The organism is Prosthecomicrobium pneumaticum (assembly GCF_014199915.1).
GTDB lineage: Bacteria > Pseudomonadota > Alphaproteobacteria > Rhizobiales > Kaistiaceae > Prosthecomicrobium > Prosthecomicrobium pneumaticum.
In genome coordinates, this window is record NZ_JACHOO010000001.1 from 167380 (window position 1) to 225050 (window position 57671).

Here is a 57671-nt window from a genome sequence, read left to right on the forward strand (position 1 = left end):
GCCTACCGAGATCTGCGCGGTGCTGGACGACTATGTCATCGGCCAGCGCCACGCCAAGCGCGTGCTGTCGGTGGCGGTGCACAACCACTACAAGCGCCTCAACCACGCCGCCAAGAACAACGACGTGGAGCTCGCCAAGTCGAACATCCTGCTGATCGGCCCGACCGGCTGCGGCAAGACGCTGCTCGCGCAGACGCTCGCCCGCATCCTCGACGTGCCCTTCACCATGGCGGACGCGACGACGCTGACCGAGGCCGGCTATGTCGGCGAGGATGTCGAGAACATCATCCTCAAGCTGCTCCAGGCGGCGGACTACAATGTCGAGCGGGCGCAGCGCGGCATCGTCTATATCGACGAGATCGACAAGATCAGCCGCAAGTCCGACAATCCCTCGATCACCCGCGACGTGTCGGGCGAGGGCGTGCAGCAGGCGCTCCTGAAGATCATGGAGGGCACCGTCGCCTCCGTGCCGCCGCAGGGCGGCCGCAAGCACCCGCAGCAGGAATTCCTGCAGGTCGACACCGCGAACATCCTCTTCATCTGCGGCGGCGCCTTCGCCGGGCTCGAGAAGATCATCTCGGACCGCGGCCGGTCGACGTCGATCGGCTTCGGCGCCAATGTCGCGGGTCCCGAGGACCGCCGCACCGGCGAACTGTTCCGCCAGGTGGAGCCCGAGGATCTGCTGAAGTTCGGCCTGATCCCGGAATTCGTCGGCCGTCTGCCGGTGCTCGCTACCCTCGAGGACCTCGACGAGGGCGCGCTGATCTCGATCCTGACCGAGCCGAAGAACGCGCTCGTCAAGCAGTATCAGCGCCTGTTCGAGATGGAGAATGTCGATCTGACCTTCCATCCGGACGCGCTCACCGCGATCGCCAAGAAGGCGATCGAACGCAAGACCGGCGCGCGCGGCCTGCGTTCGATCATGGAGGCGATCCTGCTCGAGACCATGTTCGACCTGCCCGGCCTCGACGGCGTGCAGGAAGTCGTGATCTCCGGCGAGGTGGTCGAGGGCAAGGCACGCCCGCTCTACATCTATGCCGAGCGCCAGGACGAGGCGGTCGGCGCCGGCGCCTGATCGCGTCGGCAGCGACGAAACGACCGGAACGGCGGGCCTCGGCCCGCCGCTTCGTTTTGGAGGCGCCGTCACCCTCCGTCATTCCCGGCGGAGGCCGGCCCGGCAAGACGCGCTCCCCGTCATTGCCGCGGAGGCGGGAATCCATGCCACGGAGGCCGGTTCGGCGTGACGGATCCCCGCCTTCGCGAGGATGACGGATGACGAAGCCGCATCGACGAAGAAACGGCCCGTCCGCCCGGTGCCGATGGCTGACATCCCCCTTCGGGAGCGCTATATCCCGCTCCCATTCCCCGACGAGGACGAGACGATGAGCGGAACGGAGCGGTCGAGCGAAGGCCTCGACCTTCGCAGGCGACGGATCCTGTTCCGGTCCTGGCATCGCGGCATGCGCGAGACGGACCTCCTGCTCGGCCGCTTCGCCGACGCTCATGTCGCCGATCTCTCCGAGGCCGAGCTCGACGGTTTCGAGGCGCTGATGGAGGCGCCCGACGACCGGCTCTACAAATGGCTGGTCGGAACCGAAGCCGCGCCCGCCGATTTCGACACGGCGCTGTTCCGCCGCGTCCTCGCCTTCCACCAGCTCCGCGCGACCTCATGATCCGTTTCGAGACTGTGCTCGGCCGTCCGGCGACGACGCTTTCTGGCGTGCCGGAGGGTTTCGACGGCAAGGTGATCGCCGATCTCGCCCAGCTCGCCGCGAAGAAGGGGCACGCGCGACTGCTCGTCGTCGCGCGCGATGCCAGCCGGATGGCCGATCTCGAGGCGGCGCTCCGCTTCTTCTCGCCGGCGACCGAGGTGGTCGCCTTCCCCGCCTGGGACTGCATGCCCTATGACCGGGTGTCGCCGAACGCCGCGGTGGTCGCCCGGCGGATGGCGACGCTGGCGCTGCTCGCCCAGCCGGCGGGCAAGAGCAGCCGCGCCCTCGTCGTGCTGACGACCGTCAACGCCGCGATGCAGCGCGTGCCGCGGCGGGACCTCCTCGCCCGGCAGAGCCTGTCGATCGCCGCCGGCAACCAGTATCCGATGGACAGGCTCGTCCGCTGGCTCGAGGACAACGGCTTCATGCGCACCTCGACGGTGCGCGAGGCGGGCGAATATGCGGTGCGCGGCGGCATCGTCGATCTGTTCGCCGCCGGCGCCGGCGAGCCGGTCCGGATCGACTATTTCGGCGACACGGTCGAATCGATCCGCGCCTTCGACGTCGAGAGCCAGCGCTCGACCGGCCAGCGCCGCCGGCTCGATCTGGTGCCGACCAGCGAGGTCGTGCTCGTCCCCGAAACGATCAGCCGCTTCCGGGAGGGCTATGTCGGCCTGTTCGGCGCCGCACCGCGCGACGACCTGCTCTATCACGCGGTGAGCGAGGGCCGGCGCTATGTCGGCCTCGAACACTGGCTGCCCTTGTTCTCGGACGGGCTCGACACGCTGTTCGACTATGCGCCCGCCGCACCCGTCGTGCTCGACCATCTCGTCGAGGAGGCGCTCGCCGAGCGTCTCGACGAGATCGCCGACCATTACGAGGCGAGGAAGAACGCGCTCGGCGAGAACCAGGGCGGCACGATCTACCGGCCCCTGCCGCCCGACCGGCTCTATCTGTCGCGGGACGAATGGCGCACGCGCGAGGCGGCGGCGCCGCTCATCCGCATCTCGCCTTTCGCCGAGCCCGACGAGAGCAAGGCGCTCGACCTCGGCGGCCGCCGCGGCCGCGTCTTCGCGGCCGAGCGTGCAGCCGGCGACGTCAACGTCTTCGACGCGGTGATCGGCCATCTCGCGGGGCTGCGCGAGAAGAAGCGCGTGCTCATCGCCGCGTGGTCGGACGGCGCGCGCGACCGGCTCACCCAGGTGCTCGTCGATCACGGCCTGAAGCGGGCGCAGAAGGTCGCCGACTGGGGCGCCATGGTGGCCCTCGACAAAGGCATGGTCGGCCTCGCCGTGCTCGGCCTCGAAGCGGGCTTCGAGACGCCGGATCTCGTCGTGCTCGGCGAGCAGGACATTCTCGGCGACCGGCTCGTGCGGCCGCGCAAGAAGAGCCGCAAGGGCGCCGATTTCCTCACCGAGGCGACCGGCCTCTCCGAGGGCGATCTCGTCGTCCATATCGACCACGGCATCGGCCGTTTCGTCGGCCTGAAGACGGTCGAGGCGGCCGGCGCGCCGCACGACTGTCTCGAGATCGTCTATGCCGGCAATGACCGGCTCTATCTGCCGGTCGAGAACATCGAGCTCCTGTCGCGCTACGGCTCCGAGGACATGGAGGCGCAGCTCGACAAGCTCGGCGGCCCCGCCTGGCAGGCGCGCAAGGCCAAGCTCAAGAAGCGCATCCGCGACATGGCGGACGCGCTGATCAAGGTCGCCGCCGCCCGCGCCATGCGCCACGCCGCGGCGATGACGCCGCCGGAAGGCCTGTGGGACGAGTTCGCGGCGCGCTTCCCCTATGAGGAGACCGAGGACCAGCTCGGCGCGATCGAGGCGGTCGCCGAGGATCTCGGCTCCGGCAAGCCGATGGACCGGCTGATCTGCGGCGATGTCGGCTTCGGCAAGACCGAGGTGGCGCTGCGGGCCGCCTTCCTCGCGGTCATGAACGGCAAGCAGGTGGCGGTCGTCGTGCCGACGACGCTGCTCTCCCGGCAGCACTTCAAGACCTTCGCCAGCCGGTTCGCCGGTTTCCCCGTGCGCGTCGAGCAGGCCTCGCGGCTCGTCTCGGCGAAGCAACTCGCCGAGACGAAGAAGGGTCTCAAGGAGGGCCAGGTCGACATCGTCGTCGGCACCCATGCCCTGCTCGGCAAGGGCATCGAGTTCAAGGATCTCGGCCTGCTGATCATCGACGAGGAGCAGCATTTCGGCGTCAAGCACAAGGAGCGCCTGAAGGAGCTGCGCGCCGATGTGCACGTGCTGACCCTCTCGGCGACGCCGATCCCGCGCACGCTGCAGCTCGCCCTGACCGGCGTGCGCGAACTGTCGCTGATCACCACGCCGCCGGTCGACCGGCTGGCGGTCCGCACCTTCATCTCGCCCTTCGATCCGCTCGTGGTGCGCGAGGCGCTGCTGCGCGAGCGCTATCGCGGCGGCCAGAGCTTCTATGTCTGCCCGCGCGTCGCCGATCTCGACGAGCGGCGGAAGTTCCTCGCCGAGTTCGTGCCGGAGGTGAAGGTCGCAGTGGCGCACGGCCAGATGCCGGCGACCGAGCTCGAGGACATCATGAACGCCTTCTATGACGGCGCCTACGACGTGCTGCTCTCGACCACCATCGTCGAATCCGGCCTCGACATCCCAACCGCCAACACGCTGATCGTGCACCGCGCCGACATGTTCGGCCTCGCCCAGCTCTACCAGCTGCGCGGCCGGGTCGGCCGTTCGAAGACGCGCGCCTATGCGCTCTTCACCGTGCCGGCCGACCGCAAGCTCAATGCGACCGCCGACCGGCGGCTCAAGGTGCTGCAGTCGCTCGACACGCTCGGCGCCGGCTTCCAGCTGGCGAGCCACGATCTCGACATCCGCGGCGCCGGCAATCTGCTCGGCGAGGAGCAGTCCGGTCACATCAAGGAGGTCGGCTTCGAGCTCTACCAGCAGATGCTCGAGGAGGCCGTCGCGGCGCTCCGCCAGGGCGGCGGCGCGGAGGAGGCGGAGGACGGCCGCTGGTCGCCGCAGATCACCGTCGGAACGCCGGTCATGCTGCCGGAGAGCTATGTGCCGGACCTGTCGCTGCGCATGGCGCTCTACCGCCGGCTCGGCGATCTCGAGGAAACCGAGGAGATCGACGCCTTCGCCGCCGAGCTCGTCGACCGCTTCGGCCCGATGCCGGAAGAGGTCGAACATCTCCTGAAGATCGTCTTCATCAAGGCGCTCTGCCGCAAGGCGAATGTCGAGAAGGTCGATGCCGGCCCGAAGGGCGTCGTCATCTCGCTGCGCAACAACACCTTCGCGAACCCTGCCGGCCTCGTCCGCTATATCGGCGAACAGGGCGTGCTGGCGAAGATCCGGCCGGACCAGAAGATCGTGCTGATGCGCGACTGGGACGAGCCGGAGAAGCGGCTGAAGGGCACGGCCGTTGTGATGACGCAGCTCGCCCGCCTCGCGACCGAGGGCGGCAAGAAGGCCGCCTGAGGGCCGCCCGCGCGCCGGCGCGGAGCCTCCTGGATCAAGTCCCGCCCGAGGGGGAAGGCGGTCCGGACGCGGGCTACCGCTGCTATCGCGCCGGCTCGGCGCCCGCCTTCGCCGGCACGGGGCGGGGCGTCGTCGCGGCGCGCGCCGCCGGCCGGGCGAGTTCCGCCATCCGGTCGCCACGCCGTTCGGCGGCCGTCCGCGCGACGGCGGCCGGTTCCGGCACACCGCCGGTCAGCCGGAACGTCTCGCCGCCCGCGTCGACCGCCACCGGACCGGCCGGCACGAAGCCGTCGGCGAGCACTTCCGCTCCGCCCGGGCCGACCGGCTCGGCGACCGCGGCGCCGCGCAGGTAGAGCCGCGCCCCGCTGGCGGTCCGGGCGATCCGCGTCTCGGCGAGCACCGGGCCGCCTTCGCCCGCCGCCGCGATCGGCCCGACCGGCAGCGCCGCGGGCCGCGCCTCGATGCGGCGGCGGGCGACGAGTGTCGCCTCGGCCGGTGCCGAGACGTCGATCAGCCGACCCGCCGTATCCCCCAAGGGCCGCGCCGCGCCGCCGCCGTCGCGGTGGAGCGCGAGCCAGGCCCGCGGCGGCGTCGCGACCCGGGCGGCGAGCGCCGGCACGACGAGGGCGGGCGCGAGCACGATGTCGGGCGCCACCGCGCCGATATGGGCGGCGAGGCCGGCCATGTCGCGGCAATGATGGAGATGTAGCGTGCCGCCGGAGAGCAGCCAGGGCACCAGCGCCGCGCCGATCCCGGCGACGCCGGACAGGGCATAGGGCGACAGGAGCGTCGTGCCCGGACCGATCCGTGCCTCGAGCATCGGCCCGGCGGCCGTCGCGATCCACTGATTGGCGCTGCGCCGATGGAGCGCCGGCTGCTCCGCACCGTCTTCGGCGCCGAAGGTCAGCGTCGCGGCGTGGTCGGCAGGATTGTCGGCCCGTGCGACCCGGCCCGGCACGGCCCCGCCGCCGAAGCGCAGCATGGTGCCGAGATCGAGCACGCCGTCGGAAAGGCCGGGCCCGAAGCCGAACACGAAGCGCAGGCCCGGCACGTCGGCCGCCGCCGCCCGCGCCGTGTCGGCGAGCCCCAGCGCCTCGACACGGCGATGGCTGACGAGCGCGCTCGGGCGGATCCGGGCGAGCTGTGCCGCCGTCTCCTCGGCGCTCGAAAGAAGCGGCAGGGGCGCGGCGATCAGCCCGGCCCGGAACACCGCGAGGAGCGTCACCACCGTGTCGACCGTCGGTGGCGCGTGCAGCGCGACGACGGCGTCGGGGAGGAGGCCGATCATCTGGAAGAAGCCGGCGAGCGCGTCGACCCGCGCATCGAGCGCGCGCCAGGACAGGCGCTCCGGCGGCAGGTCGTTCCAGGCGGCGCGCTCGGGGTCGTCGGCGAGGGCGAGGGCATCGGGATGCGCCGCCGCCTGCTTGGCGAGCAGGCGATCGAGCGTCGCCGTGCCGGAAAGGCCGGCCGCCGCGTGCCGCGCCAGCCGGGCCGGGTCGGCGGCGATCACCGCGCCGCCTCGGTCGACCACCAGGTCGACAGCGTATAGCCCTGCAGCGCGCTCGTCTGCGGCCGGGCGATCCGCGTCCAGCGCGCCACCCAGACATCGGGCAGGTAGAACAGCGGCACGACATAGTGCTGCGAGATCAGCACGCGGTCGAGCGCCCGCACCGCATCGACGAAGTCCGGCCGGTCGCGCGCGGCGAGCAGCGCTGCGATCATCGCGTCGATCGCCGGCTCGTGCGCGCCGACATAGTTGAACGATCCCTCGATGCCGGCGGCGCTGCTCGCCCAGCGATTGCCCTGCTCGTTGCCGGGCGACAGCGAGGCCGGCCAGGCGGTCTGGATGATGTCGAAGTCGAAGCTCGCGACGCGGCGCTGATACTGCGTGGCGTCGACGAGGCGCACGGTCGCGGCGATGCCGACCCGCCGCAGCGTCCGTTGCCAGGCGAGCGCCAGCCGCTCCTGGTCGCGCGCCTGGACGAGGATTTCGAAGCCGAGCGGCGTGCCGGTCGCGGTCTCGACGAGCGCATTGCCCTTCAGCGCGTAGCCGGCGGCCCCGAGGAGATCGAGCGCGGCGCGCATCACCTTGCGGTCGCCGCCCGAGCCGTCGGCGACGGTCGGGCGGTAGCTGCCGTCCATCACGTCGGGCTCGACGGCGCCGGGGAAGGCGGCGAGCAGCGCGCGCTCGCCCGCGCTCGCCGGCCGGCCGACCGAGGACAGCTCGGAATCCTCGAAGAACGAGGCGTTCCGCGCATAGACCCCGAAATAGAGCGTCTTGTTGATCCATTCGAAGTCGAACAGCATGGCGAGGGCTTCCCGCACCCGCACGTCCGACAGGGCTTTTCGCCGCGTGTTGAGCGCGAAGCCGTTCATGCCCTTCGGCAGGCCCGTCTTGAAGCTCTCCTTGACGACGCGGCCGTCGGCGACGGCGGGGAAATCGTAGCCGGTCTCCCAGGAGGTCGGGTCGACTTCCGGATTGACGTCGTAGAGCCCCTTCTTGAACGCCTCGAACATCGCGTTCCGGTCGGTGTAATAGTCGACCTTGATCTCGTCGAAATTGTCGAAGCCGCGCTTCACCGGCAGGTCCTTCGCCCAATAGTCCGGATTGCGGCGGTAGGTGACCGACTTGCCGGGCGAGACCGCGGCGATCACATAGGGCCCCGAGCCGATCATCGGCTTCAGGGTCGACTGGTCGAAGGTCGCGGGATCGATCGCGTGCTTCGGCAGGATCGGCATCAGGCCGAGGAGGAGCGGCAGTTCGCGGTCGGAGCCGTCGGCGAAGGTGAAGCGGACGCCGCGCTCGCCGACCGTCTCGCTCTTCACCACCTTCGAATACCAGCTGCGATAGATCGGCCGGCCTTTGTCGCGCAGGATCTCGAGCGAGAAGATCACGTCGGCCGGGGTGATCGGCGCGCCGTCCGAGAAGCGGGCGCGGGGATCGATCGTGAATTCGACAAAGGAGCGGTCGTCCGGCGTCTCGACCGTCTGCGCGACGAGGCCGTAGAGCGTGAAGGGCTCGTCGCGGCCGCGCACGAGGAGGCTCTCGAAGACGTTGTTGCCGAGGCTCACATCCCAGATGCCGCGGGCGGTCGTCGTCGCGCTCTTGACGATGAAGGGATTGAGGCTGTCGAACGTGCCGGTGAAGGCATAGGTGACGCGGCCGCCCTTCGGCGCGTCGGGGTTCGCGTAGGCGAAATGGTCGAAATCGGCGGGGAGGGCCGGCGCGCCGTGCATGGCGATGCCGTGCTGCGGCGCCGCCGCGACCGGCGCCGCGAGGGCGAGGAAGGCCGCGGCGAGCGCGGCGAGGCGGAGCGCGATGGTCTTCACGGTGAGGGCTCCCCGAGGACGCCCGGCCTCCCTGCGATTCGATCCGCGGAGAATAACACACCGCTCCGCAGCCTCGGCGCCGCCGCCGATGCGCGGGAAGGCAGCGCTCCGCATGCACGGCGCTGGAAATCGGTCCGAACGCAAGCTAAACATGCCGCGCCGGGTAACGGGTCACCGTGTCGCCTCATTTGCTGGCCACTCCAGCCCGCGAGAGGCGCGAGACGCGCGGCCCGGCTCCGAGGGGGGCACCGATTTATGACGGGCATCCGCCGGCGCGGCCACATGAGGACGAAGGCAAGGGACCGACACGTATGTCGCACCGTTTCACTGGTTTCGTGACGCGCCTGGCGCTGGCGGCGACGCTGTTCGCTCCCGCCGCCGCGATGGCGCAGGACGCCAAGCCCGCGGCTCCCGCGGCGGCGCCCCAGAGCGCCTGGATCAAGGAGTGCGGCGAAGACCCGCAGACGAAGAAGCGCATCTGCATCGTCGTGCAGGAACTGCGCGCCGAGACCGGCCAGTTCATCGCCTCCGTGCAGATCCGCACGGTGCAGGACGACCCGAAGATCTCGCTCATCGCGATGGTGCCTGTCGGCATGCTGATCCAGCCGGGCGTGCGCGTGCAGGTCGACCAGAACCAGCAGCAGGAAGTCAAATACGGCATCTGCTTCCCGAACGCCTGCTTCGGCCAGGCGCAGATCGATGCCAATTTCGTCGGCTCGATGAAGAAGGGCAACCAGCTCATCGTCACGACGCTGAACCAGCAGGGCAAGGCGATCACCTTCCCGATGACGCTCGCCGGCTTCACCAAGGTCTATGACGGCGAGGGCATGGACGCCGCCGCCGCCAAGGCGCAGCGCGAGTCGCTCAACAAGGCCCTGCAGCAGCGCGCCGAAGAGAACCGCCAGCGCCTGATCGAGCAGCAGAACAAGGAAGCCGGGCAGTAATCGCCCGGTCCGCCCGCGCCCGGCGCGTCGGGGCGGAGACCACATCCGAGCGAGGGGCCGGGCGAGACGCGCCGGCCCTTCGTCATTGCAGGACGGCGGTCAGTTCAGCGGCCGGTTCCGCTGCACATAATGGTCGCCCTCGCGGCGGCCGAACAGCTCGGCGATCTGCGGATGGCGCAGCGGCTCGCCGGTGTCGTCCGGCAGAAGGTTCTGCTCCGAGACATAGGCGACATATTCGCTCTCGGCGTTCTCGGCGAGCAGGTGATAGAAGGGCTGATCCTTGGTCGGCCGAATCTCGTCCGGGATCGACAGCCACCATTCCTCGGTGTTGGCGAACACCGGATCGATGTCGAACACCACGCCGCGGAACGGAAACAGCCGGTGGCGAACCACCTGTCCGATACCGAATTTCGCTTGGCGCATCTTGCTCATAGCAGTCTTTCCTCGCAGGGCGATTCATCAGCCACGCCCGGGCGCGGCTGTCAACGGGCGGCGCGCGCGATGATCCGCTGCCCCGCGATCCGCCGCGGCGCGGCCCGCCCTCCGGGAACTTGCAAGGACCGGGCCGCCTTGCGTTGCGCCGGAGCGCGGAGGCGTGTCGCATGAACGACATCCTGACCATGGTCCTGCCCTTCTTCGGGCTGATCGGGCTCGGCTGGATCGCCGGCCGGCTGGTCAAGCTGCCGATCGAGGGGCTCGCCTGGCTCAACATCTTCGTCGTCTATCTGGCTTTGCCGGCGCTGTTCTTCCAGCTCGTCGCCAAGACGCCCGTCGACCAGCTCGCCGGCGGCGCTTTCGTCGCGTCGACGACGCTGTCGACGCTCGCCGCCTTCGCGATCGCCTTCTCCGTCGGCGCGTTGCTGAATGGCGGGCGGGTGCGCGAGGCGACGATCCAGGGTGTCGGCGGCGCCTATGCCAATATCGGCTATATGGGACCGGGCCTGACGCTCGCCGCGCTCGGGCCGGCGGCGACGGTGCCGACGGCACTGATCTTCTGCTTCGACAACGCGCTCCTCTTCACCCTCGTGCCGCTCCTGATGGCGCTGGGCGGCACGCGAGAGACGCATCCCGCCGCGCTCGCCCTGACGGTCGTGAAGCGGATTCTCCTTCATCCCTTCATCATCGCGACGCTCGCCGGCATCCTCGCCGCGGTCGCCGGCTTCCATCCGCCGCAGGCGATCGACCGCACGCTCGTCTTCCTGTCGGGCGCCGCCGCACCCTGCGCGCTGTTCGCGATGGGCGTGACGATGGCGCTGCGGCCGGTCGGCCGCTTCCCCGCCGAACTGCCGCTGATCGTCGCGATCAAGCTCCTCGTCCACCCGACGCTCGTCTATCTGCTGCTCGGCTGGGTCGGCGATTTCGACCGTGTCTGGGTGTTCACCGCCGTGCTGATGGCGGCCCTGCCGCCGGCGACCAATGTCTTCGTCCTCGCCCAGCAATATGGCGTCTATGTCCAGCGCGCCTCGGCGACCATCCTCGTCGGCACGCTCGTCTCGGTCTTCACCGTGACGGCGCTCCTCTATGCGATCACCAACGGCCTGCTGCCGGCCGATCTCTTCCCCTGAGGCGAACTCACGCGGCCGACAGGCCGCTCCGCATCACCGCGCGCCGCAGCGGCGCGATGCGGTCGAGCAGGAAGAGGCCGGCGCCCCGCAGCACCTGCACCGGCAGGAGGCCGGAGAGCAGCGTCCGGTCGAGCGCGTCGACCGCGAGCGTGCGTCCAAGCACGTCGGCGCGCCGCGCCCGGTCGTATTCCGCGGTCGCCGCCGCGCTGCCGGGATCCTCGCCGAAGCGGGCGAGCAGCCGGCCGACCGCTTCCGCGTCGCGCAGGCCGAGATTGAGCCCCTGCGCGCCGATCGGCGGGAAGACATGCGCCGCTTCGCCGACGAGCACCACGCGCCGTGCGCCGAAGCGCCGTGCCGTCAGCCCGGAGAGGGGGAAGGTCTGGCGCGGCCCGTCGACCGTGATCGCGCCGAGGATCGAATGGCTCTGAGCCTCGATCTCCGCAGCGAGCGCGGCATCGGAAAGGCGCTTGCGCCGCTCGCTCTCCGCCGGGCGGTCGACCCAGACGAGGCTCGAGCGCAGGCCCGGCAGCGGCACGAGGGTGAAGGGCCCGTGCTCGGTGTGGAACTCGGTCGACACCTCGTCGTGCGGTCGGGTGTGCGAGAGATTGAGCACCAGCGCGGCCTGCGGATAGGACCAGCCGATCGTGCCGATGCCGGCCGCCTCGCGCGCCGGCGAGCGGCGGCCGTCGGCGGCGGCGACGAGCCGCGCCGTGAGCGTCGTGCCGCCCTCGGCGGACACCGCGACATGGCCGGGCTCGATCGCGATCGAGCGCGCGAGCGCCGGAACGCGCGTCACCGGCGCGGCGGCGAGCCGGGCCTCGAGCGCACCGAGCAGCGCCGCGTTCGGCACGTTCCAGCCGAAGGCGGGCTGTTCGATCTCCGCGGCATGGAATTCGACCGGCGGCGCACGGAAGAGCCGCCGCGTCGCGTCGACGATGCGCATGGTGCGCAAGGGCGCCGCGTCGCCCGCCACCTTCGGCCAGACGCCGAGTCGGTCGAGCAGCGCGACCGATCCGCCGAGCAGCGCCGTCGTGCGCTGGTCGCGCGGCGCTGTGGCGGGGGCGACGAGCGCGACGCGCGCGCCGGCTTCCGCGGCGACGAGGGCGGCCGACAGGCCGGCGAGGCCGCCGCCGATCACGGCGACGTCGAATTGGGGCGAAGGCGTCATTCGGCCGGCTCCTGACAGGGAATGCGCGAGCCGCGCGCGGCCCGCACCAGCAGATGGCCCGCCGCCATCGCCGCGATGAAGAGCAGGGCCTTCGGCAAGGCATAGGCGAGGGCGGCGATCGCCGGACCGGGGCAGAGGCCGACGAGCCCCCAGCCGACGCCGAAGATCGCGGCACCGACGATCAGCTCCGAATTGATCTCGGACCGCTGCGGCAGCGAATAGGACGGCGCGAGCACCGGCGCGCGCCGGAGATGACCATAGCGCACCGCCGCCATGGCGACGATCACCGCCGCGGCGATGACGAAGAAGAGGCTCGGATCCCAGCCGCCCCGGCCGATCGCGCCGATGTCGAGAAAGGCGAGCACCTTCTGCGGATCGGTCACGCCCGAGACGCCGAGCCCGAGGCCGAACAGTACGCCGCAGCCGAGCGCGGCGGCATGGAAGGCGGCGGCGCGGGGGACGCTCACAGGACATGCCTTTCGATGAAGACCGTCAGCGCCGCGGTGGTCATGAATACGCCGACCGCGATGATCGATCTGCGCGACAGCCGCGCGAGGCCGCAGACGCCGTGGCCGGAGGTGCAGCCGCGGGCGAGCGCCGAGCCGATCCCGACGAGGAGGCCGGCGACCGCCACCGTTGCCTCGCTCGCGCGGATCGCGGGGAACTCGTCGGCCGCATCGAGGATCAGGCCGGAGCCGAGCAGGATGCCGGCGACCGCACCGACCGGCAGGCCGATCAGGAACAGTGCCCGCCAGGCCCAGTCCGGCCGGGCACGCGGCAGGACGCCGCCGAAGATCCCGGAAATCCCGGCGATCCGGCCGTTGACCACCCAGAGCAGGCCCGCCGCGAGACCGATCAGTCCGCCGCCGAGCGTCGCCGAAACGGGGGTAAAGCTTTCCATTCTGTGCCGTCGCCTTGTTCGCCCCTGATGGTGGGGAACGGACCTCACGCTAGCAAACGCAGCAATGTCGCACCGTGACGAGCGTCGCTGCGGCCGATCGACGCCCTATTGCCAGCGCCCTTCAATCCCCCTATCGACGAGGGATCGACGAGGCCGCAGGTCGCGCCCGATTCCCGAGCGGGGCGGTCTCGGCCGCGGGGATGCGAGAAACCGCCTTTCATGCCGAGCGCCAAGACCTGGTCGGTCCATCTCCTGACGGCGAGCGGCTCCGCCTTCGCCCTTCTCGCCGCGCTCGCCGTGATGCGGGGCGCCTGGGCCGAGACGTTCATCTGGCTCGGCGCCGCCCTGTTCGTCGACGGGATCGACGGCCCGCTCGCGCGGAGCTTCCGGGTCGGCGAGCGGATGCCCTGGTTCGACGGCGCCATCCTCGATCTCGTCATCGACTATGCGACCTATGTCTTCATCCCGGCGCTGATCGTCGCGCGCTCCGGCCTGATGCCGCCGATTCTCGCCGTGCCCTGCGCCATTCTCGTCGCGGTGATCGGCGCGCTCTATTTCGCCGATACGCGGATGAAGACGCGGGAGAACGGCTTCCGCGGCTTCCCGGCGGTCTGGAACATGGTGGTGTTCCTCCTGATGGCCTTCTGGCCGCCGGCGATCGTCTCGGCCGCGACGATCGTCGTGTTCGCCGCGCTCACCTTCGCGCCGATCGAGTTCATCCATCCGGTTCGCGTGCGGCGGCTGCGCCACGTCACGCTCGCGGTCACCGCGCTGTGGGCGGTGTTCTCCATCTGGACTGTGGTGGAGGAACTTCGCCCGGCCTGGCCGGTTCTCCTCGGCCTCGGCGCGTCGACCGCCTATCTGACCGTGGTCGGTGCGGTGCTGCAGGCCGCCCGTCGTCCCTGGATCGCCAAGCGCGCGAACCGAGCCGTCCGAGGATCCCGATGAGCTCCCTCGACCTTCTCCTGATGCCCGAGGCCTGGGCGAGCCTCCTGACGCTGACCGTCATGGAGATCGTGCTCGGCATCGACAACATCGTCTTCATCTCGGTGCTGACGAGCCGGCTGCCGGCGGACGAGGCCCGGCACGCGCGTCAGGTCGGTCTCGCGCTCGCGCTCGTCTTCCGCATCGCGCTTCTGCTCGTGCTGTCCTGGATCATCGGCCTCACCGCACCGCTGTTCGAGGTGTTCGGCCATCCGGTCTCCTGGCGCGACGTCATCCTCCTCGCGGGTGGTCTCTTCCTCATCTACAAGGCGACGCACGAGATCCATAAGGGCGTCGAGGGCGACGACCATGCCGAGACGGGGCCGGTCCGCGCCGGCTTCGCCGCGATCATCGCGCAGATCGTCGTCATCGACATGGTGTTCTCGGTCGATTCGATCATCACGGCGATCGGCATGGCCGAGCATGTCGAGGTGATGATCATCGCCGTCGTCATCGCGATCGGCGTGATGTATGCGGCCTCGGGCACCATCGCACGCTTCATCGAGCGGCATCCGACGACCAAGATGCTGGCGCTCGCCTTCCTCCTGATGATCGGCATCGCGCTCGTCGCCGACGGCATCGGCTTCCACATCCCGCGCGGCTACATCTACACCGCGATGGCGTTCTCCGCGCTCGTCGAACTCCTCAATGTGGCGGCGCAGGGCCGCCGCAAGAAGGCGCAGGCGCAGAAGGGCGCCACCACGACGGGTCCCTACTGACGCGGTCCTGCCGGCCGCGCGGGAAGCGCGGCAGCGGGGGAGGGCGGCCCGTTTTCGGGTGGTGCGGGATCGTTGAACCGATTTAATTCGGATTGAAGCCCTTCCGGCGAGCCGATAGAAGGAAAGAAAGCCGGATCACCCCCCAAGCGACGAACGGGACGCGGCCTCGGCCCGCCCGCAACCGTCCCCGCGTCCGAACGGAAACGCCATGCCCGTCACCTTCGCCGCCGCCCGATTGATCATGGCGTCGTTCTTCGTCTATTCCGGCTCGACGGCGAACTGGATGATCCGCATTCCGGACATTCAGACGAAGCTCGGCCTCGATCCCGCGACGCTCGCCCTTTGCCTCCTCGGCATGCCGGTCGGCCTCGTCACCTCGATGCTGTTCTCGGGCGCGCTGGTCGACTGGCTCGGCGCGCGCCGCGCCATCCAGGTCGGCTTCGTCGCGATGATGGTGCCGCTCGCCCTGCCGGCCTTCGCGCCCAATGCGCCGCTGCTCTTCGTCGCGCTGGTCATCGTCGGGCTCGGCATGGGGCCGCTCGAGGTCGGGCTGAACGTGATGGCGGACCGGATCGGCGGCGCGCTCGGCCGAACCGTCATGTCGCGCTGCCACGGCTTCTGGAGCCTCGGCGTGATGGCCGGCGGCGCGACCGGCTCGGCCGCCGCGACCTTCGGCATCGGCCCGGAGCCGCACATGCTGGTCGTCGTCGCGGCCGTCATCGTGCTCGGCGAACTCTTCGCCATCATGCTGCCCGACATGCGCGATCCGCCGCGCGCGGGGCCGAAGGAGAAGACGCCGGTCTTCGTGCTGCCGAGCCGCTCGCTCGTCGCCCTCTGCTTCTTCGCCTTCGGCATGCTCGTCGTCGAGGGCGCCATCATCGACTGGAGCGCCATCTATCTGCGCGACGATTTCGGCGCCGTGCCGCCGGTCACCGGCTATGCCCTCACCGCCTTCGCCGCCGTCATGGCGGCAGGCCGGCTCGGCGGCGACTGGATGTCGACCCGCTTCGGCCCGGTGGCGACGGCGCGGCTCTGCTCGGCGGTGGCCGTCGCGGGCGTCGCGGCGATGGTCGCCTCGCCCTATGTCTGGCTCGTCGTGGCGGGCGCCGCGGCGACCGGCTTCGGCGTCTCGGTCGCCTTTCCGCTCGCCGTCAGTTCCGCCGCCTCGCGCGAGGGGCGGCCCGGCGTCAACGTCGCGGCGCTGTCGATCCTCTCCTTCTCGGGCTTCCTGATCGGCCCGCCGGTGATCGGCTTCGTCGCCCATTTCTCGGGCTTCCGATTCGGCCTCGCGACGCTCCTCATCCCGGCGGTGGCGAGCCTCCTGCTCGCTGGCGAAGTACGTGTCCGCCGCGCCGCGCGCACCGGCACGCTCGCCGGGGGAGCGGCCGCACCGGCTCGCTGAGGCGAGGGCGCGGCAACAAGGAAAAGCCCCTCTCCCGGCCAAAGGAGAGGGGCTGCCCAGGCGCCGCATCGAAGTCGGGGTGGTGCCTAATCCTGAACGATGATGGTCGTCGCCTCGCGGCCGATCTCCTTGACGGCCGCGAAGAAGAGTTTTGCGTTCGCCGTGTCGAGCCGGACGCAGCCATGCGAGGCGGGGCTGCCGAGCCGGCGGACGTGCTCCGTGCCGTGCACGGCGATGCCGCCGTTGAAGAAGACGGCATAGGGCATCGGCGCGTTGTCGTATTTCTTCGAGTAGTGCATCCGGTTCAGCCAGGTCGGCTGGAAGGTGCCGGGCGGCGTCGCATAGCCCGTGCGGCCGGTCGAGACGGGGAAGCGATAGAGCTCCGTCGTGTCGGCGCGGGCGATGGTGAGTTCCATCTTCTGGTCGGAGAGATCGATCACCGCGGTGATCGTCGGGCGCGGCGCCGGCGCGGCGGCGACCGTCTCCGGCGGCACGAAGAGCGCGGCGAGCTCGATCGGCCGTTCGGCGGCGAGGGCGGGATGAGCGAGGGCGGCGAGCGCCGCGGCGGAGGCGAGGAGGCGGGCGAGACGGGTCATCGGACGGTGTGCCGGGTTCGGGGAGGGGCCGTTCGTCGGCCCCGCTGTCCCCTCATCCCTAGACCAGCCGCCTCGCGGGATCAGTGATGCCCGTCACACGGTGTTCAGGGGCCGATGACGATCCGCGTCTGTCCGGCGCCCGATTCGGAGACGAGGTCGAAGAACAGCCGGGCGTTCTCCGGGGCGAGCCGCACGCAGCCATGCGAGGCCGGCGCGCCGAGCCGCTTGACGTAGTTCGTGCCGTGGATCGCATAGCCGCCGTGGAAGAACACGGAATAGGGCATCGGCGACATCTCGTATTTGCGCGAATACCACATCTTGTGCAGGCGGAGCGGCCGATAGATTCCGACCGGCGTCCGATAGCCCGGCCGCGCCGTGGAGACGGCCCAGTCGTGCCGTGGAATGCCGTCGACATAGACGATCATGCGCTGGTCCGAGATGTCGATCCGCGCCTCGATCGACCCCGCCGCCTTCGCCGGCGCCGCCGCCGCGGCGAGCCCGACCGCGACCGCGGCGAGCGCCAGGCCCCGCCGCAGATGACGAGAGAATGAGCCCATCGTGATTCGCCCCCCGATTGCGATCGGCCGAGCGTAGGGGAAGCGGTGCCGTAAAGGAAAGTGCGGTTTCCCGCGGAGCGGCCGCGCTTTTCCGGCCGGATACGGCGCCTCGGTCGAACCCGGCGCCGAGCCGTGCTAGAGGAGGGCCGGCACGCCGTCCGTCCCCATCGTCCCGCGTGCCCGGAGAGGTTCCATGTCCGTCGCTCCAGACACCCGCCGGCTCACCGCGGTCGATATCGGCGGCCGCAAGAACGGCCCGCCGATCGTCGCGCTCACCTCCTATCACGCCCATACCGCGGCCATCATCGACCCGTTCGTCGATTTCATCCTCGTCGGCGACTCGCTCGGCATGGTGATGCACGGGCTCGAGACGACGATCCCCGTGACGCTCGACATGATGATCCTGCAGGGCCGCGCCGTGATGCGCGGCTCGAGGCGGGCGCTCGTCGTCGTCGACATGCCGTTCGGTTCCTATGAGGAGAGCCCGGCGGCGGCCTTCCGCTCGGCGGCGCGGATCATGAAGGAGACCGGCTGCGGCGCCGTGAAGCTCGAGGGCGGGGTGCGGATGGCCGAGACGGTCCGCTTCCTCGCCGAGCGCGGCATTCCGGTGATGGGCCATGTCGGGCTGACCCCGCAGTCCATCAACACGATGGGCGGCTTCCGCGTGCAGGGGAAGAGCCAGGAAAGCGCGGCACAGGTGATCGCCGATGCGCAGGCGATCGCAGCGGCCGGCGCCTTCTCGATGGTGGTCGAGGGCGTGATCGAGCCGGTCGCCCGCCAGCTGACCGCGAGCGTCGACGTGCCGACGATCGGCATCGGCGCCTCGGCGGATTGCGACGGCCAGATCCTCGTCCTCGAGGACATGCTCGGCCTGTCGCCCAAGGTGCCGAAATTCGTCAAGAAGTACGGCAGCCTCGGCGGCATGATCGAGGAGGCGGTCTCGGCCTATGCCGAAGAGGTCCGCGCCCGCACCTTCCCCGCCGCCGAGAACGTCTACCAGATGCCGGCGAAGAAGGCGGGGTAGGGAAGGGCGAGCCCCTCACCCCGACCCTCTCCCGCAAGCGGGAGAGGGGGCGCGGCCCTCTCGCTGCGGCGGTCATCTGATCTGTCGGTCGGGAATCCCCTCTCCCGCCTGCGGGAGAGGGCAGGGTGAGGGTTCTCCTCGCGCCGGGGCATTCCGAGCGATGGTTGGGATCCCTCTCCCGCTTGCGGGAGAGGGTAGGGTGAGGACCCTTCCTCTCGTCGCTACCGGACCGCCCGCTTGCCGCTCGCCGCGACGATCACGGCGATGATGATCAGCCCGGTCGCCATGTAGCGCAGGCCCGCGCCGGCGCCGTAGGTGTTGAGCATCGTCACGACGAGGAAGAGGAACAGCGCGGCGCCCCACAGGCCCGGCACGTTCGAGAAGCCGCCCGCCACAGACGAGCCGCCGATGACGACGAGGGCGATCGAGGTGAGGAGATATTCCTCGCCCATCGACAGCGAGGCGCCGCCCGAGAAGCCCGACAGGAGATAGCCGCAGAGGCCGGCGAATGCGGCGCACATCACATAGGTGGCGAAGCGGATGCCGCCGACCGGCACGCCGGCGAGGCGCGCGGCGCGCAGGTTCTGGCCGATCGCCGTGACGAAACGGCCATAGACGGTGCGATTGAGCACCACCGCCATCAGCGCCGAGAGGACGATGATCGAGACCGCCAGCACCGGTACGCCGTGGATCTGCGCCGTCGTGAAATCGGCGAGCAGCGACGGCGGCTTGATGCGGATGCCGCGGCCATAGGCGATCGCCGTCGACTGGACGAGGAAGCTCGACGACAGTGTGGCGATGATCGGCGGGATGCGGAGCAGGATGATCAGCGCATAGTTGAAGCAGCCGACCGCGACACCGCAGGCGATCGCGACGAGGAGTCCCGCGAGGATCATCGAATTCTGCGTGTCCATCACCTTGGTGGCGATCGCGCCGGCGAGCGTGATCGTGGCGGGGATGGAGAGATCGACATTGCCCGGGCCGAGCGTGACGACGAACATCTGGCCGAGGCCGACGATCACGTAGAAGGTGGCGAAGGTGAAGGCCGCGGTCATCACCTCGGCGCCGCCGCGCCCGCCGGTGAAGGCGAGCGTCGCGCCCCAGACGGCGATCGCCGCGACATAGGCCCAGAGCCAGGGCCGGGAGAGCAGCCACCTCATGTCCGCTTCTCCAGCCGGTCGATGACGGCGCGCAGCGCCAGAACGATGATCAGGATCGCCCCTTGAGCGCCGATCTGCCAGTCGGGCGATATGCGCATGAAGGAGAGGAAGGAGCCGGCGAGCGTCAGCGTCATCGCGCCGATCACCGCGCCGACCGGCGAGATCCGGCCGCCGACGAACTCGCCGCCGCCCAGAATGACGCCGGCGATCGACAGCAGCGTGTAGCGGAGCGCGATATTGGCGTCGCCCGAAGTGGTGAGGCCGACGAGCGACAGGCCGGCGAGCGTGCCGAACAGGCCGGCGAGGGCGAACATCGCAATCTTCACCTTGAGGAGCGACCAGCCGGCGCGCTCGATCGCCTTCGGATTGCCGCCCGCGCCGCGCAGGATCGCGCCATAGGAGGTGCGCATCAGGAGGAGATGGGCGGCGAGCGCGATCAGCACCGCGGCGATGATCGGCAGCGGCACATAGGGCGGCTTCAGCGTCATCACGGTGCGGATCCAGTCCGGCGCCTTGCCGCCCGGGGTCGGCAGCACGAGCACCGAGAGGCCGAGCCAGACGAAGGACATGCCGAGCGTGACGACGATCGAGGGCAGATCGCGCGCGTGGATCAGGGCGCCGAGGAGGGCATAGACGCCGATGCCGAGCGCCAGCACCAGCCAGCCGACGAGGGGCGTGGTCAGCCAGAAGGGCAGCGTCGCGGGGTCGGCCTCGGGATAGAGCCCGGCGACGAGCGGCAGGGCGATCAGCCCGCCCTTCAGCATCGTCGCGGCGACGCAGGCGACGAAGCCGACGAAGGTGCCGATCGACAGGTCGAGATCGTTGACCGTGATGACGCACATCTGCGCCACCGTCGCGAAGGCGATCGGCACGGCGAGGCTCAGCATCAGATTGAGGCCGAGATAGCTCGCGGCGCGCGGCTGCAGCCAGAAGATCGCGCCGAGAATGATGGCGAGCGAGATCGCCGGCAGCAGGCTGCGGGCGAGGCGGGGCAGGGTGGCGGCGTTCATGATGCGTCCGCGAAGGAGGATTGCAGCACCTTCTCCTCGGTGAGCTCCGACCGGGCGAGATCCGCCACGATCCGCCCGTCGCGGAAGACATAGGTGTGGTCGCAGTGGCGCAGTTCGTCCATCTCGGTCGTGTACCAGAGGAAGGTCCGGCCCTTCTCCGCCTCGGCGCGGATCATGCCGTAGACTTCCTGCTTGGTGCCGATGTCGACGCCGCGCATCGGATCGTCCATCAGAACGACGCCGGCATCGGAGCCGAGCGCGCGGGCGAACAGCGCCTTCTGCTGGTTGCCGCCGGAGAGCGACAGGATCGGGTTGTTCACGTCCGGCGTGCGGATGCCGATCCGCTCCCGCCAGCCTTCGGCCATCGCCCTCGTTCCGGCCCGGTCGATCATCAGGCCGCGGCGCAGCCGCTTCAGCGAGGTGATGGTGATGTTGTCGGCGATCGACCAGAGCGGGAAGACGCCGTCCTGCTGCCGGTCGCCCGCCACGAACGCGCCGTTCTCGCCCTTTCCCGCGCCGCGCAGCCGGCCGTAGATCAGCACGAGCATGGCCGTCTGTCCCTGGCCGGCGAGACCGGCGAGGCCGATCACCTCGCCGCGATGCGCGACGAGTTCGCGGCCGTCCTCCTGGCGCGGCGGCCTCGCGCGGAGCCGCGGCGCCGCATCCGAGCGGGCGCGGGCGGGCTCGGCCGGGCCTTCCTTCTCCTCCGCCGCGACGCTGCCCATCGCCGCGACGAGGGTCGAGCGGGTGAATTCCGCTGCCGGCCGCTCGGCGACCACCTGGCCGTCCTTCATCACGACGACGCGGTCGGCGGCCGAGAGGATCTCGCCGAGCAGATGCGAGATCAGCACGACGCTGCCGCCGCCGGCGACGAAGCGGCGGACGAAAGCGAGCAATTGCTCGGCGACATGGGCGTCGAGGGAGGAGGTGGGCTCGTCGAGGATGACGAGCCGCACCGGCGCGCTCGTCACGGTGAAGGCGCGGGCGATCTCGACCATCTGCCGCCGCGCGATCGGCAGATCGCCGACGATGTCGGCGGCGGAGATGCCGTGGCCGGGGAAGATCTCGTCGAGCTTGTCGCGGATCAGCTTGCCCGCCCGCCGCCGCCAGCCGAAGCCGGAAAGCCCGGCGTGGAAGACGCGGGCGTTCTCGGCGACCGAGAGATTCGGGCAGATCGACAGTTCCTGGAAGACGCAGCGAATGCCGCGGGCCTGCGCCTCGGCGACGCCGTGCCGGCCGGACACGTCGACGCCGTCGATGGCGATGCGGCCCTCGGCGCCGAACACGCCGGCGAGCAGGTTCATCAGCGTCGACTTGCCGGCGCCGTTATGGCCGACGAGGCCGAGGCATTCGCCGGCGCGGCATTCGAGATCGACGCCGCGCAGCGCCCTGACGGCGCCGAAGCTCTTCTGGACGCCGTCCAGCCTGATGATGGGCGTATCCGCCATGCCGAGACCGGCCTCCCCACTTCGTTTCGCCCCGCCGGTGTCGCGGAGAAGACCCTCACCCCGACCCTCTCCCGCGACGCGGGAGAGGGGGAGGGAACCGTCGTCCTTTGCATCCCGGCTTCCTTCGTTCGCCAACAAGCGAAGCCCTCTCCCGCTTGCGGGAGAGGGGGAAGCGCCGATCTGTCGTCGCCATTCCCTCTCCCGCTCGCGGGAGAGGGTAGGGTGAGGGCTCCCGAGGGCCCTTCCGTCTTACTTCGCGGCGGCCTCGATCACCTTCTGGGCGTCTTCGAGCGTGTACTCGACATTCGCGACGCCGCCCTTTTCGGTCGTCTCGAGGTTCTTCTCGAGATTGTCCTGGTCGATGCGCAGGAACGGAACGACGAGGTCCTTCGGGACCTCCTTGCCGTCGAGGATCTGCTGCGCGACCCAGAAGGCGAGCGTCGAGACGCCCGGGGCGATCGAGACCGACATGGTCTCGTAGCCGTTCGCGTCCTTCTGCTCCTTCCACCAGGCGAGCTCGTCCTGGCGGTTGCCCATGATGATGGTCGGGGTCTTGCGGCCGGCCGCGGCGAAGGCCTGCGCCGCGCCATAGCCGTCGCCGCCCTGCGTCACGACGCCGACGATGTCGTCCGGCAGCGAGGGCAGGATGCCGGCGACGGCGGCCTGCGCCTTCGCCTGATCCCAATCGCCGTGCACCGAGCCGACGATCTTGAACTTCGCGTTCTCCGCGACGCCCTCATGGATGCCCTTCGAGATCTCGTCGTCGACGAACACGCCGGCGAGGCCGCGGATCTCGAGCAGGTTGCCGCCCTCCGGCAGCTTGCCGGCGAGGTAGGTCACCTCGTCCTTGCCCATCTGCTTGAAGTCGACGGCGATGCGCCAGGCGCAGGGCTCGGTGACGATGCCGTCGAAGGAGACGACGATGACGCCGGCATCGCAGGCTTCCTTGACCGCGCCGTTGAGGGCGTCGGGCGAGGCCGCATTGAGGACGATGGCGTTATAGCCCTGCAGAACGAGATTCTGGATCTGCGCGGCCTGTTCGGTCACCTGGTTTTCGGCGGTGGTGAACGGGTCGGCGGCGGCCACGATGCCGGCCTCGACCGCGGGCTTCGTCACCTTGTCCCAGCTGCGCAGCATCGCCTGGCGCCAGGAATTGCCGGCATAGTTGTTCGACAGCGCGATGCGCTTGTCCGCAGTCTCGGCGGCGGCCGGCAGCGCGCAGAGCGCGGCGGCGACGGCGAGCAACGAAACGGCTCCCGTGAAGCGGGTCATGATCGTCCCTCCCAGACTCCGTCTTGACCCGGCGGCGCCTCCCGCGGCCGGGCGCGAAGTCGGCCGAAAGTCGGGGAAGCGGGCCGACCTTGTCAAGCATCATACGACGAATGGATCGCGGGCTTCGTGCCGTGGCATGGACCCGCACGCCCACTGCGTTGATGAGCCGGCATCCTCGCCGTGTTAAGGAGCGACAACAGGCGGTCCGGCCCCGGTTCGGGCCGCCGCGTCGTGTCAGGGAGGGGCCGTTTGGCAAGGACGATCAGCGCCGCGTCGCCGGAAGGGGGCGCGCCGCAGGCTTCCTACATACTCTATACCTATAATCAGGCCGCCTTCGTCGAGGAGGCGGTGCGCTCCGCGCTCGGCCAGCGCGACTGCCGGCTCGACATCCTGATCTCCGACGACGCTTCCACCGACGACACCTATTCCCGGATCGAGGCGGCGGCTCGCGGCTATCGCGGTCCGCACCGGCTGCGCGTGCGCCGCACACCGCACAATCTCGGCATGGACCATTTCCCGAGCCTCGTGCGCCTCGCCGTCTGCGATATCATCATCCACGCCCATGGCGACGACGTCGCGCGGCCACACCGGGCACGCCGTATCCTCGACGTCTTCGGCGCGACCGGCGCCTCCGTCGTCTCCTCGAACGCCGTCAACGTGGACGAGGCCGGTGCGCCGGTCGGTCGGGTCGCCGAGGGCACCGCCGACCGCACGTTTTCGCCCGACGATCTGATCGTCGAGCCCTGGCGGCCCGGCATGACGGGGGCGTTGATGGCCTTTCGCCGCTCCGTCTATGAGGCCTTTCCCTTTCTCGACCCGGCCTATCTCGCGCTCGGCCACGACCATCTGGTCCCCTGGCGCGGCGCTCTGCTCGGCGGCTACGTCTTCATCGGCGAGCCGCTGCTCGAGCGACGCGAGCACGCCGGCCAGTGGCACCGGCGCATGACCGACGCGGCCGACGAACTCGGGCGGCGGGAGATCGCGCGGGCACTCCATCTCGCCGTCACCCGCGCCCGCCGACGCGATCTCGATGCGCTGATCGCCGCGCGCCCGGCGGCCGAGCGCGCAGCTCTGCTCGCGCTCCGCGGGCGGCTGGAGGCGCGGACGGCGGCGATGACGGAGGAGTGGCTCGATCTGCGCGAAGGGCTGATCCGCGACGGCCTTCGCCCGGCCTGGGATGCGAGCCGTGCGATGCCTCCGGTCATCCGCCGGGCGCGCCGCAGCAGCCGCAAACTCGCCGGTCTGCTGCGCCGGCTCCGCGCCCGTCTCGGCGGCCGCGCATGACGGGCCTCGATCTGCGCGCCGCGCGCGAGCTTGCCGGCCCGCCTCCGCTCCCCTTCGACCACCCCGATTATGCCGCGGCGCTCACCTATCTCGGCACACCGGTGATCGCCGCCGGACGGCCTGTCGTGCTGCGGCCGATCCCCGGCACCGATGCGGTCGACGCCTTCGGGCCGTTCCCCTATCTGACGCCGCCCGACGATCCGCAAGCCTTCCGCCGCGATCTCACGGCGCTCGGTGCGGTGAGCTGGACGGCGGTGCTTCGCCCCGGCACGGAGGCTGCAGCCTCCGCCGCCTTCGATCCCCTGCCTCTCAAGGCCCATTTCGCTCATCGGCGGGGCGGCGCGGCGCTCGTCCATTCGGTGCGCACGGCCCGCCACATCCGCCGTGGCCGCGCCCGCTGGGCCATCGCGATCGAGCCGCTCGCGCCTTGCGTCGACGCGGCCGACGCGCTCCATGCCGCGTTGGAGGCGCGGGCGCCGCTGTCGCGCGTCGCCCGGGTCGACCGGCAGCATTTCGCCGCGCTGGCGACGCTGCCCGGCGTCGCCTGCGTCACCGCGCGGTGCGACGGCGCGGTCGGTGCCTTTCTCGCTTTCGCCGAGGCGGGCGAGGAGATTCATTTCCACCTCACCGCGGCGAACGATACGGCGCTCTCGGGCGACGCCATGTATGCGCTGTTCGACTTCATGATCGCGCGGTTCGGGGCGAGCCATGACCTCCATCTCGGTGGCACCCCGGCCGGCGCGAACGGGGCGGGCGTCGGCCGCTTCAAGGCGCGGTTCGCCAACGCGTCGACGCCGGTGCTGCTCGCCCGGATGGTGCTCGATCCGGCGGGCTATGACGGGCTCGTCGCCCGCTGCGGCGGGCATTCCTGGTTCCCGTCCTATCGCGATCCGCGCGACGAGCACGGCGCCGCCGCCGGTTGAGCGGGAATCGGCGGCCGCGGGCCGATTGCGCGCACTGTGGCGCTTCGTTATGGTGCCGGCCGGCCGAAACCGGGCCGAACACGAGCGACGCGCGGGCTGCGCGCGCCAAACCGACGAGCCACGATGTCCGATATCTTCCGTGAGGTCGAAGACGATCTCCGCCGCGAACAGCTGAAGAGTCTGTGGAACCGGATCGGTCCGTTCGTGCTCGTCGCCGCCGTGTTGATCGTCGTCGGAACCGGCGGCTGGCGCGCCTGGGAGTGGTACAGCCTCAAGCAGGCGCAGGCCGAGGGTGACCGGTTCGTCGCCGCGCTGCAGCTCGCCGAAGGGGGCAAGACCGACGAGGCGATCACGGCGCTCCAGGCGGTCGCCGCGGACGGCAAGGGCGGCTACCCGGTGCTCGCCCGCTTCCGCATCGCTTCGGAACACGCCGCCGCCGGCAAGACCGAGGATGCGGTCGCCGCCTTCGACGCGATCGCCGCTTCGGGCGAGACCCCGGCGGTGATCCAGCCGCTCGCGCGCCTGCGCGCCGCGCTGCTGCTCGTCGATTCGATCGATCTCGCCGCCATGAAGGCGCGGATCGAGCCGCTCGCCGCGACCGGTGCCCCCTGGCGCCACAGCGCGCGCGAGATTCTCGGCCTTTCGGCCTGGCGGGCCGGCGACTATGCGGCGGCGCGCGGCTATTTCGACGAGATCGCGCAGGATCCCGAGGCGCCGCAGATGATGCGCCAGCGGGTGGCGCTGATGCAGGAACTGATCCGCGCCAAGATCGGCGAAGCGCCGGCTCCCGCCGCGAGCTGAACCGGCCACGAGGCCGGCCCGAGGTTTTTCGAATGTCGTTCAAAGCCGCGATCGTCGGCCGCCCCAATGTCGGTAAGTCGACGCTCTTCAACCGCCTGGTCGGTTCGAAGATCGCGCTGGTCGACGACACGCCGGGCGTGACGCGCGACCGCCGGCCCGGCGAAGCCCGGATCGGCGATCTCCATTTCACCATCATCGATACGGCGGGCCTCGAGGAGGCCGATGCGGCGACGCTCGAAGGCCGGATGCGCGCCCAGACCGAAGCGGCGATCGCCGAGGCCGACGTCTCGCTCTTCATGATCGACGCGCGGGCCGGCGTCACGCCCGCCGACGAGCATTTCGCGGAACTCTTGCGCCGCACCGGCAAGCCGGTGGTGCTGATCGCCAACAAGGCGGAGGGCAAGGCCGGCGAGGCCGGTGTGCTCGAATCCTATGGCCTCGGCCTCGGCGAGCCGGTCGCGCTCTCGGCCGAGCACGGCGAGGGCATGGCCGATCTCTTCGCCGCGCTGCTCCCCTTCGAGCGGACCGAGCCGGAGGACGAGGAGGCCGACGACACGGTCGCCGAGACCGACGTGCCGGTCGGCGAGGAGGACGAGGGCGCGCCGGTCGACCTCACGCGCCCGCTGAAGGTCGCGGTGGTCGGCCGCCCGAACGCCGGCAAGTCGACCCTCATCAACACCATGCTCGGCGAGGACCGGCTGCTGACCGGCCCGGAGGCCGGCATCACGCGCGATTCGATCGCCGTCGAATGGGAATGGCGGGGCCGGCCGATCCGCCTCTTCGACACCGCGGGCATGCGCAAGAAGGCGCGCGTCGAGACGAAGCTCGAGCGGCTGTCGGTCGGCGATGCGCTGCGCGCCATCCGCTTCGCCGAAGTTGTGGTGCTCACCTTCGACGCCACCATCCCCTTCGAGAAGCAGGACCTGCAGCTCGCCGATCTCGTCGTGCGCGAGGGTCGCGCGCTCGTCATCGCCCTCAACAAATGGGACCTGATCGAGGACCGCCAGAAGGCGATGGCGGAGATGCGCGAGAAGGCCGAGCGCCTGCTGCCGCAGGCCCGCGGCGTGTCGCTGGTGCCGATCTCCGGGCTCACCGGCTCGGGCATCGACAAGCTGATGCAGGCGGTCGCCAAGACCTACGAGACCTGGAACCGCCGGGTGTCGACCGCCGCGCTCAACCGGTGGCTCGCGAGCGTGCTCGAATATCATCCGCCGCCCGCGGTCTCCGGCCGCCGGGTCAAGCTGCGCTACATGACGCAGGCGAAGAGCCGCCCGCCGACCTTCGTCGCCTTCTGCTCGCGGCCGGAGGCTCTGCCGGAGGCCTATACGCGCTATCTCGTCAACGGGCTGCGCGACACGTTCGGCCTCGAGGCGGTGCCGATCCGGCTCATGCTGCGCAAGGGCGACAACCCCTTCGAGGGGCGCGCGTCCAAACGCTGAGCGGCCCGCGCGGTCAGGCGCGGCGGCGCCGGCCTTCCGCAGCGCTCGGATCGTCGAGCGCATAGCCGCTGCCGCGCACGGTGCGCACGGGATCGCGGCTGCGGCCGCGGGCGAGCGCCTTGCGCAGGCGGCCGATATGGACGTCGACCGTACGTTCGTCGATCTCCGCCTCCCGACCCCAGATCCGGGCGCGGATCTCCTCACGCGAAAACACCCGGCCCGGCGCCTCGAGGAACATCTTGAGCAACCGGAACTCGGTCGGTCCCAGATGCACGGCGCGCCCGCCGCGGCTCACCCGCAGCGCATCCGGATCGAGCACGATGTCGCCGAAGGCGAGCGGCGCGGTGGCCGACGCGCCGCGCAGCAGTGTACGGATGCGGGCGAGCAGTTCGGGGAAACCGACCGGCTTTTCGAGCGTGGCGTCGACCCCGCCGCGGGCGAGCGGCGGCGGACCGGGACGCGGCTCGGCGAGCAGGAGAACCGGTGGCCGCGGCACGCCGGCCGACATCAGCGCAGGGTCCGCCGGCAGGTCGTCGAGAAGCACGAGATCCGGCCTCCGCCCGTCCTCGAGCGCCGCACGAAACCCGTCACGGCCGCAGGTCGCCACTTCATAGCCGGTCGCCTCGAGCGTGTAGCGCAGGAGGAGGCCGACCTGCGCGTCGTCTTCGACGATCAGGATTCTCGGCATGAGGTCGCCTTCCGCCGCACGGCCGCGGACCCGCCGCGTTCAGGGGACCTCGACCGCCCGAGGCCGGTCGAGCGCGGGGAAGATGCCCGAGACGCGGAAGACGATCGCCTCGGCGATATTGGTGGCGTGGTCGCCGATGCGCTCGAGATTCTTCGCGCAGGACAGCAGGTGCACCATCGCCTCCGGCTCGGCGCCCGGCTGCCTGGCGGCCGCCATCAGAGCACGGAACGCCTCGGTGTAGGCCCGGTCGGTCGCGTCGTCATTGCTGCGCACGCCTTCCGCGGCGATCGGGTCGTTGCGCCGGTAGGCGTCGATCGCTGTGGCGAGTGCGGCCGTCGCGCGCTCCGCCAGCCGGGCGAGACCCTGCTGCGACGCGGGGTCGGCCGCCGGAGCGGGAAGCGCGATCGCGTGCCGCGCGATGCCCTTGCCGAGATCGCCGATCCGCTCGAGATCGATGGCGATCCGGTAGGCGGTGAAAATCTCCCGCAGGTCCACGGCGACCGGCTGGCGGCGCACCGTGACGGCGATCGCTTCCTCGTCGACGGCGAGCGCGAGCGCATCGATCTTCGCGTCCGCCGCGACGACGGCCTCCGCCGCCGCCCTGTCGCCGCTCGACAGCGCGGCGAGCGCCTCTGCGAGCGCCTGTTCGACGAGGCGGCCCATCTCGACGACCGTCGCCCGCATGATGTCCAGCTCGGCGTCGAACGCCGTGACGGTGTGTTCGCGCATCGCGCCTCCGATCAGCCGAACCGGCCGGTGATGTATTCCTCGGTCCGCTTCTGCCGCGGTGAGGTGAAGATCGTCTGCGTGTCGTCGTATTCGACGAGCTCGCCGAGATACATGAAGGCGGTGCGCGAGGAGATGCGGGCCGCCTGCTGCATGTTGTGGGTGACGATCGCGATCGTGTAGTCGGCGCGCAACTCGTCGATCAGCTCCTCGATCTTCGCCGTCGAGATCGGATCGAGCGCGGAGGCCGGCTCGTCGAGCAGAATGACCTTGGGTCGGACGGCGACGGTGCGGGCAATGCAGAGCCGCTGCTGCTGGCCGCCGGAAAGGCCGAGGCCGCTCTGGCCGAGCTTGTCCTTCACTTCCTCCCACAGCGCGGCGCGCCGCAGCGCCTCCTCGACCCGATCGTCGAGCGCCGAGCGGGACAGCTTCTCGTAGAGCCGGATGCCGAAGGCGATGTTCTCGTAGATCGACATCGGATAGGGCGTCGGCTTCTGGAACACCATGCCGATCGTCGCCCGCAGGAGATTGAGATCCTGGCTGCGGTCGAGGATGTTGCGGCCGTCGAGCAGAACCTCGCCCTCTGCGCGCTGCTTGGGGTAGAGTTCGTAGATGCGGTTGAAGACGCGCAAGAGCGTGGACTTGCCGCAGCCCGACGGCCCGATGAAGGCCGTCACACTCTTCTCCGGCAGGCTGAGCGAGATGTTCTTCAGCGCCTTCTGCTGGCCGTAGAAGAAGGAGAGGTCGCGCACCACGATCTTCGCCGGCGCATCCCTCGTCGCGGCCGCCGCCATGGCGAGGCTCATGTCCTGTTTCATCGTCCCTCTCTCCGTCCGCCGAGCGTGCGCGCGAGGATGCTGAGCGTCAGCACCGCGACCGTGATGATGAGCGCGCCGGTCCAGGCGAGCGCCTGCCAGTCCTCGTAGGGGCTGAGCGCGAACTGGAAGATCGTCACCGGCAGGCTCGCCATCGGCGCGTTGAGATCGGTGCTCCAGAACTGGTTGCTGAGCGCGGTGAAGAGGAGCGGCGCGGTCTCGCCCGAGACCCGCGCGACGGCGAGCAGCACGCCGGTGATCATGCCGGCCCGGGCCGCGCGGTAGGCGACCGAGCGGATGACGATCCAGCGCGGCGCGCCGATCGCCGTGCCCGCCTCGCGCAGCGCATTGGGCACGAGGAGCAGCATGTCCTCGGTGGTGCGCAGCACGACGGGGATGACGATGACGGCAAGGGCGACGGCCCCCGCGATCGCCGAGAAGTGCCCCATCCGGCGGACGAGCAGCTCGTAGACGAACAGGCCGACGATGATCGAGGGTGCCGAGAGCAGGATATCGTTGATGAAGCGCACGACCTGGGTGAGCCGGGCATGGCGGCCATATTCCGCCATGTAGGTGGCGGCGAGCACGCCGATCGGCGTTCCGACGACGACCGCAATGCCCGTCATCAGGAGGCTGCCGAGGATGGCGTTGAGGAGGCCGCCCGCCTCGCCCGGCGGCGGCGTCATCTGCGTGAACACCGCGACCGACAGGCCGGAGAAGCCCTCATAGAGGAGCGCTCCGAGGATCAGCAGCAGCCAGCCGAGGCCGATTGCGGCCGAGACAACGCAGAGCGTCATCATGACGAGGTTGCGAAGGCGTCGCGTGGCATAGGCCATGGGTTCAGCCTCCGGCTCGGCGCTCGAGGCGCAGCAGCATGGAGCGGGCCGCCGCGAGCACGATGAAGGTGATGACGAAGAGGACGAGACCGAGCGCGATCAGCGACGAGGTGTAGACGTCGCCCACCGCCTCGGTGAACTCGTTGGCGATGGTCGCGGAGATCGTCGTGCCCGGCGCGAAGAGCGAGGGCGCGATGCGGTGGGCGTTGCCGATCACGAAGGTGACCGCCATCGTCTCGCCGAGCGCCCGGCCGAGGCCGAGCATCACGCCGCCGACGACGCCGACCCGCGTATAGGGCAGCACCACCTTGGAGATCACCTCCCAGGTCGTGCAGCCGATGCCGAAAGCGGATTCCTTCAGCATGGCCGGCACGGTCTCGAACACGTCGCGGGTGATCGAGGCGATGAAGGGCAGCACCATGATCGCGAGGATCAGCGCCGCGGTCAGCATGCCGATGCCGTAGGGCGGTCCGGCGAAGAGCTGGCCCAATCCCGGGATGCCCTTGGTCGCGGCGATGATCGCCGGCTGGATATGGCGCTGCAGGAAAGGCGCGAAGACGAAGAGACCCCAGATGCCGTAGATGATGCTCGGTATGCCGGCGAGCAGTTCGACCGCGATGCCGATCGGCCGGCGGAGTGGCCGCGGGCAGAGTTCGGTGAGGAAGATCGCGATGCCGATGCCGAGCGGAACGGCGATCACCATGGCGATCGCCGCGGTCACGAGCGTGCCGTAGATCGGCGCCAGCGCGCCGAATTTTTCGGTCACCGGGTTCCACGTTTCGGTGGCGAGGAAGCCGAGGCCGAAGGTCGACAGCGCCTGCCAGGAGCCCTCGACGAGCGAGACGACGACGCCGCCGAGGATGACGAGGACGAGGAGCGCTGCGGCGCGGGTGAGGCCGCGGAAGAGGCCGTCGGCGAGCGCGAACCGCCGCACGGCGGCCGATCGGGCGGCCTCGTCGGGACGGGCCATGGCGAGCGACATGCGGAGCGTCCTGCGCATCGAAGGGGGAGGGGAAGGGGCGGCGGGCGCCCCTTCGTTCGTGCGTCCGGTGGCGCGGCGGCCGTCCGGCCCCCGCCTCCGATCCGTCACTTCGCGGCGAGGACGGGCTTGCCGTCGGCGCCGAGGACGTTCTTCGCCCAGCTCGCCTCGATCAGGGTGACGAGGTCGTCCGGCAGGGGGACGTAGGCGAGGTCGGTCGCCATGGCGTCGCCGTTCTTGTAGGCCCAGTCGAAGAACTTCAGCGCCTCGCCGGTCGCCGCCGCATCGTCGGGCTTCTTGTAGACGAGGATGAAGGTCGCGCCGGCGATCGGCCAGGACTTGGCGCCCGGCTCGTTGGTGAGGATCACGTAGAAGTCCTCGGCCTTCGTCCAGTCGACACCGCCGGCGGCGGCCTGGAACGCCTCGGCGGTCGGCTCGACCGCCTCGCCTTCGGCGTTGACCAGCTTGATGAAGGTCAGCTTGTTCTGCTTGGCATAGGCATATTCGACATAGCCGATCGAGCCGGCGGTCTGCGCGACATTCGCGGCGACGCCCTCATTGCCCTTGGCGCCGATGCCGGTCGGCCATTCGAGCGAGGTGTTGGTGCCGACCTTCGCCTTCCAGTCCGGGCTCACCTGGGCGAGATAGTTCGAATAGATGAAGGTCGTGCCCGAGCCGTCCGAACGGTGGACGACCGCGATCGCGTCGGAGGGCAGCTTCACGTCCGGATTGAGCGCCTTGATCGCGGCGTCGTCCCAGCTGGTGATCTCGCCGAGGAAGATCTTGGCGAGCGTCGGCCCGTCGAGCGTGATCTGACCCGGCGCGATGCCTTCGAGATTGACGACCGGCACGACGCCGCCCATCACGGTCGGGAACTGCGTCAGCCCGGCTTCCTTCAACTCTTCGGGCTTCAGCGGCATGTCGGACGCGCCGAAGGTGACGGTCTTCGCCTTGATCTGCTTGATGCCGCCGCCCGAACCGATCGACTGGTAGTTCAGGCCGTTGCCGGTCTCTTTCTTGTAGGCATCGGCCCATTTCGCATAGATCGGGTAGGGGAAGGTGGCGCCGGCGCCGGAAATGTCGGCGGCATGGGCGACCGAGCCCGCCGAAAGGGCGAGCGCGCCCGCGAGTGCGGCCATCAGGCCGCCCCTGTTGAAGAAGCTCATCTCTGCCTCGCTGCTGTCTGTTGCTGCTCGGTTCGACCGCTGGTGCGCACCGTCGGCAGGTCCGACAGGGCCGGTCTAGGAGCGCCGCGTGACAGTTGGATTGCGAAGACATGACAGAGACGTGACGGTGGTCGGAAACGACGGAAAGCCGCCAAGATTTGCCGTGTGGGAATTCGCCGCACGGAATTCTTCAATTTGTCGGGAATAAGAAGAGGGTCAGCGCGGTAAAGCGCGCGACTTCGCCGATCTTTGCGCCCATGTCGGCGGGGCAGCCGGTTGCTTCTGGCCGTTGCGCGCTGCGGGGCCGAGCCGGTCGATCGCCGGGGCCGAGCGGCCGTGGCTCGGGCCGGTCGGCCGCCCTTCGAGCCGGGCCGCGGACCGGTCGTCACGGGCGATGCCTTGACGCTGCCGGCCCGCTTCGCTTCTGTGCCGCTTTCGAACGCCGGATGCCGCCATGACCGCCGCCATGACCGAACGAACCGCCCTTGCCGTCATCCTCGCCGCCGGCGACGGCACCCGCATGCGCTCGGCCCTCCCGAAGGTGCTGCATCCGGTCGCCGGCCTGCCGATGCTCGGCCATGTGCTCGGTGCCGCCGCTTCGGCCGGCATCGGCCGGCGTGCCGTCGTCGTCGGGGCGGGCGGGGCGGCCGTCTCCGCCTTCCTCGCGAAGCACGCGCCGGACGCCCTCGTCGCCGAGCAGGTCGAGCGCCGCGGCACCGCCCATGCGGTGCTCGCCGCCGGCGCCCTGCTCGCCGCGGAGCCGGACGATGTTCTGGTGCTCTATGGCGACACGCCGCTCGTCACGCCCGAGACGCTCTCGCGCATGCGGGCAGCGCTTGCGGAGGGCGCGGCCGTTGTGGTGCTCGGCTTCCGGCCCGCCGATCCGACCGGCTATGGCCGGCTGATCGAAGAGGACGGACGGCTGGTGGCGATCCGGGAGGAGCGCGACGCGACCCCCGCGGAACGCGCGATCGGCTTCTGCAACGCCGGCCTCATGGCCTTTTCCGGCAAGGGGTTGCTCGATCTTCTTCGGGCGATCTCGAACGACAATGCGAAGGGCGAATTCTATCTCACCGACGCGGTCGAGCTGGCGCGCGCCCGCGGCGGCCGCGTCGTCGCGCTCGAGGCCCCGGCGGAGGAGGTGCTCGGCGTCAACACCCGCGTCGAGCTCGCCGCGGTCGAGGCGATCTGGCAATCCCGGGCCCGAAAGGCGGCGATGCTCGCCGGCGTCACCATGCCGGCGCCCGAGACGGTGTTCCTCGCCCATGACACGCGGCTCGATCGCGATGTGCTCGTCGAGCCGAACGTCGTCTTCGGCCCGGGTGTCAGCGTGGCGGAGGGCGCGGTGATCCATGCCTTCTGCCATCTCGAAGGCGCGACGGTCGAAGCGGGCGCTTCGATCGGCCCCTTCGCCCGGCTGCGTCCGGGAACCCGGCTCGGCGCGGGCGCGCGCGCCGGCAATTTCGTCGAGGTGAAGAATGCCGAGATCGGTGCCGGCGCCAAGGTGAACCACCTCTCCTATATCGGCGACGCCTTCGTGGGCGCGCAGGCGAATATCGGCGCCGGCACGATCACCTGCAATTACGACGGCTTCGACAAGCACCGCACGACGATCGGCGCCGGCGCCTTCATCGGCTCGAATTCCGCCCTCGTCGCCCCGGTGGCGATCGGCGATGGCGGCTATGTCGCCTCGGGCAGCGTGATCACCGAGAATGTCGATGCCGACGCGCTGGCGCTCGGCCGGGCCAGTCAGGTCGCCAAGCCCGGCTGGGCCGCCCGCTTCCGCGCCCGCAAGCGGGCGGAGAGGGCCGGGCGGGGGTGAGGCGACCTTCGTCTCGCGAGGGGCGACGCGCGGAAGGCTGAGCGGCCCCGTGAGACGACGCCCTGACCGCGGGGGGCGACGTGCCGCGACCGTATCGCCGGAAATGCCGCACGCGGTGGAGGCGGCCGCCAGGCATCCTCCCGCGGGCGGGCATGGCACGTGCGGCTACGGAATGGCGCTCGCCACCTCATTCCAGCAATCTGGCCAGAGCGCCCGCAACGCGCCTTGCTCCGAAGACCGACATGTGGTCGTCATCAAAATACAAGGCTTGGCCGTCACAAATAGCAAAGCAGACCACAGCGTCGCAGAAATAGTCTGCCAAGTCGAGCACTTTTATACCCGAGTGCAGGCCTGACAAGGCGCCGTAGAGGTTCCGATTCAGATCCAGCCATTCTGCCCTGGTGCGTGCGTGGGTATCGGGCTCGCCGGCAACGAACGACCGTTGTATATAGAGTGATATGTCGTACTTAGAACTGCACTTTTCGGTCTTGAGGGAGCTTAGATCGGAAGGTCAGCTCTCTGATAAATTGCAGTGCAACGGTCATATTTCCTGTGCTCTCGCCGCGGCTGTCGTGCGTCGGGAAGCCGCCCTTCCTCGCCGCGGGACGTGGTTCCGGCCCGTCGGGGGTGGGCGCCCTCGACAGGCCGAGGCGGAGCGCGTCGGAGGATGATGGACGAACCGCCGGAACCGTGCGGCGGGGCGTGCCGTTCGATCCCGAGCCGGTGAGCGAGCGGCTGCCTTGACGGCGCCCGGCGCCCTGACGTCTTCTCCCGAACGCACGTGTCACGTGAGAACGCCGGGGTCCTGCCGAGAATGCGCATTGCCTACCGTCCGGAGATCGATGGTCTCCGCGCCGTCGCCGTCGTGCCCGTGATCCTGTTCCACGCCGGCCTTTCGACCTTCTCCGGAGGCTTCGTCGGCGTCGACGTGTTCTTCGTCATCAGCGGCTATCTGATCACGTCGATCATAGTGAAGGATCTGGAAGCCGGCACGTTCAGCCTTCGGGATTTTTACGAGCGGCGGGCGCGCCGCATCCTGCCGGCGCTTTTTCTGGTGATGGTGTGCTGCCTGCCGTTCGCATGGATATGGATGATGCCGATGGACCTTTGGTCGTTCTCGGCCAGCGTCGTCTCGGTGTGCCTGTTCGTTGCCAATTTCCACTTCTGGAGTGAGAGCGGTTACTTCGATACGGCGGTTCAATTCAAGCCTTTGGTGCACATGTGGAGCTTGGCCGTCGAGGAGCAATATTATGTCATCGCGCCGATCGCTCTGCTCTTGCTATGGCGTTTCGGCCGCGGCAAGACGATCTGGCTGATCGCGTTGACCGCTGCTCTCAGCCTGGGCCTGAGTGAATATGCCTCCCGGGACTTTCCCGAGGCGAATTTCTACATGCTGCCGACGCGAGCATGGGAACTGATGGCCGGTGCGCTGTGCTCTTTCGTCGTCATCAGACAGAGCGGTGCGCGTGACAACCTGTTTTCTTTGCTCGGCCTCGCCGCGCTGATCGTCGCTGTCTTCTGCTTTGACGAGACCGTTCCCTTTCCCTCGCGTTATGCCTTGCTGCCCGTGCTCGGAACCTGCGCGATCATTCTGTTTGCGCAGCGGGGCACGCTCGCGTGGCATGTGCTGTCGCTCAGGCCTCTCGTCGGGGTCGGGCTGATCAGCTACAGCGCCTATCTCTGGCACCAGCCGCTGTTCGCCTTCGCACGTATCCGCTCGCTGACGGAGCCGAGACCCGCATTGATGCTGGCGCTCGCGGCGCTTTCCCTTGCTCTTGGCTATCTCAGCTGGCGGTTCGTCGAGCGTCCCGCCCGTCGCAGGGGCGGGGGCTTGCTGCCGACCCGCAGAGCGGCGTTTTCCGCTTTCGGCCTCGTGGCCGCAGCCCTCCTCGCGCTCGGCACCGCAGGCTATGCCACCGACGGATTCCCGACGAGCGTGAGACTCGATGCCGAGACACTAAAGTATATGTCGTTCATGGGACATAACAGACGAAAGCACTTCAATCTCGACTGCTTCTTATACATTGATCAAAACTCGATCGCGTTCTTCAAGCGTGATCGGTGCCTTTCCATCTCGAGCGTGAAACCGAATGTCCTCGTCATAGGAGATTCCCATGCGGCGCATCTCGTCCGGGCGATCGCGGCGGAGTTTCCGGCCGCCAACGTCATCCAGGCTACCGCGTCCGGCTGTACGCCGATCCTGCCGCTCGTCGGCGAACGGCGTTGTACCGATCTGATGAGATATGTCTTCGATGAATTTCTGCCTCGCCATCATGTGAACGTCATCATCCTGTCAGCGAACTGGTCGGACGCTGACTTGGCGAGTATTCCGTCTGCATCGGAGCTGCTCAGAAAGTATGCGGACAAGATTATTCTGATCGGCCCGACGATGACCTATTCGAGGGACGTTCCTCGCATCCTCGCCGCGGCTCGAGAGGCGGGCACGGGCGATGTCGACGCGTTCGGCCGGGAGTTCGCGTTCGCCTACAGGTGGAAGATCAACGAAGCGATGAAGCACGCCGCGGAGGCCGCCGGCGTCCATTATGTCGACCTCCTCGAAACGAACTGTCCGAGCGGTTCGTGCCGGCTCGTCACCGATCAGGATGAGCCCGTCGTCTTCGATCTGAGCCATTTTTCGGAGAGCGGCGCCCGAATGGTCGTCCGGATGCTCAAAAGCGAACACAAGCTCGACGATCTTCCTCGATAGAGGCCTCGCGCTGAAAGAGCGCGTTGCCGCCACGGGATGACGGGCGGCAGGCGACCGTCACGAATTCACGGCTCGGTGCCTTCGGGCAACGAAAAGGGGCCGCCACAGGCGACCCCGACAGTCCGGAAGCGGCAATGAGGAATGCCGGTCAGCGCTTCGAGAACTGGAAGCTGCGGCGGGCCTTGCGGCGACCATACTTCTTGCGCTCGACGACGCGGCTGTCGCGGGTCAGGAAGCCGCCCTTCTTCAGCGCGCCGCGCAGTTCCGGCTCGAAATAGGTGAGCGCCTTCGACAGGCCGTGGCGGAGCGCGCCGGCCTGGCCGGACAGGCCGCCGCCGGCGACCGTCGCACGGATGTCGTACTGGGTCGCGCGGTCGACCAGAACGATCGGCTGGCGGACCAGCATCTGCAGGACCGGCCGCGCGAAATAGGCGGTGAAATCCTTGTCGTTGACGATGATCTTGCCGGTGCCGCGGGTCAGCCAGACGCGCGCGACGGCGTCCTTGCGCTTGCCGGTGGCATAGGCGCGGCCCTGGGCGTCGAGCTTCTGGACGTGCACCGGCGCGCTCTCGGCGGCCGGGACGAGGTCCTGGAGGGACTGGAGGTCGGCCATCGGATTACTCGCTCCTCGCGTTCTTCCGGTTCAGCGCGGCGACGTCGAGCGTCTCCGGCTGCTGAGCGTCATGGGGGTGGGTCGCGCCGGAATAGACGCGCAGATTCTTCAGCTGACGGCGGCCGAGGGGGCCTTCGGGGATCATCCGCTCCACCGCCTTCTCGACGACCCGTTCCGGGAAACGGCCGTCGAGGATCTGGCGCGCGGTGCGCTCCTTGATGCCGCCCGGATAGCCGGTGTGCCAGTAATAGGTCTTGTTCTGGCGCTTGCGGCCGGTCAGCACCACCTTGTCGGCATTGACGATGATGACGTTGTCGCCATCGTCGACATGCGGGGTGTAACCGGGCTTGTGCTTGCCGCGCAGGCGGTTCGCCACGATGGTGGCGAGACGCCCGACGACAAGGCCGTCGGCGTCGATCAGAATCCACTTCTTCTCGACGTCCGCGGGCTTGGCGGAGAAGGTCTTCATCGGCTTGGCTTTCGTCTCTCGCCCGAGGGCATGACACATAGCGGGCCGGCGAGCCGGCCCGTTCGTCGGCGGAGATAGCCGAGCCCTCCCGTCATGTCAAGCCGAACAAGGTCGCCGATCGGGCCGAAAAGAGCGATTGATCAATATGTTATCGGAAACGGTAGCATAATACCGCATGCCTCCTCGGGGGCTTTATCGGCAGCGCCGATCGACTATGCTCGGGACCCGATCCGACCGGAGGTCGCAATGAACGAAAACGGTCTGGCGCCGCGCCTGTCGCTCGTCACGCTGGGCGTGGCGGATGTCGCCCGGGCGCGCGCCTTCTACGAGGCGCTCGGCTGGCGTGCGGCGTCCGCGAGCACGCCGGAGGTCGCCTTCTTCCCTCTCGCCGGCGCGGTGCTCGCGCTCTTCGGCCGCAACGCGCTCGCCGACGACGCCAATGTGTCGCCGGCCGGCGACGGCTTTTCCGGCTTCGCGCTCGCCCACAATGTCGAGAGCGTGGCGCGGGTCGACGCCGTCATCGCCCATGCGCTCGCCTGTGGCGCGCGGCTCGTCCGCGGGCCCCGCAAGACGGAGTGGGGCGGCTATTCGGCCTATTTCTCCGATCCGGATGGTCATCTCTGGGAGGTCGCGCACAATCCCTTCTTTCCGCTCGACGCGGATGGCCGGGTGGTTCTGCCCGAGACCCCGGTGGAGGGTGCAGCATGAGGGGACTGCGCATCTTCCTCGCCGCCGCGATGCCCCTCGTCGCCGGGTCGCCGGCCCTCGCCGCCGAGATGCCCTATACGCCCGTCACCGTCACCTATGACCGTGCGGGTGCGGATGCCGAGGGTCTTGTCGCCCTCGTCAAGCGACTCACCGACGCCGTCCGCACCGGCGACATCGCGACCATTCGGGAGTTCACTGCGCCGGAGCTCGCCCTTTATGCGCCCTCGGCCGGCTTCCCCGAGGGGGATTCGGCCGCCGCGCTGCCCAATCCCGATGGACGGCCCGGCCTCGAACGCCTCGCCCAGGCCGTGATGATGACGACCACGGGCACGATGGAACTCGCCCAGGACGAGCTCGACGGCATGGTGGTCGCCTTCTTCGCCGATGCGCTCGAGAGCGGATCGCTCGGCCGGGCGAAGGGGGCGGGCGGGGCGATCTGCGCGCCCGCCGAGCCGCAGTTCGACCGCAACGCCGGGCTCGCGATCGCCGATGCGGCGGGTGTCACGCCCGACGATCTGTGGATCCTGCCGGCCGCGACCGGCTTCCGCGACCGGCCCGACCCGGCCGCCGAGGTGGCGGTGACACTTCCTGCCGGCACGATCGCGCCCTATCTGAGCGGTTCGGTCGACGGCACGGACGGGTCGAGCGAGTGGTATGAGGTGGCGCTGCCCTCGGGCAAGCCGGGCTTTGCGCGGGACGACCAGTCGCTCGCTCTCGTCGAGCCGCGCGTCTGCTTCGGCGAAATTCAGGGCCGCTGGCTCGTTACCGCGCTCGTCGTGCCGCAGCTCTGAAGGTGATCATGGACCACGACCATTACGATGCGGCTTATCTGCGCGCCATCCTGACGGAAACCCGCTCGATCGCGGTGATCGGCGCCAGTGCCAATCCGTCCCGCCCGGTCCATGGCGTGATGGCCTATCTCATCCGCTCCGGCTATGCCGTCACGCCGATCAATCCCGGCCTCGCCGGGCAGGCGATCCACGGCCGGACGGTCGTCGGCCGCCTCGCCGATCTCGCCGAGCCGGTCGACATGATCGACGTGTTTCGCAACTCCGACGCGATTGCCGCCCTCGCGGACGAGATCCTCGCGCTCCCCTGGCGCCCGAAGACCGTCTGGCTGCAGCTCGGCATCCGCAACGACGCGGCGGCGGAACGGCTCGAGGCGGCGGGCATCCAGGTGGTGATGGACCGCTGCCCGGCGATCGAGCGGCCACGCCTCGTCGGTTAAGGAAGGCCCGCCTTCCGGCCCTCTCCCGGTCGCGGGCGGGGGTCACCCTCTCCCGCGTGCGGGAGAGGGTAGGGTGAGGGCCTTTCCCAAGGGGCCTTTCAGCAAGACGACAACCCGGTCTGCCGGAAGGCGGGCCGTCTCGGAAACGATCAAAGGGAGGATATCTATGGCCGAAGACCGCATTCCCGGTTTCGCGACGCTCGCGATCCATGCCGGCGCGCAGCCCGATCCGACGACCAAGGCGCGCATCACACCGATCTATCAGACCGCGTCCTACGTCTTCGACGACGTCGATCACGCCGCGGCGCTGTTCGGCCTGCAGGCCTTCGGCAACATCTACACCCGCATCATGAACCCGACCAATGCGGTGCTCGAGGAGCGGGTGGCGACGCTCGAGGGCGGCACGGCGGCGCTCGCCGTCGCGTCGGGCCATGCCGCGCAGCTGCTCGTCTTCCACGCGCTGATGCAGCCGGGCGACCGCTTCGTCGCCTCGAAGCGGCTCTATGGCGGCTCGATCAACCAGTTCGGCAATGCCTTCAAGAGCTTCGGCTGGGAGGTCGACTGGGCCGATCCGGACGAGATCGGCTCCTTCGAGCGGGCGATCGGGCCGAAGACCAAGGCGATCTTCATCGAGTCGATCGCCAATCCCGGCGGCATCGTCACCGATATCGCGGCGATCTCCGCGATCGCCAAGCGGGCCGGCGTGCCGCTCATCGTCGACAACACCCTCGCCAGCCCCTATCTCTGCAAGCCGTTCCAGCACGGCGCCGATGTCGTCGTCCATTCGCTCACCAAATTCCTCGGCGGCCACGGCAATTCGATCGGCGGCATCATCGTCGACGGCGGCACGTTCGACTGGTCGCGCGAGGGGCGCTATCCGATGCTCGCCGAGCCGAGGCCGGAATATGGCGGCATCAAGCTCCACGAGACCTTCGGCAATTTCGCCTTCGCGATCGCCTGCCGGGTGCTCGGCCTGCGCGATCTCGGACCCGCCCTCGCGCCGATGAACGCCTTCCTGATCCTGACCGGCATCGAGACGCTGCCGCTGCGCATGCAGCGCCACAGCGACAACGCCCGCGCGGTGGCGGAATTCCTCGCCGATCATCCGGCGGTTTCCTGGGTCAGCTATGCCGGCCTGCCGGGCGACCGCTATCACGGCCTGATGCAGCGCTATGCGCCGAAGGGCGCGGGTGCGGTGCTCACCTTCGGGCTCAAGGGCGGCTATGACGCCGGGGTGAAGCTCGTCTCCTCGGTGCGCCTGTTCTCCCATCTCGCCAATCTCGGCGACACCCGCTCGCTCGTCATCCACCCGGCCTCGACGACCCACCGCCAGCTCACCGAGGCACAGCGTGCCGCGGCCGGCGCGGGCGGCGACACGGTCCGCCTGTCGGTCGGCATCGAGGACAAGGAAGACATCATCGCCGACCTGCAGCAGGCGCTGGAAGGCCTCTGAGCCGGAGCGTCGGCTGCCTCCTCCGCGGGAGGCGAAGGGCGGCGTAGTGCGGGGTCGGGCGCTTCCCGATCCCGCACGCGACGGCGACGGCGGGGCCGCGGTCCGGGCGTGGTGCGGCCGGCGATGGCGTGCTCGATGAAGGCGCTCACCAGCGACGGCGAGAGGGCGTCCCGAGCCGTCATTCCTGCCTCCTTTTCGCCGACCAGGCGACGACGCCGGCGGCGATCGCCGAACCAGGCGGCGCCGCTGCGGGCCGATCGTCGACGCCGCCGCGGCGCGCGCCGTACGACCGCCTTCACCTTCGACGGCGGCACTCGCCGCGAGCTGCGGCGCCGGCCGGCGATCGTGTCGATTCTGCCACCCCGGGACGTGGCGAGAGCTGGTGAGGCTCCTGTCATATTTCCGAGGCCCAACCGTCATCCTGCGCCTCTACCAAAGAGCGGCCGATGATGGAGCACCTCGTGTTTCGTGACCGTATCTTGCTCGGAGTGAGCGGCCTCGGCCTCTTTGCCGCTCTCGCCGCGCCTCCGGCCTCCGCCGGCTGCGCCCCGCCCGCGGCGACCGGCGACGCGGCCGCCGAGATCGGTGACAACGAACCCGGCTATCTGTTCGCCCCGTCCGTCACGCTGGACGGCCGGCTCTACGGCGTCTATGCGGGCGACGCGAACGTGATCGCGACGCGCGATGACGACGGCGCCCTGACGGCCGGCGACACGGGTGTCTGCCTCGGCGACCACGATCGCTTCGATGCCGGCTTCGAGCGCCGCTTCACCGCCGGTGCGATCGCCGAGATCGGCGATCACACCGCATTCGCCATCCGTCTTTCCGGCGGCACCGCCACCGTCGAGCGCGGCATTCTCGCCGGCGACGACGCGACCATTCTCATCGAGGTCGACGGAGCCGCGCCGCTGATCGTCGCCGAGGGACCGCTCGTCGCCGCCGGCGAGCGCGCCGACATCACGCTGCGCGGGACCTATCGGATCGAGACGGGCGATGCGGTCACCGCCGGCTCCGGTGCGGTGAGCGGTGCGGCAGACGTGCAGGTGACGATCGAGGGGACGCTCGCTGCACGCAACGGGACGGCGATCGGTCTCGGCGGCGGTGACGACGCCGTCTTCATCCGCGGCACGGTCGAGGGCACCGCGGGTGCCGTCGACCTCGGCGAGGGGGACGACCGGCTCGTCCTCTATACCGGTTCGCAGACCGCCGGCGGGCTGGCGGGCGGGGCGGGCGACGACCGTTTGACGCTCGACCGGCTCGACAGCGACGCCGCCACCGGCACGCTCGAGGCGGCGACCGGCTTCGAAGCGCTCGACATCGCGGCCGGCCGATGGACGCTCGGCGATGTCTCGACCTTCGGCACGGTGGCCGTCGCCTCGGAGGCGACCCTCGTCGCCCCCGAGGGGTTCGGCGGCGCGGCGACCGTCGCCGGCCGGCTCGAGGCGGCGGGGGACCTCGCGAGCGTCACCGTCGAAGCGAGCGGTGTGCTGGCGGTGCACGGGCCGGCGGGCGCCACGCTCGACGCGTCCGGCGCCGTCGTGATCGCCGGCACGCTCGAAATCGATCTCGCCGCAGACGGCACCAATGACCGGCTCGCCGCCGACACGATCGTTCTCGATCCCGCGACCGCGCGCCTGTCGATCACCGCCGCGGCGGGGCTCTATGCGGCGCAGACCGACTACACCATCCTCACCACGCAGCAGGTGGACGGGCTGAGCGGCCGGTTCGCCGAGGTCTCCGAGGATTACGCGCTGCTCGACGCCGAACTCTCCTATCTCGACGAGGCCGTCGTGCTCACGCTGGTGCGCAACGGCACCGCCTTCGCCGATCTCGGCCGAACTCGGAACCAGCGCGCGGTCGGTGCCGCGCTCGACGCGGCCGGCGCATGGGACGTCGCCGAGCGTCTCGTCGGCATGACGACGGCGGCGATCCCCGCGGCGCTCGACGCGCTCTCCGGCGACCTCTTTCCATCCGCCCTCGGAGCCCGGGTCGCCGAGGCGCGCCTCTTCGACGCCGCCCTCCGTCGCCGCGTCGAGGCGGCCTTCGGGGCTCCGGACGGCGGTGCCGTGCCGCTCGCCTATGACCGTCCGGCGCCTGCGAACACGGCGGTCTTCGATCGCCTCCTCGCGGCGGACCGCATGCGTCGCGCCGGCTGGCTCGCCGGTCATGGCGGCTGGTTCAGCTTCGAGGGCGACGGCAATGCCGGCGCGATGGACGATTCCGTCGGCGGGGCGTCCGGTGGCCTCGATCTCGTCTCGGGCGAGACGATGATCGGCCTCGCCCTCGGCTATTCGAGCGGATCGGTCGAGGTGGCGAGCCGTGGTGCGGAAGCCGACACCGACACCGTGCTCCTCGCCCTCTATGCGGCCCGCCAATGGCACGGCGCCACCCTCTCGGGCGGTGCCAGCTATGGCTGGTCCTCGACCGACAGCCGGCGCACTGCGCTCGGCGAGACCTATAGTGCGTCCTATGACGGCGGCACGGCGAGCCTCTTCGCCGAGATCGCCTATGACGCGCGGCTCGGCGGCTCAACCTTCACGCCCTTCGCCGGCCTCTCCTATGCGCGTGCCCAGCAGGGTGGCTTCGTGGAGACCGGCGGCGCCGCCGCGCTCATTTCGGACGGCGGGCATTTCGACAGCCTCGCCTCGACGCTCGGGCTTCGTGCCAGCCACGAAATGGTGCTCGCCGGCGGCGTACGGCTCACGCCGCACGGCGCGCTCGCGTGGCGGCATGCCTATGGCGATCTCGTGCCCGACACGGCGATGCATTTCGTCGAGACCGGGACTGGCTTCCAGATCGAAGGCCTGGCGATGGCCGGGGACGCGCTCGCCGTCGGCGCGGGCGTTGCACTCGATGTCGCGCCCGGAGTGACGCTCAGCATCGATTATGCCGGCCAGTTCGGCGACGGCGCCATCACCAACACGGTCAAGGCGAGCGGACGCATCGGCTTCTGACCGCTCGCGCTTCGCGGAAAGCCTCGGCTCGGGCGGCCGGTGCCGCCCCGGACCCCCCCGTCAGTCGTAGCGGAAAGCGCGGGCGAGCTGATCCTCGAGCGGCTTCAGGAGATAGGCGAGGGCGGTGCGCTCGCCGGTCTGGATATAGGTCTCGACCGGCATGCCCGGCACCAGCGTCTTGCCCTCGAGCTTCCGGCCTTCCCCCGGCGCGAGGGCGACCCGGGCGACGTAGAAGCTCGCGCCGGTCTGCTGGTCCCGGGTGAGGTCGGGGGAGATGCGCAGCAATTCCCCCGCGAGATCCGGTGTGGTCGCCGCGTCGAAGGCGGGGAAGCGCAGCAGCACGTGCTGCCCGGGACCGATCCGGTCGATCATCTGCGGATCGATGCGCGCATCGACGACGAGGCCGTCCTGCTCGGGAATGAGCAGCATCATCTGTTCGCCCGGCCCGACCACGCCGCCGATGGTATGGACCGCTTTCTGGTGGACGATGCCGTCCTGCGGCGCGCGGATTTCGGTGCGCTGAAGCTGGTCGATCGCGGCGATCCGGCGCTCGGCGAGATCGGCGATCTTGGCCTCGACGTCGCGCAGTTCCGTCGCGACTTCCTGGGACCGGTTCTGGTCGAGCTGGATGATCTGCAGCTCGATCTCGGCGATCGAGCCGCGTGCCCGCGCCGTCTGTGCGACGAGCTGGCCCTGTTCGCCCGAAAGGCTCGCGGCCTCCCGCTGCAGGGCGGCAAGGCGCGAGAGCGGAGCGAGGCCACTCTCGTAGAGCGTGAACACCCCGGAGAGCTCCTGGCGGATCAGGCGCAGCTGTTCCTTCTTCGACTCGATCTGAGCGGCGAGACCGGCGATTTCCTCTCCCGTCTGCGCGATCCGTTCGCGCAGCTGCGCGATCTGGCCGTCGAGCGCCCTGCGGCGTGAGGCGAAGAGGTTCAGTTCGCCGCGGATCGCCGAAACGATCTCGGGCTCCCCGGATCGCGCGGCGAGTTTCTCCGGCAGAGTCACCTTGTCCCGGCCGTCGCGTTCCGTTTCCAGCCGGGCCTTTCGTGCCTCCAATTGCTGCACCTGGACATCGATCACGCCGAGATTGGCGCGCGCCGTCGTCTCGTCGAAGCGTACCAGACGCTGCCCCGCCTTCACCCGGTCGCCGTCGTCGACGAAGATCTCCGCCACGACGCCGCCGGTCGGGTGCTGGATGCGCCGGACATTACTCTCGACCACCACCTGGCCCGGCGCGATCACGGCGCCGGAGAGCGGCGCCGTCGTAGCCCAGACCCCGGCCGTGCCGATGAAGACGGCGAGGGCGCCGAGCCCGAGCCTTGCGGTGATCCGGATGTCGCGTCGCGGATCGAGCGGCTTGGCGATGTCCATGGTTCAGGCCTTTCCGTCGACGGTGGCGAGGCGCGGCGCCGCCGCGGGCTGCGCAGCCGGCTTCGGCGCACCGGCGAGGGCCTTGCGCAGCACATCGTCCTTCGGGCCGAAGGACTGCACCTGCCCCCCGGCGAGCGCGAGCACGAGATCGACCCCGGTCAGCGCCGATGGCCTGTGCGCCACGACGATCACGATGCCGCCGCGGGCGCGGATGCCGCGCACCGCCTCCGTCAGAGCGGCGTCCCCCTCGGCGTCGAGATTGGAGTTGGGCTCGTCGAGCACGACGAGGAAGGGGTCCTTGTAGAGCGCGCGGGCGAGGGCGACGCGTTGGCGCTGCCCGCCCGAGAGCGCCCCTCCAGCCTCGCCGACCGGTGTGCCGAAGCCGTTCGGAAGGCCGAGGATCATGTCATAGGCCCCCGCCGCGCGGGCCGCGGCGATCACGGCCTGCTCGCTCGCCCGCGGCTCGAAGCGGGCGATATTCTCGGCCACCGTGCCGTCGAACAGCTGGATGTCCTGCGGCAGGTAACCGATCATCGCGCCACGGGTCTCGGCCGGCCATTGTTCGAGCGTGGCGCCGTCGAGCCTCACTTCGCCCTTCGCCGCCGGCCAGACGCCGACGAGTGCCCGGGCGAGCGTCGACTTGCCCGACGCCGACGGCCCGATGATCGCGAGTCCGTCGCCGCCCGCGAGCGCGAACGAGATGCCCTGGAGCACCGGGGCCGGTGCCCCCGGCGGCACAACGACGAGATGCTCGACGGTGAGCCGGCGCTGCGCCGCGTCGGGTGCCACCGGCCGGTCGATATCGACAGGGGGCAGACCCTGCCCGAGCCGCTGCCAGGCCTGACGGGCGGCGAGAAAGGGCCGCCAGCTGGCGATCGCGAGCTCGACCGGGGCGAGGGCGCGGCTGCTGATGATCGAGGCTGCGATCATCACGCCGTGCGAGGCCTCGTTCTGGATGACGAGCCAGGCACCGACACCGAGCAGTGCGGACTGGAGAATGAAGCGCACCGTCTTCGAGGCGGTGCCGAGGCTGCTCGCCACGTCGGAGGCGCGCAGATTGGCGGCGGCATAGCCGGCATTCGCCTCGCCGAAGCGGCGCACCACACGGTCCTCCATTCCGAGCGCGGCGACCACTTCGGCGTTGCGCCGGCCCGTCTCGAGGAGAGCGGCACGGCTGGAAGCGCCGCGTGCCGCGTCACGCGTCGGGCCGCGCGTCGCGAGCTCGGTCGCGACCGTCAGGCCGGTCAGGATCAGGGCGCCGCCGACGAGCGTCCAGCCGAGCAGCGGATGGAGGAGGAAGCATGCCGCAACGTAGAGCGGCATCCATGGCAGATCGAACAGCGTCGTCGGTCCGAGACCGGAGAGAAAGCCGCGCACCGTGTCGAGATCGCGCGAGAGCTGCAACCCTTCGGCGGAGCGGCCCCGCAAGGGCGCCCGCAAGACCGCCTTCAGAACGGGAGCGGCGAGCGCCTGGTCGAGCGCGACGCCGATCCGGACCATGATCCGCTGTCTGAGGCCGTCGAACAGGCCGAGCAGGAGATAGAGTGCGACGATCGCCAGAGAGAGCGCGACGAGCGTCGGAACGCTGCGCGACGGCAGGACCCGATCGTAGACCTGCAGCATGTAGATCGAGCCGGCCAGCATCAGCACGTTGACGGCGGCCGAGAACAGGGCGACCGCGAGGAAGGCGGAGCGGCAGGAGCGTAGCGCTTCCTGCGGCAGGTCGCTGCGCGGTGCAGCGACCGGGCGGGAGGTGAGGGAAGCAGGCCGGTTCATGAGGATCTTCGGGCGCATCCGGATCGCCGTCGCGCGGTCCATCCGCACCGTCCGGGCGGCCAATTTCGCTAGACCGCATCGACGTCATTCTTATGACGGGTCCATGCTCACATTTAAGTCACCTCAACGTAAGGTCGCTCGGAAAGATTAACCCGGCGAAACATTTAAGAGGCCGACGCTTCGCCCGTTCCGAATAATTCAGAGTGATTGATGTAATATATCGGAATGAAAAAAATCCGGCGAATTGTGCATGTTCAGCCGCCTTTTCACATCCCTGAAATCGTCACGTTATCTTTTTCCCCGAGTTAAGGGCCAGTTCAATGCGTCGGGGTCGGAGTGGGCGGACCGCGCTCGCCGGCCTCTTTCCCCCCGTCGATTCTCAGCTGCCGTGGCCCTGCGCCGCGCGCCGATCCCCTATGTCAGGAGCGCCTCCCATGTCCCTCGGTTCCGGTTCCATCGCTTTCGTCGCCTTCAACGCCGACGGCATCGACAATCTCGCATTCGTCGCCATCGACGCCATTGCGGTCGGGACCGTGATCACCTTCACGGACAATGTCTGGGACGGGACGGGTTTCGCGACATCGGAGAGCGTCTGGACCTGGACCGCGACGGCGGACGTCGCGGCCGGAACGGTGATCACCATCGACGGCCTGGCGAGTGGCGAGACCCTCTCGGGCAGCCTCGGCACCGTCGCCTTCACGAATGAGACCGCGCGCGGCCTCGAGGACCAGAACGAATCGGTCTACGCCTATGTGGGCGAGGCTACCTCGCCGACCTTCCTCGCCGCGATCACCAACGATACCTTCGCCAATGCCGGCGGCACGCTCGACGGCACCGGCCTCGTGCTCGGCACGCACGCGATCGCGCTCGCCACGAAGGACGCCGATGCCGACATCGCGCAGTACAACACGAGCCGCATCGGTGCGGTGGAGATGCGCAACTATCTGCCGTTGATAAACAATCCGGCGAACTGGATCACCCAGGACACGGCCTTCGACGACAGCACCGACAGCGCTTCGCCCAACGCGCCGTTCTCGACCGTGCCCTTCGTCGAGGGCGGTCCCGGCAACGAGGCGGCCAACGTCTTCGGCGACGACGACGACAGCCTCACCAACACCGGCGCGATCGTCGGCGGCGTGTCGATGGGCGGCGGCGACGACGAACTCGTCAATTCCGGCTCGATCGAGGCGACCGGCGGCTCGGCCGTCGACATGGGCGATGGCGACGATCTCGTGACGCTCGAAGAAGGCTCCTCGGTGGTCGGCACGATCCTGCTCGGCGCCGGCGACGATCTGCTCGACGGTGCGGCGAGCATCGGTGACATCGTGGTCGAAGGCGGCGCGAACGACGATCGCATCCTCGCCGGCTCCGGCGACGACGTGCTGTCGGGCGGTGACGGGGCCGACCATATCGACGCCGGCGAAGGCGACGATCAGCTCTTCGGTGATGCCGGCGAAGACGTGCTGCTGGGCGGTGCGGGCGATGACATCCTCGATGGCGGTGCCGATGCCGACGTGCTGTCGGGTGGCGATGGCGACGACACGCTCTATGCGGGTGCGGGCGATACGGTCGATGGCGACGAAGGCAACGATCTGATCGAAGTCGCGGCGGGCGAGGACTCGCCTGCGGCGATCGACGGCGGCGAGGGCGACGACACCCTCGAGCTGCTCGGCAGCGGGACCGGCTCGCTCGCGACCAGCACCGTGGCGAATGTCGAGACCCTGCAGGTCGCCGGCGGCGAATGGGCGGTGGGCGATACCACGGGCTATACCGACATCGCGGTGCAGGACGGCGCGACCGTCACCGACATCATCACGCTGACGGGCGGCCAGACGCTGGTCGTCGAGGAGGGCGGCGCGGTCGGCAATGACGGCACGGGTCGCCACGTCCAGACCACCGGCGGCACGGTCGACAATGCCGGCGTCATCAACGGCCTGAGCTATGTCGGCGGCAGCACTCCCGGCACGTTCTCGGTCGTCAACCAGAAGACCGGTGAGATCGACTACCTGCTCGCCGTGACCGGCAAGCTGGAGCAGGACGTTGCCGCCATCGTCAACTATGGCAGCATGTATGGCAGCACGCAGGGCGCGATCGCGATCGACTTCGAACAGGCGACCGGCAGCGGCGCCCGCATCGTCAACGAGGCCGGCGGCGTGATCGCCACCGCGTCGCATCAGGACGTGATCCGCGGCGGTCAGGGCAACGTCATCGAGAACCACGGCACGATCCGCTCGGACGCCGACTGGGTCACCGGGGACGGCGAGGTGATCGGCGGCGGCGACGCGATCGACTTCAAGAAGAAGTCGGGCGGCACCGTGCACAACTTTGCCGGCGGCTGGATCGAGGGCTCCCGTCATGCCGTCACCGGCAAGTACGGCACGACCATCATCAATGAGGAAGATGGCACCCTGGTCGGGCGCAACGGCTCGGCTGTGAATATCGACAATGACAAGACGGTCGCGAATACGGTCTTCGTCACCAATCGCGGTGTGATGGAAGGCCGCTCGGCCGGCTACGAAGACTCCGACGGCGATGCGATCGACATCGACGGCCTCGCGGAGATCGAGAATTACGGCACGATCGAGGGTCTCGGCGCGAATGGCTACCACAACGGCTATGACGCCATGGACGCCAACATCTCCGAAGGCCTGGCGATCGGCGGCGGCACGATCGTCAACCATGAAGGCGCGACGATCTACGGCTATGGCCGCGCCATTCAGGTCGACGATTCCTCGAACGGCGCGGCGATCGCTTCGACGACCATCACCAATGACGGCACGATCGAAGGCGGCGGCAACGGCCCGAGCGGGGTCTCCGCCGAGCACGCCGCGATCATGCAGGCCGTGATCGACGGTGCCGAGGCGATCAACATCGTCGGCACCCGGGCGGACACGATCACCAACGGCGCCACCGGCGCGATCATCGGCGGCGTCTCCACCGATGGCGGCGACGATACGCTGAGCAATGACGGCACGATGACGGCGATCGCCGGCTCGGCCGTCGATCTCGGCGAGGGCGACGACCTGCTCATCAATCGCGGCACCATCACCGGTGCGGTGCTGACCGGCGCCGGCAATGACGAGATCATCACCACCAGCACCGGCGTGTTCGACGGCGCGGTCTCGACGGGCGACGGCGACGACAAGCTCGGCAATTCCGGCAAGATCACCGGCACCGTCGATATGGGCGACGGCAACGACGTCGTGAACCTCTATATCGGCACCGACGTCGCCGGGACGATCCTGCTCGGTGCCGGCGATGACCGGCTCACCGCCGACATGTATCAGAGCCAGGGCTTCACCGTGGAGGCGGGCGAAGGCGACGATCAGGTCACGACGAGCTTCGGCGTGGACGTGATCCATGGCGGCGCCGGCGCCGACATGATCCATGCGAGCGATGGTGACGACCAGCTCTTCGGTGAGGACGGCGACGACTTCCTCTCCGGCGAGGCCGGTTCCGATCTGATCGACGGCGGCGACGGCGACGATACGCTCAATGGCGGCGCCGGTGCCGACACGCTGAAGGGCGGCGCGGGTGCCGACACGATCCAGGCCGGTGCCGGCGACACCGTCGATGGCGGCGCGGGCGACGATCTGATCGAGCTCACGGCGGGTGAGAGCGCGGCGGCCGCGATCGACGGCGGCGAGGGCGATGACACGGTCCGTCTTGTCGGCGAGGGTCTCGGCGCGCTGATCGCCGCGACGAATGTCGAAAAGCTGGTCGTGGCGGGCGGCAGCTGGACGGTCGCCGGCAATGGCGGCGTCTATGCCGACATCGTCATCGAGGACGGAGCGACGGTCCGCTCCGCTCTGACGCTGAACAACGACGACACGCTGACGATCGAGGCCGGCGGCACGCTCACCAAGAACGTCACCCTGCGCCCGACGGGCACGGGCGTCGTTCTCGACAATGCCGGCACGATCGCCGTCACCAGCTATGGTCAGGCGGTCACGGTCTATGCGCAGGAGGACGAGGGCACCGTCACGGTCTCGAACCGCGAGGGCGGCGTGATCTCGGGCGCGGATCTCGGCAGCGCCGGCGTGCTGTCGGTCGATTACGGCGACGAGCTCGCCAATGTGGTGATCGACAATGCCGGCACCATCGAGGCGCTCGCCGAAGGCCGCGTGGTCACCGCCAAGGACTTCAACGGTGCGTCGCTCGTTCTCAACAACCTGGCGACCGGCGTGATCCGCGGCATGGGTGAGGAAGCGACCGTCTATGGCAATTTCACCGCGGTGAACAATGCCGGCCGGATCGAGGGCGGCGAGGAAGGCTTCGACTACAAGACCAACACCGGGGTGACCTTCAACAACCGCAGCGGCGGCTACATCGAGGGCGCGCATCACGCGGTCACCGGCGAGCGCGGCGTGAAGGTACTCAACGAGGCCGGCGCGACGATGGTCGGCCTCAACGGCTCGGCGGTGAACATCGACAATGACGGCTCGGAAGAGCAGCGGGTCTACGTCACCAATTACGGCACGATGGAGGGACGTTCGGCGGAGACGGCAGATTCCGACGGCGATGCGATCGATGTCGACGGCCTCGTCCAGGTGCTGAACTACGGGACGATTAAGGGTCTCGGAGCGGAAGGCTACCACAAGGGCGAGCCGAACGTCTCCGAGGCGATCGCGGTGGGCGGTGGCGACATCGTCAACGGCGAGGCGGGGACGATCTATGGCTATGGCCGGGCGATCCAGGTCGACAATTCGAGCAATGACGCCGCCCTCGGGGCCACGACGATCGTCAATGACGGTCTGATCGAGGGTGCCGGCAACGGTCCGGAAGGCGTTCTCGACTCGGACCTCGCCCGCTTCGACCTGCGCGGCAACGAGGCGATCAATCTGGTCGGCGACTATGAGGACTTCCTCGGCAACAACAGCAAGGGCCGGATCATCGGCGGCGTGTCGATGGGCGGTGGCCGCGACACGCTGAACAATTCCGGCTCGATCGTCGCGGTCGGCGGCTCGGCGATCGACATGGGCAACGGCAACGACCAGGTGAACCTTTATGTCGGGGCGACGGTCGAGGGCGACATCCTGCTCGGCGCGGGCGACGACGTGATCTCGTCGACCTCGGCGGGCGCCTTCACGGTCTATGGCGGCGAAGGCAACGACACGATCTCGATGTATGACACGATCTTCGGCGGCGACGACGTGCTCTACGGCGAAGCCGGCGACGACGTGATCTCCGGCGGGCTCGGCAAGGACGAGATCGACGGCGGCGAAGGCAACGACACGATCAATGGCGGTGCCGGTGACGACATCCTGAATGGCGGGGCCGGCGACGATGTCCTCAGTGGCGGCGCGGGTGCCGACACGATCCAGGCCGGTGCCGGCGACACCGTCGATGGCGGCGAGGGCGACGATCTGATCGTGCTGTCGACGGAGGGCGGCATTCCGGTCTCCATCGCGGGCGGCGCCGGAAGCGACACGGTGCGCCTCGAAGGCACCGGCACCGGCGCGTTCGGCGGCTTCGACGGTCTCGAAGCCGTTGCGCTCGCGGGCGGCGACTGGACGCTCACCGACGAGGACGCCGCGGTCCGCGTCGTCTTCGCCGAGGGCGCGCAGACGCTGCGGCTCGACGCGGCGCTGCTCTCCGACGGCGGCTTCGCCGGCACGATCGCCGGCTTCGGGCTCGAGGATGTGATCGGTCTCGAGGGCATCGGTGGCGCGACCTCGGCCCTCCTCGGCGCCGGCAATCTGCTGACGGTCTCCGGCGGCACCACCGTGGTGACGCTGCAGCTCGATCCCGACCAGGATTTCAGCAGCATGCTGTTCAAGCTCGTCTCCGACGGCGAGGGCGGGGTGCTGCTCTCCTACGAGCCGGGTCCCGGCGCCGGCGACGACGAGATCACCGGTGGCAATGGCGACGAGACGCTCGACGGCGGGGCGGGTGACGATGTGGTGAAGGGCGGTGCCGGCAACGACGCCGTCACCGGCGGCACGGGCGACGACACGGTGGACGGCGGCTCCGGCGACGACGTCGTCGAGGGCGGCGCGGGCACGGACACGGTGCGCGGCGGTTCGGGCGGTGACACCGCCCGGGGCGGCGCGGGCGACGACGCGATCGACGGCGGCTCGGGCGACGATCTCCTCTTCGGCGACGCCGGCCGCGACACGATCGCCGGTGGTTCGGGCGACGATACGATCGCGGGCGGGGCGGACGACGACGTGCTGTCGGGCGGTTCGGGCCACGACGTGTTCGTCTTCGCGGCGGGCTTCGGCCATGACCGGGTGACGGATTTCTCGCTCTCTGGGTCGAGCGCCGACGTGATCGCCTTCGCGGACGATCTCTTCGCCGATTTCGCCGCCGTTCTCGGCGCGGCGGATCAGGTCGGCCGCGACGTGGTGATCACCATCGACGAGGCGACCAGCCTGACGCTCGCCAACGTCAAGCTCGCCGCCCTCGCCGCCGACGACTTCCGCTTCGCCTGAGCTATTCGAAAGCCCATTGAAGAAAGAACGGCTTTCGTTTTCACCAGAAGGTCCCGGCGCCTGTTTCATTTTTACAGGTGCCGGGACAATAATATGAAGAGAGATAGCTCGACTCGCATCACGACTCATTGAGATTGTTTTTATTCAAGATCGCAAAATAATCGAGATCGTCTCTGTTGAGCCGTCTCTTCATCTCGACGTTGTGAACTTATCGTAACGGATCGCTATGGAGTGATCCAGGCCGGTGCGCCCGAGATCTTTCGTGGCCCCGATCGACGGCGTCCCTTGCGTTGTACCAGACGTAATCCGTGTCCCCCCGGGGCGCGCCCGACGGTCGCCGTCAGCGCGCTCGTTCCTCTCTGACCCTCCGATCATTGCCGGGCGGGTCTCGACAAGGATCGGCAAAATGGCTCTCGGTCTCGGTTCGATCGCCTTTGTCGGCTTCAATGCCGATGGCAACGACAATCTCGCCTTCGTCGCGCTCGAGCCGATCGCGGCCGGCGCGGTGATCTGGTTCACCGACGACGAATGGACGGGACTGGCCCTCAACACCGGCGAGAATCGCTGGAGCTGGACCGCGACGGCCGATATTCCAGCCGGCACGGTCGTCACGCTCGACGCCCTGAACACCGCGTCGCCGACCAGCAATCGCGGCACGGTCGCCTATGCGACGACGGCCAGCAAGGACATCGGCAACTCGAACGAGATCATCTACGCCTATGTCGGCACGGCCGAAACGCCGACGACCTTCCTCGCGGCGATCGGTAACGACACCTTCGTGCAGGGGGGCGGAGCGCTCGGCGGCACCGGCCTCGTCGAAGGCGTGACCGCGCTGTCGCTCGGCCTGCTCGACGCGGACGCGGATATCGCGGCCTATAGCGGTCAGCGCGCGACTTCGGGCTCGATGACCGACTTCCTGCACATGATCAATGACCGGCAGAACTGGATCACGCAGGACACCGGCAGCAACGACGCGACGGACAGCACCGCGCCCGATGCGCCTTTCCCGGCCACCGGCTTCGTCGCCGATCCGAGCGCCCAGAGCATCGCCTTCGCGCCCGGCTCGCTGGTCGTTTCGAAGAGCGAAGGCGAGTCCGGTTCGACGAGCTTCACCTTCACCGTGACGCGCAGCAACGGCACTGCCGGCGAGCTCGCCTTCTCGGGCACGCTCACGGCGTCCGGCACGGTGGGCGCAGCGGATTTCGGCGGCACATTGCCGACCACCTTCTCCGGCACCATCGCCGACGGCGCCGCCTCCGGCACCGTGACGATCACGGTCTCGGGCGATGCGACCTATGAAGTCGACGAGGCCTTCTCGCTGACCCTCAAGACGGCCGCCAACAGCACGGTCCCTGCCTTCGTCGCGGGCAGCGGCCAGGTCGCGACCGGCACCATCGTCAATGACGATCCCAATCCGGCATCGATCGCCTTCGTGGGCTTCGACGCCTCCGGGACCGACCATCTCGCCTTCGCCGCGCTGTCCGACATCGCCGCCGGCACGGTGATCTGGTTCACCGACAATTCCTGGAACGGCACGATTTTCGGTAACACCGAGAACAGCTGGAGCTGGACCGCCACCGCCGATGTCGCGGCCGGCACGATCGTGCGGCTCGATGACCTCGCCACTCAGACTCCGACGAGCAATCTCGGCACGATCAGCTACGCAACCACGAAAACGCGGGACTTGAGCGCGACGAGTGAGTTCGTCTACGCCTATCTCGGCAGCGCCACGGTCCCGACCGTCTTCCTCGCGGCGATCGGCAACAGCAATTTCAACGCCGCCGCCTCGACCCTCGCGGGCACCGGTCTGGTGCTCGGCGAGACGGCGATGTCGGTGGTCGGCCTCGATTCCGGCGCGGACATCTTCGTCTATAGCGGCCCGCGCGAGGGCTCGGCCGACTTCTCCGATTATCTCGGCCTTATCAACGATCCGAAGAACTGGACGATCCAGGACGACGGCGCGCTCGCCGGCTCGGACGGTGTCGCGCCCAACGTTCCGTTCTCCTCCTCGGCCTTCTTCGCCGGCACCGGAACGCAGGCGGTCGGCTTTGCGCCCGGCTCGCTCTCGGTCTCCCATCCCGAAGGTGACAGCGGCGCGACGCTCTTCACCTTCAGCGTGGAGCGGACGGGCGGCACGACCGGCGCGGTCGACTTCTCCGGCGTCGTCCTCAGCCGGATTGCGACCGGCGCCGATTTCGGCGGTGTCGTCCCCGCCTTCAGCGGCACGATCGCAGCCGGCGAGACCTCGGCGACGGTGACGATCTCCGTCGCAGGAGACGTCGCCGCCGAAATGAGCGAGGTGTTCGATCTGCACCTGCAGTCGGTCACGAATGCCGATGCCCCGGCGGCGATCGGCGCGAACGACGTCGCCTCCGGAACCATCGTCGACGACGATGGCGGCGTGACGATCGCCTTCGTCGGCTTCAATTCGATCGGCCAGAACAACAATCTCGCCTTCGCCGCACTGTCCGATATTCCGGTCGGCACCACCATCCACTTCACCGACAATGAATGGGACGGCACCAAACTCGTCGACGTCGCGGCCGGTGGTTCCGGCGCCGGGCCCGGCGAGAGCACCTGGAGCTGGACCGCGAGTGCGGACATCCGCGCCGGCAGCGTCGTCACGCTCGACGACCTCAACACCGCGCCGACCAGCAATCTCGGCACCATCGCGTATAGCGGCACGGCGACGCCCGACATCGGCGAGTGGCTGAACGACGGCTTCGAGATCGTCTATGCCTATGTCGGTACGCTCGGCACGCCCGACCGCTTCCTCTCGGCGATCGCCAACACCCAGTTCGACTACTACAACACCCTCGACGGCACCGGCCTCGTCGAAGGCATCAATGCCGTGTCGCTCGGCAATTACTCGACCGGCACCACCAATATCGCCGTCTATGACGGTCCGCGCGCCGGCGCCGGCGATTTCGCCGCCTATGTATCGCTGATCAACGATCCGGCGAACTGGCTGCGCCAGGATTATGCCACCGCGACGGTCGACGGCACCGCGCCGGATGCGCCGTTCGTTCCGACCGGCTTCACGGTCGATCCGGCGACGCAGATCGTCTCCTTCGCCGCCGGCTCGCTCGCCCTGTCGCAGGACGAGGGCGATACGGGTGACGCCACCTACACCTTCACCGTCACGCGGTCCGGCGGCACGACGGGCGCCGTCGATTTCGCCGGGACGGTGACGAGCGCCAGCGCGAACGGCGCGGATTTCGGCGGC

Annotated in this window: 45 protein-coding genes (2 of these 45 only partly in view); 22 read left to right on the plus strand and 23 right to left on the minus strand. The window is 69.3% G+C overall.

Translation table 11 applies throughout. The features are described 5' to 3' along the window. The 3 genes from clpX to mfd form a co-directional block, all read left to right on the plus strand. A protein-coding gene (clpX, locus tag GGQ63_RS00805; protein WP_183851697.1) for an ATP-dependent Clp protease ATP-binding subunit ClpX crosses the window boundary here: on the plus strand, positions 1-1075 show its 3' portion. Its footprint begins 194 nt before the window's first position; 1075 of the gene's 1269 nt are visible here — the last part of the coding sequence; its start codon lies off the left edge, out of view; its stop codon occupies positions 1073-1075. A 307-nt stretch (positions 1076-1382) separates the two neighbouring features. Beyond that, complete coding sequence (locus tag GGQ63_RS00810; protein ID WP_183851698.1) at positions 1383-1673, plus strand: FAD assembly factor SdhE; 291 nt, start codon at positions 1383-1385, stop codon at positions 1671-1673. Then, a complete protein-coding gene (mfd, locus tag GGQ63_RS00815) occupies positions 1670-5173 on the plus strand; it encodes a transcription-repair coupling factor (RefSeq protein WP_183851699.1) in 3504 nt (1167 codons plus the stop codon). The genes GGQ63_RS00810 and mfd overlap by 4 nt, the downstream gene beginning before the upstream one ends. Before the next feature lie 82 nt (positions 5174-5255). On the opposite strand, the gene GGQ63_RS00820 is transcribed toward mfd, so the two are convergent. Together GGQ63_RS00820 and GGQ63_RS00825 are read right to left on the minus strand one after the other, a co-directional pair. Further along, a complete protein-coding gene (locus GGQ63_RS00820; protein ID WP_183851700.1) occupies positions 5256-6683 on the minus strand; it encodes an AMP-binding protein in 1428 nt (475 codons plus the stop codon). After that, the gene (locus GGQ63_RS00825; RefSeq protein WP_246429585.1) at positions 6680-8410 is read right to left on the minus strand and encodes an extracellular solute-binding protein; all 1731 of its coding nucleotides are present in this window, start codon (positions 8408-8410) and stop codon (positions 6680-6682) included. Before GGQ63_RS00825 ends, GGQ63_RS00820 begins: the two co-directional genes overlap by 4 nt. Positions 8411-8814: 404 nt before the next feature. On the opposite strand from GGQ63_RS00825, the gene GGQ63_RS00830 reads away from it, so the two are divergent. After that, entirely contained in the window at positions 8815-9447 is a 633-nt protein-coding gene (locus GGQ63_RS00830) for an invasion associated locus B family protein (RefSeq protein WP_183851702.1), read from the plus strand. Between the two features lie 99 nt (positions 9448-9546). Here GGQ63_RS00830 and hspQ read toward each other — a convergent pair whose 3' ends face one another. Further along, positions 9547-9879 carry a heat shock protein HspQ gene (hspQ, locus tag GGQ63_RS00835; protein WP_183851703.1) on the minus strand — a complete coding sequence of 111 codons (333 nt, stop codon included), beginning with the start codon at positions 9877-9879 and terminating at the stop codon, positions 9547-9549. 170 nt (positions 9880-10049) lie between these two features. Here hspQ and GGQ63_RS00840 point away from each other — a divergent pair, with 170 nt between their 5' ends. Further along, a complete protein-coding gene (locus GGQ63_RS00840; RefSeq protein ID WP_183851704.1) occupies positions 10050-11012 on the plus strand; it encodes an AEC family transporter in 963 nt (320 codons plus the stop codon). A gap of 7 nt (positions 11013-11019) precedes the next feature. Here GGQ63_RS00840 and GGQ63_RS00845 read toward each other — a convergent pair whose 3' ends face one another. The 3 genes from GGQ63_RS00845 to GGQ63_RS00855 are packed head-to-tail and all read right to left on the minus strand — an operon-like array spanning position 11020 to position 13081. Next, a complete protein-coding gene (locus GGQ63_RS00845) occupies positions 11020-12180 on the minus strand; it encodes a UbiH/UbiF family hydroxylase (RefSeq protein WP_183851705.1) in 1161 nt (386 codons plus the stop codon). Then, positions 12177-12647, minus strand: coding sequence for a DUF6691 family protein (locus GGQ63_RS00850; protein ID WP_183851706.1), 471 nt, complete (start codon positions 12645-12647; stop codon positions 12177-12179). The genes GGQ63_RS00845 and GGQ63_RS00850 overlap by 4 nt, the downstream gene beginning before the upstream one ends. Further along, the gene (locus GGQ63_RS00855) at positions 12644-13081 is read right to left on the minus strand and encodes a YeeE/YedE family protein (RefSeq protein ID WP_183851707.1); all 438 of its coding nucleotides are present in this window, start codon (positions 13079-13081) and stop codon (positions 12644-12646) included. The genes GGQ63_RS00850 and GGQ63_RS00855 overlap by 4 nt, the downstream gene beginning before the upstream one ends. 219 nt (positions 13082-13300) lie before the next feature. Here GGQ63_RS00855 and GGQ63_RS00860 point away from each other — a divergent pair, with 219 nt between their 5' ends. The 3 genes from GGQ63_RS00860 (at position 13301) to GGQ63_RS00870 (ending at position 16186) form a co-directional block, all read left to right on the plus strand. After that, the gene (locus tag GGQ63_RS00860; RefSeq protein ID WP_183851708.1) at positions 13301-14029 is read left to right on the plus strand and encodes a CDP-alcohol phosphatidyltransferase family protein; all 729 of its coding nucleotides are present in this window, start codon (positions 13301-13303) and stop codon (positions 14027-14029) included. Beyond that, positions 14026-14784 (plus strand): TerC family protein, encoded by a 759-nt coding sequence (locus tag GGQ63_RS00865; RefSeq protein WP_183851709.1) that lies wholly within the window; start codon positions 14026-14028, stop codon positions 14782-14784. Before GGQ63_RS00860 ends, GGQ63_RS00865 begins: the two co-directional genes overlap by 4 nt. A gap of 208 nt (positions 14785-14992) precedes the next feature. Then, positions 14993-16186: an MFS transporter gene (locus GGQ63_RS00870; RefSeq protein WP_183851710.1), complete on the plus strand. Its 1194-nt coding sequence runs from the start codon at positions 14993-14995 to the stop codon at positions 16184-16186. A gap of 86 nt (positions 16187-16272) precedes the next feature. Here the strand turns inward: GGQ63_RS00870 and GGQ63_RS00875 are convergent, their stop codons facing one another. Both GGQ63_RS00875 and GGQ63_RS00880 read right to left on the minus strand, forming a co-directional pair. Continuing rightward, on the minus strand, positions 16273-16782 hold the full coding sequence (locus GGQ63_RS00875) for a L,D-transpeptidase (RefSeq protein WP_183851711.1): 510 nt from the start codon (positions 16780-16782) through the stop codon (positions 16273-16275). Positions 16783-16886: 104 nt separating this feature from the next. Continuing rightward, positions 16887-17339 carry a L,D-transpeptidase gene (locus GGQ63_RS00880; RefSeq protein ID WP_183851712.1) on the minus strand — a complete coding sequence of 151 codons (453 nt, stop codon included), beginning with the start codon at positions 17337-17339 and terminating at the stop codon, positions 16887-16889. A gap of 193 nt (positions 17340-17532) precedes the next feature. On the opposite strand from GGQ63_RS00880, the gene panB reads away from it, so the two are divergent. Next, entirely contained in the window at positions 17533-18363 is an 831-nt protein-coding gene (gene panB, locus GGQ63_RS00885) for a 3-methyl-2-oxobutanoate hydroxymethyltransferase (RefSeq protein WP_183851713.1), read from the plus strand. Positions 18364-18584: 221 nt separating this feature from the next. On the opposite strand, the gene GGQ63_RS00890 is transcribed toward panB, so the two are convergent. From GGQ63_RS00890 to GGQ63_RS00905, 4 genes are all read right to left on the minus strand, one after another. Then, positions 18585-19523: an ABC transporter permease gene (locus GGQ63_RS00890; protein ID WP_183851714.1), complete on the minus strand. Its 939-nt coding sequence runs from the start codon at positions 19521-19523 to the stop codon at positions 18585-18587. Then, positions 19520-20533 (minus strand): ABC transporter permease, encoded by a 1014-nt coding sequence (locus tag GGQ63_RS00895; RefSeq protein WP_183851715.1) that lies wholly within the window; start codon positions 20531-20533, stop codon positions 19520-19522. The genes GGQ63_RS00890 and GGQ63_RS00895 overlap by 4 nt, the downstream gene beginning before the upstream one ends. Then, positions 20530-21981: a sugar ABC transporter ATP-binding protein gene (locus GGQ63_RS00900; RefSeq protein ID WP_183851716.1), complete on the minus strand. Its 1452-nt coding sequence runs from the start codon at positions 21979-21981 to the stop codon at positions 20530-20532. Before GGQ63_RS00900 ends, GGQ63_RS00895 begins: the two co-directional genes overlap by 4 nt. Before the next feature lie 249 nt (positions 21982-22230). After that, positions 22231-23253 carry an ABC transporter substrate-binding protein gene (locus GGQ63_RS00905; RefSeq protein ID WP_183851717.1) on the minus strand — a complete coding sequence of 341 codons (1023 nt, stop codon included), beginning with the start codon at positions 23251-23253 and terminating at the stop codon, positions 22231-22233. 249 nt (positions 23254-23502) lie between these two features. Between GGQ63_RS00905 and GGQ63_RS00910 the strand changes: the two genes are divergently transcribed. From GGQ63_RS00910 to der, 4 genes are all read left to right on the plus strand, one after another. Then, positions 23503-24537: a glycosyltransferase gene (locus GGQ63_RS00910; RefSeq protein ID WP_183851718.1), complete on the plus strand. Its 1035-nt coding sequence runs from the start codon at positions 23503-23505 to the stop codon at positions 24535-24537. Continuing rightward, positions 24534-25460 carry a hypothetical protein gene (locus tag GGQ63_RS00915; RefSeq protein ID WP_183851719.1) on the plus strand — a complete coding sequence of 309 codons (927 nt, stop codon included), beginning with the start codon at positions 24534-24536 and terminating at the stop codon, positions 25458-25460. Before GGQ63_RS00910 ends, GGQ63_RS00915 begins: the two co-directional genes overlap by 4 nt. A gap of 123 nt (positions 25461-25583) precedes the next feature. After that, positions 25584-26261 carry a tetratricopeptide repeat protein gene (locus GGQ63_RS00920; protein WP_183851720.1) on the plus strand — a complete coding sequence of 226 codons (678 nt, stop codon included), beginning with the start codon at positions 25584-25586 and terminating at the stop codon, positions 26259-26261. 32 nt (positions 26262-26293) lie between these two features. After that, positions 26294-27700 carry a ribosome biogenesis GTPase Der gene (der, locus tag GGQ63_RS00925; protein ID WP_183851721.1) on the plus strand — a complete coding sequence of 469 codons (1407 nt, stop codon included), beginning with the start codon at positions 26294-26296 and terminating at the stop codon, positions 27698-27700. Positions 27701-27713: 13 nt separating this feature from the next. On the opposite strand, the gene GGQ63_RS00930 is transcribed toward der, so the two are convergent. The 6 genes from GGQ63_RS00930 to pstS all read right to left on the minus strand — a co-directional run bounded on the left by GGQ63_RS00930 (position 27714) and on the right by pstS (position 32910). Next, positions 27714-28388 carry a winged helix-turn-helix domain-containing protein gene (locus GGQ63_RS00930; RefSeq protein WP_183851722.1) on the minus strand — a complete coding sequence of 225 codons (675 nt, stop codon included), beginning with the start codon at positions 28386-28388 and terminating at the stop codon, positions 27714-27716. Between the two features lie 39 nt (positions 28389-28427). Continuing rightward, positions 28428-29117, minus strand: coding sequence for a phosphate signaling complex protein PhoU (gene phoU / locus GGQ63_RS00935; protein WP_183851723.1), 690 nt, complete (start codon positions 29115-29117; stop codon positions 28428-28430). An 11-nt stretch (positions 29118-29128) separates the two neighbouring features. Beyond that, a complete protein-coding gene (gene pstB / locus GGQ63_RS00940; RefSeq protein WP_183851724.1) occupies positions 29129-29932 on the minus strand; it encodes a phosphate ABC transporter ATP-binding protein PstB in 804 nt (267 codons plus the stop codon). Further along, the gene (gene pstA / locus GGQ63_RS00945) at positions 29929-30765 is read right to left on the minus strand and encodes a phosphate ABC transporter permease PstA (RefSeq protein ID WP_183851725.1); all 837 of its coding nucleotides are present in this window, start codon (positions 30763-30765) and stop codon (positions 29929-29931) included. The genes pstB and pstA overlap by 4 nt, the downstream gene beginning before the upstream one ends. Positions 30766-30769: 4 nt before the next feature. Continuing rightward, positions 30770-31747: a phosphate ABC transporter permease subunit PstC gene (pstC, locus tag GGQ63_RS00950; protein WP_183851726.1), complete on the minus strand. Its 978-nt coding sequence runs from the start codon at positions 31745-31747 to the stop codon at positions 30770-30772. A 104-nt stretch (positions 31748-31851) separates the two neighbouring features. Then, positions 31852-32910: a phosphate ABC transporter substrate-binding protein PstS gene (gene pstS, locus GGQ63_RS00955; protein ID WP_425502033.1), complete on the minus strand. Its 1059-nt coding sequence runs from the start codon at positions 32908-32910 to the stop codon at positions 31852-31854. A gap of 466 nt (positions 32911-33376) precedes the next feature. Here pstS and glmU point away from each other — a divergent pair, with 466 nt between their 5' ends. Then, complete coding sequence (gene glmU / locus GGQ63_RS00960) at positions 33377-34732, plus strand: bifunctional UDP-N-acetylglucosamine diphosphorylase/glucosamine-1-phosphate N-acetyltransferase GlmU (RefSeq protein ID WP_183852578.1); 1356 nt, start codon at positions 33377-33379, stop codon at positions 34730-34732. A 187-nt stretch (positions 34733-34919) separates the two neighbouring features. Here glmU and GGQ63_RS22385 read toward each other — a convergent pair whose 3' ends face one another. Then, positions 34920-35192 carry an SGNH hydrolase domain-containing protein gene (locus GGQ63_RS22385; protein WP_425502045.1) on the minus strand — a complete coding sequence of 91 codons (273 nt, stop codon included), beginning with the start codon at positions 35190-35192 and terminating at the stop codon, positions 34920-34922. 354 nt (positions 35193-35546) lie between these two features. On the opposite strand from GGQ63_RS22385, the gene GGQ63_RS00965 reads away from it, so the two are divergent. Then, positions 35547-37439, plus strand: a complete 1893-nt coding sequence (locus GGQ63_RS00965; RefSeq protein ID WP_183851727.1) for an acyltransferase family protein — start codon at positions 35547-35549, stop codon at positions 37437-37439. 148 nt (positions 37440-37587) lie between these two features. Here the strand turns inward: GGQ63_RS00965 and rpsI are convergent, their stop codons facing one another. Next, positions 37588-38052 (minus strand): 30S ribosomal protein S9, encoded by a 465-nt coding sequence (gene rpsI / locus GGQ63_RS00970; RefSeq protein ID WP_183851728.1) that lies wholly within the window; start codon positions 38050-38052, stop codon positions 37588-37590. Between the two features lie 4 nt (positions 38053-38056). Next, a complete protein-coding gene (gene rplM, locus GGQ63_RS00975) occupies positions 38057-38521 on the minus strand; it encodes a 50S ribosomal protein L13 (protein WP_183851729.1) in 465 nt (154 codons plus the stop codon). 246 nt (positions 38522-38767) lie between these two features. On the opposite strand from rplM, the gene GGQ63_RS00980 reads away from it, so the two are divergent. The 5 genes from GGQ63_RS00980 to GGQ63_RS01000 all read left to right on the plus strand — a co-directional run bounded on the left by GGQ63_RS00980 (position 38768) and on the right by GGQ63_RS01000 (position 44864). After that, positions 38768-39229 carry a VOC family protein gene (locus GGQ63_RS00980; protein WP_183851730.1) on the plus strand — a complete coding sequence of 154 codons (462 nt, stop codon included), beginning with the start codon at positions 38768-38770 and terminating at the stop codon, positions 39227-39229. Next, positions 39226-40020 (plus strand): hypothetical protein, encoded by a 795-nt coding sequence (locus GGQ63_RS00985; RefSeq protein ID WP_183851731.1) that lies wholly within the window; start codon positions 39226-39228, stop codon positions 40018-40020. Before GGQ63_RS00980 ends, GGQ63_RS00985 begins: the two co-directional genes overlap by 4 nt. Positions 40021-40028: 8 nt before the next feature. Further along, positions 40029-40457, plus strand: coding sequence for a CoA-binding protein (locus GGQ63_RS00990; protein ID WP_183851732.1), 429 nt, complete (start codon positions 40029-40031; stop codon positions 40455-40457). Between the two features lie 166 nt (positions 40458-40623). Further along, the gene (locus GGQ63_RS00995) at positions 40624-41910 is read left to right on the plus strand and encodes an O-acetylhomoserine aminocarboxypropyltransferase (protein ID WP_183851733.1); all 1287 of its coding nucleotides are present in this window, start codon (positions 40624-40626) and stop codon (positions 41908-41910) included. 446 nt (positions 41911-42356) lie between these two features. Continuing rightward, positions 42357-44864: an autotransporter family protein gene (locus tag GGQ63_RS01000; RefSeq protein WP_183851734.1), complete on the plus strand. Its 2508-nt coding sequence runs from the start codon at positions 42357-42359 to the stop codon at positions 44862-44864. Positions 44865-44924: 60 nt separating this feature from the next. Here the strand turns inward: GGQ63_RS01000 and GGQ63_RS01005 are convergent, their stop codons facing one another. Together GGQ63_RS01005 and GGQ63_RS01010 are read right to left on the minus strand one after the other, a co-directional pair. Continuing rightward, the gene (locus GGQ63_RS01005) at positions 44925-46235 is read right to left on the minus strand and encodes an HlyD family type I secretion periplasmic adaptor subunit (RefSeq protein ID WP_183851735.1); all 1311 of its coding nucleotides are present in this window, start codon (positions 46233-46235) and stop codon (positions 44925-44927) included. Between the two features lie 3 nt (positions 46236-46238). Further along, positions 46239-48053 (minus strand): type I secretion system permease/ATPase, encoded by a 1815-nt coding sequence (locus tag GGQ63_RS01010; RefSeq protein ID WP_343061050.1) that lies wholly within the window; start codon positions 48051-48053, stop codon positions 46239-46241. Positions 48054-48445: 392 nt separating this feature from the next. On the opposite strand from GGQ63_RS01010, the gene GGQ63_RS01015 reads away from it, so the two are divergent. Continuing rightward, positions 48446-54445, plus strand: a complete 6000-nt coding sequence (locus tag GGQ63_RS01015) for a calcium-binding protein (RefSeq protein ID WP_183851736.1) — start codon at positions 48446-48448, stop codon at positions 54443-54445. Positions 54446-54851: 406 nt separating this feature from the next. Further along, positions 54852-57671 carry the start of a beta strand repeat-containing protein gene (locus GGQ63_RS21830; RefSeq protein WP_246429550.1) on the plus strand. 3672 nt of this gene lie beyond the right edge of the window, so the window shows 2820 of its 6492 coding nt (coding positions 1-2820); its start codon is at positions 54852-54854; the stop codon falls past the right edge of the window.

Bases quoted from the DNA above. Each gene is read 5' to 3' on its own strand.
- GGQ63_RS00810 (WP_183851698.1), top strand. From the start codon at position 1,383: ATGAGCGGAACGGAGCGGTCGAGCGAAGGCCTCGACCTTCGCAGGCGA.
- mfd (WP_183851699.1), top strand. From the start codon at position 1,670: ATGATCCGTTTCGAGACTGTGCTCGGCCGTCCGGCGACGACGCTTTCT.
- GGQ63_RS00825 (WP_246429585.1), bottom strand. From the start codon at position 8,410: ATGCACGGCGCGCCGGCCCTCCCCGCCGATTTCGACCATTTCGCCTAC.
- GGQ63_RS00830 (WP_183851702.1), top strand. From the start codon at position 8,815: ATGTCGCACCGTTTCACTGGTTTCGTGACGCGCCTGGCGCTGGCGGCG.
- hspQ (WP_183851703.1), bottom strand. From the start codon at position 9,879: ATGAGCAAGATGCGCCAAGCGAAATTCGGTATCGGACAGGTGGTTCGC.
- GGQ63_RS00840 (WP_183851704.1), top strand. From the start codon at position 10,050: ATGAACGACATCCTGACCATGGTCCTGCCCTTCTTCGGGCTGATCGGG.
- GGQ63_RS00845 (WP_183851705.1), bottom strand. From the start codon at position 12,180: ATGACGCCTTCGCCCCAATTCGACGTCGCCGTGATCGGCGGCGGCCTC.
- GGQ63_RS00855 (WP_183851707.1), bottom strand. From the start codon at position 13,081: ATGGAAAGCTTTACCCCCGTTTCGGCGACGCTCGGCGGCGGACTGATC.
- GGQ63_RS00860 (WP_183851708.1), top strand. From the start codon at position 13,301: ATGCCGAGCGCCAAGACCTGGTCGGTCCATCTCCTGACGGCGAGCGGC.
- GGQ63_RS00865 (WP_183851709.1), top strand. From the start codon at position 14,026: ATGAGCTCCCTCGACCTTCTCCTGATGCCCGAGGCCTGGGCGAGCCTC.
- GGQ63_RS00870 (WP_183851710.1), top strand. From the start codon at position 14,993: ATGCCCGTCACCTTCGCCGCCGCCCGATTGATCATGGCGTCGTTCTTC.
- GGQ63_RS00875 (WP_183851711.1), bottom strand. From the start codon at position 16,782: ATGACCCGTCTCGCCCGCCTCCTCGCCTCCGCCGCGGCGCTCGCCGCC.
- GGQ63_RS00880 (WP_183851712.1), bottom strand. From the start codon at position 17,339: ATGGGCTCATTCTCTCGTCATCTGCGGCGGGGCCTGGCGCTCGCCGCG.
- panB (WP_183851713.1), top strand. From the start codon at position 17,533: ATGTCCGTCGCTCCAGACACCCGCCGGCTCACCGCGGTCGATATCGGC.
- GGQ63_RS00890 (WP_183851714.1), bottom strand. From the start codon at position 19,523: ATGAGGTGGCTGCTCTCCCGGCCCTGGCTCTGGGCCTATGTCGCGGCG.
- GGQ63_RS00895 (WP_183851715.1), bottom strand. From the start codon at position 20,533: ATGAACGCCGCCACCCTGCCCCGCCTCGCCCGCAGCCTGCTGCCGGCG.
- GGQ63_RS00900 (WP_183851716.1), bottom strand. From the start codon at position 21,981: ATGGCGGATACGCCCATCATCAGGCTGGACGGCGTCCAGAAGAGCTTC.
- GGQ63_RS00905 (WP_183851717.1), bottom strand. From the start codon at position 23,253: ATGACCCGCTTCACGGGAGCCGTTTCGTTGCTCGCCGTCGCCGCCGCG.
- GGQ63_RS00915 (WP_183851719.1), top strand. From the start codon at position 24,534: ATGACGGGCCTCGATCTGCGCGCCGCGCGCGAGCTTGCCGGCCCGCCT.
- GGQ63_RS00920 (WP_183851720.1), top strand. From the start codon at position 25,584: ATGTCCGATATCTTCCGTGAGGTCGAAGACGATCTCCGCCGCGAACAG.
- der (WP_183851721.1), top strand. From the start codon at position 26,294: ATGTCGTTCAAAGCCGCGATCGTCGGCCGCCCCAATGTCGGTAAGTCG.
- GGQ63_RS00930 (WP_183851722.1), bottom strand. From the start codon at position 28,388: ATGCCGAGAATCCTGATCGTCGAAGACGACGCGCAGGTCGGCCTCCTC.
- phoU (WP_183851723.1), bottom strand. From the start codon at position 29,117: ATGCGCGAACACACCGTCACGGCGTTCGACGCCGAGCTGGACATCATG.
- pstB (WP_183851724.1), bottom strand. From the start codon at position 29,932: ATGAAACAGGACATGAGCCTCGCCATGGCGGCGGCCGCGACGAGGGAT.
- pstA (WP_183851725.1), bottom strand. From the start codon at position 30,765: ATGGCCTATGCCACGCGACGCCTTCGCAACCTCGTCATGATGACGCTC.
- pstC (WP_183851726.1), bottom strand. From the start codon at position 31,747: ATGTCGCTCGCCATGGCCCGTCCCGACGAGGCCGCCCGATCGGCCGCC.
- pstS (WP_425502033.1), bottom strand. From the start codon at position 32,910: ATGAGCTTCTTCAACAGGGGCGGCCTGATGGCCGCACTCGCGGGCGCG.
- glmU (WP_183852578.1), top strand. From the start codon at position 33,377: ATGACCGAACGAACCGCCCTTGCCGTCATCCTCGCCGCCGGCGACGGC.
- GGQ63_RS00965 (WP_183851727.1), top strand. From the start codon at position 35,547: ATGCGCATTGCCTACCGTCCGGAGATCGATGGTCTCCGCGCCGTCGCC.
- rpsI (WP_183851728.1), bottom strand. From the start codon at position 38,052: ATGGCCGACCTCCAGTCCCTCCAGGACCTCGTCCCGGCCGCCGAGAGC.
- rplM (WP_183851729.1), bottom strand. From the start codon at position 38,521: ATGAAGACCTTCTCCGCCAAGCCCGCGGACGTCGAGAAGAAGTGGATT.
- GGQ63_RS00980 (WP_183851730.1), top strand. From the start codon at position 38,768: ATGAACGAAAACGGTCTGGCGCCGCGCCTGTCGCTCGTCACGCTGGGC.
- GGQ63_RS00985 (WP_183851731.1), top strand. From the start codon at position 39,226: ATGAGGGGACTGCGCATCTTCCTCGCCGCCGCGATGCCCCTCGTCGCC.
- GGQ63_RS00990 (WP_183851732.1), top strand. From the start codon at position 40,029: ATGGACCACGACCATTACGATGCGGCTTATCTGCGCGCCATCCTGACG.
- GGQ63_RS00995 (WP_183851733.1), top strand. From the start codon at position 40,624: ATGGCCGAAGACCGCATTCCCGGTTTCGCGACGCTCGCGATCCATGCC.
- GGQ63_RS01000 (WP_183851734.1), top strand. From the start codon at position 42,357: ATGATGGAGCACCTCGTGTTTCGTGACCGTATCTTGCTCGGAGTGAGC.
- GGQ63_RS01005 (WP_183851735.1), bottom strand. From the start codon at position 46,235: ATGGACATCGCCAAGCCGCTCGATCCGCGACGCGACATCCGGATCACC.
- GGQ63_RS01010 (WP_343061050.1), bottom strand. From the start codon at position 48,053: ATGGACCGCGCGACGGCGATCCGGATGCGCCCGAAGATCCTCATGAAC.
- GGQ63_RS01015 (WP_183851736.1), top strand. From the start codon at position 48,446: ATGTCCCTCGGTTCCGGTTCCATCGCTTTCGTCGCCTTCAACGCCGAC.